The organism is Nocardia albiluteola (assembly GCF_018860155.1).
Lineage (GTDB): Bacteria > Actinomycetota > Actinomycetes > Mycobacteriales > Mycobacteriaceae > Nocardia > Nocardia albiluteola.
Window position 1 is genome coordinate 458,566 of record NZ_JAHKNI010000006.1, and the last position, 55,734, is coordinate 514,299.

The 55,734-nt window shown below is 69.2% G+C and carries 55 protein-coding genes (2 of these 55 cut by a window edge); 28 read left to right on the plus strand and 27 right to left on the minus strand.

What is annotated here, in order from left to right; all coding sequences use genetic code 11:
- Positions 1 to 331, minus strand: the 5' portion of a protein-coding gene (locus KO481_RS20475) for a CGNR zinc finger domain-containing protein (protein WP_215918771.1). The gene continues 242 nt to the left of window position 1, outside the view; the window shows 331 of its 573 coding nt (coding positions 1–331); its start codon is at positions 329 to 331; the stop codon falls past the left edge of the window.
- A 157-nt stretch (positions 332 to 488) separates the two neighbouring features.
- On the opposite strand from KO481_RS20475, the gene KO481_RS20480 reads away from it, so the two are divergent.
- Positions 489 to 1,655, plus strand: a complete 1,167-nt coding sequence (locus KO481_RS20480) for an epoxide hydrolase family protein (RefSeq protein WP_215918772.1) — start codon at positions 489 to 491, stop codon at positions 1,653 to 1,655.
- Between the two features lie 36 nt (positions 1,656 to 1,691).
- Here the strand turns inward: KO481_RS20480 and KO481_RS20485 are convergent, their stop codons facing one another.
- From KO481_RS20485 to KO481_RS20500, 4 genes are read right to left on the minus strand one after another with little or no spacing between them, the layout of a single operon-like run.
- A complete protein-coding gene (locus KO481_RS20485; protein ID WP_215918773.1) occupies positions 1,692 to 1,952 on the minus strand; it encodes a (4Fe-4S)-binding protein in 261 nt (86 codons plus the stop codon).
- Positions 1,949 to 2,647 (minus strand): CE1759 family FMN reductase, encoded by a 699-nt coding sequence (locus tag KO481_RS20490; protein WP_215918774.1) that lies wholly within the window; start codon positions 2,645 to 2,647, stop codon positions 1,949 to 1,951. The genes KO481_RS20485 and KO481_RS20490 overlap by 4 nt, the downstream gene beginning before the upstream one ends.
- Positions 2,644 to 3,132, minus strand: coding sequence for a MarR family winged helix-turn-helix transcriptional regulator (locus KO481_RS20495; protein WP_215918775.1), 489 nt, complete (start codon positions 3,130 to 3,132; stop codon positions 2,644 to 2,646). The genes KO481_RS20490 and KO481_RS20495 overlap by 4 nt, the downstream gene beginning before the upstream one ends.
- Complete coding sequence (locus tag KO481_RS20500) at positions 3,129 to 4,316, minus strand: CE1758 family FMN-dependent luciferase-like monooxygenase (RefSeq protein WP_215918776.1); 1,188 nt, start codon at positions 4,314 to 4,316, stop codon at positions 3,129 to 3,131. Before KO481_RS20500 ends, KO481_RS20495 begins: the two co-directional genes overlap by 4 nt.
- A gap of 103 nt (positions 4,317 to 4,419) precedes the next feature.
- Here KO481_RS20500 and KO481_RS20505 point away from each other — a divergent pair, with 103 nt between their 5' ends.
- Complete coding sequence (locus tag KO481_RS20505) at positions 4,420 to 4,635, plus strand: SDR family oxidoreductase (RefSeq protein WP_281066147.1); 216 nt, start codon at positions 4,420 to 4,422, stop codon at positions 4,633 to 4,635.
- Between the two features lie 19 nt (positions 4,636 to 4,654).
- Here the strand turns inward: KO481_RS20505 and KO481_RS20510 are convergent, their stop codons facing one another.
- On the minus strand, positions 4,655 to 6,121 hold the full coding sequence (locus KO481_RS20510) for an LCP family protein (RefSeq protein WP_215918777.1): 1,467 nt from the start codon (positions 6,119 to 6,121) through the stop codon (positions 4,655 to 4,657).
- 213 nt (positions 6,122 to 6,334) lie between these two features.
- Between KO481_RS20510 and KO481_RS20515 the strand changes: the two genes are divergently transcribed.
- Entirely contained in the window at positions 6,335 to 7,210 is an 876-nt protein-coding gene (locus KO481_RS20515) for a fructosamine kinase family protein (RefSeq protein WP_215918778.1), read from the plus strand.
- Between the two features lie 116 nt (positions 7,211 to 7,326).
- Entirely contained in the window at positions 7,327 to 8,988 is a 1,662-nt protein-coding gene (locus KO481_RS20520; RefSeq protein WP_215918779.1) for a bifunctional 3'-5' exonuclease/DNA polymerase, read from the plus strand.
- A gap of 65 nt (positions 8,989 to 9,053) precedes the next feature.
- Here the strand turns inward: KO481_RS20520 and KO481_RS20525 are convergent, their stop codons facing one another.
- Positions 9,054 to 9,383 (minus strand): hypothetical protein, encoded by a 330-nt coding sequence (locus tag KO481_RS20525; RefSeq protein ID WP_215918780.1) that lies wholly within the window; start codon positions 9,381 to 9,383, stop codon positions 9,054 to 9,056.
- A gap of 167 nt (positions 9,384 to 9,550) precedes the next feature.
- Between KO481_RS20525 and KO481_RS20530 the strand changes: the two genes are divergently transcribed.
- Positions 9,551 to 11,260: an NAD(P)/FAD-dependent oxidoreductase gene (locus KO481_RS20530; RefSeq protein ID WP_215918781.1), complete on the plus strand. Its 1,710-nt coding sequence runs from the start codon at positions 9,551 to 9,553 to the stop codon at positions 11,258 to 11,260.
- Positions 11,253 to 12,734, plus strand: coding sequence for a hypothetical protein (locus tag KO481_RS20535; protein WP_215918782.1), 1,482 nt, complete (start codon positions 11,253 to 11,255; stop codon positions 12,732 to 12,734). Before KO481_RS20530 ends, KO481_RS20535 begins: the two co-directional genes overlap by 8 nt.
- A gap of 55 nt (positions 12,735 to 12,789) precedes the next feature.
- Here the strand turns inward: KO481_RS20535 and KO481_RS20540 are convergent, their stop codons facing one another.
- Positions 12,790 to 13,494 (minus strand): flavodoxin family protein, encoded by a 705-nt coding sequence (locus tag KO481_RS20540; protein WP_215918783.1) that lies wholly within the window; start codon positions 13,492 to 13,494, stop codon positions 12,790 to 12,792.
- A gap of 127 nt (positions 13,495 to 13,621) precedes the next feature.
- On the opposite strand from KO481_RS20540, the gene KO481_RS20545 reads away from it, so the two are divergent.
- Positions 13,622 to 15,073, plus strand: a complete 1,452-nt coding sequence (locus KO481_RS20545) for an amidase (protein ID WP_215918784.1) — start codon at positions 13,622 to 13,624, stop codon at positions 15,071 to 15,073.
- A 14-nt stretch (positions 15,074 to 15,087) separates the two neighbouring features.
- Here KO481_RS20545 and KO481_RS20550 read toward each other — a convergent pair whose 3' ends face one another.
- Positions 15,088 to 16,566, minus strand: a complete 1,479-nt coding sequence (locus KO481_RS20550; RefSeq protein ID WP_215918785.1) for an FAD-dependent monooxygenase — start codon at positions 16,564 to 16,566, stop codon at positions 15,088 to 15,090.
- Positions 16,567 to 16,697: 131 nt separating this feature from the next.
- Here KO481_RS20550 and KO481_RS20555 point away from each other — a divergent pair, with 131 nt between their 5' ends.
- A complete protein-coding gene (locus tag KO481_RS20555) occupies positions 16,698 to 17,663 on the plus strand; it encodes an Lrp/AsnC family transcriptional regulator (protein WP_308166706.1) in 966 nt (321 codons plus the stop codon).
- 7 nt (positions 17,664 to 17,670) lie between these two features.
- On the opposite strand, the gene KO481_RS20560 is transcribed toward KO481_RS20555, so the two are convergent.
- Positions 17,671 to 18,606 (minus strand): SDR family NAD(P)-dependent oxidoreductase, encoded by a 936-nt coding sequence (locus tag KO481_RS20560; RefSeq protein ID WP_215918787.1) that lies wholly within the window; start codon positions 18,604 to 18,606, stop codon positions 17,671 to 17,673.
- Positions 18,607 to 18,745: 139 nt separating this feature from the next.
- On the opposite strand from KO481_RS20560, the gene KO481_RS20565 reads away from it, so the two are divergent.
- From KO481_RS20565 to KO481_RS20575, 3 genes are all read left to right on the plus strand, one after another.
- Complete coding sequence (locus KO481_RS20565; protein WP_215918788.1) at positions 18,746 to 19,594, plus strand: helix-turn-helix transcriptional regulator; 849 nt, start codon at positions 18,746 to 18,748, stop codon at positions 19,592 to 19,594.
- 259 nt (positions 19,595 to 19,853) lie between these two features.
- On the plus strand, positions 19,854 to 21,476 hold the full coding sequence (locus KO481_RS44375) for a prenyltransferase/squalene oxidase repeat-containing protein (protein ID WP_215918789.1): 1,623 nt from the start codon (positions 19,854 to 19,856) through the stop codon (positions 21,474 to 21,476).
- 232 nt (positions 21,477 to 21,708) lie between these two features.
- Positions 21,709 to 22,551, plus strand: coding sequence for an SAM-dependent methyltransferase (locus tag KO481_RS20575; protein WP_215918790.1), 843 nt, complete (start codon positions 21,709 to 21,711; stop codon positions 22,549 to 22,551).
- Between the two features lie 145 nt (positions 22,552 to 22,696).
- Here the strand turns inward: KO481_RS20575 and KO481_RS20580 are convergent, their stop codons facing one another.
- Complete coding sequence (locus KO481_RS20580; protein ID WP_215918792.1) at positions 22,697 to 23,734, minus strand: glycoside hydrolase family 113 protein; 1,038 nt, start codon at positions 23,732 to 23,734, stop codon at positions 22,697 to 22,699.
- A gap of 97 nt (positions 23,735 to 23,831) precedes the next feature.
- Here KO481_RS20580 and KO481_RS20585 point away from each other — a divergent pair, with 97 nt between their 5' ends.
- The 4 genes from KO481_RS20585 (at position 23,832) to KO481_RS20600 (ending at position 28,508) form a co-directional block, all read left to right on the plus strand.
- The gene (locus KO481_RS20585) at positions 23,832 to 24,482 is read left to right on the plus strand and encodes a TetR/AcrR family transcriptional regulator (RefSeq protein ID WP_215918794.1); all 651 of its coding nucleotides are present in this window, start codon (positions 23,832 to 23,834) and stop codon (positions 24,480 to 24,482) included.
- An 89-nt stretch (positions 24,483 to 24,571) separates the two neighbouring features.
- A complete protein-coding gene (locus KO481_RS44380; RefSeq protein ID WP_215918796.1) occupies positions 24,572 to 26,557 on the plus strand; it encodes an adenylate/guanylate cyclase domain-containing protein in 1,986 nt (661 codons plus the stop codon).
- Positions 26,554 to 27,225 carry a Crp/Fnr family transcriptional regulator gene (locus KO481_RS20595; protein WP_215918797.1) on the plus strand — a complete coding sequence of 224 codons (672 nt, stop codon included), beginning with the start codon at positions 26,554 to 26,556 and terminating at the stop codon, positions 27,223 to 27,225. The genes KO481_RS44380 and KO481_RS20595 overlap by 4 nt, the downstream gene beginning before the upstream one ends.
- A gap of 92 nt (positions 27,226 to 27,317) precedes the next feature.
- Positions 27,318 to 28,508, plus strand: coding sequence for an RNA-guided endonuclease InsQ/TnpB family protein (locus KO481_RS20600; RefSeq protein WP_215918798.1), 1,191 nt, complete (start codon positions 27,318 to 27,320; stop codon positions 28,506 to 28,508).
- Between the two features lie 42 nt (positions 28,509 to 28,550).
- Here KO481_RS20600 and KO481_RS20605 read toward each other — a convergent pair whose 3' ends face one another.
- Positions 28,551 to 29,108 carry a hypothetical protein gene (locus KO481_RS20605; RefSeq protein WP_215918799.1) on the minus strand — a complete coding sequence of 186 codons (558 nt, stop codon included), beginning with the start codon at positions 29,106 to 29,108 and terminating at the stop codon, positions 28,551 to 28,553.
- A gap of 177 nt (positions 29,109 to 29,285) precedes the next feature.
- Here KO481_RS20605 and KO481_RS20610 point away from each other — a divergent pair, with 177 nt between their 5' ends.
- The gene (locus KO481_RS20610; RefSeq protein ID WP_215918800.1) at positions 29,286 to 30,263 is read left to right on the plus strand and encodes an ATP-binding protein; all 978 of its coding nucleotides are present in this window, start codon (positions 29,286 to 29,288) and stop codon (positions 30,261 to 30,263) included.
- On the opposite strand, the gene efeB is transcribed toward KO481_RS20610, so the two are convergent.
- The 3 genes from efeB to KO481_RS20625 form a co-directional block, all read right to left on the minus strand.
- Complete coding sequence (gene efeB / locus KO481_RS20615) at positions 30,264 to 31,493, minus strand: iron uptake transporter deferrochelatase/peroxidase subunit (protein WP_215918801.1); 1,230 nt, start codon at positions 31,491 to 31,493, stop codon at positions 30,264 to 30,266.
- 57 nt (positions 31,494 to 31,550) lie between these two features.
- Positions 31,551 to 33,758: an iron uptake transporter permease EfeU gene (efeU, locus tag KO481_RS44385; protein WP_215918802.1), complete on the minus strand. Its 2,208-nt coding sequence runs from the start codon at positions 33,756 to 33,758 to the stop codon at positions 31,551 to 31,553.
- Between the two features lie 87 nt (positions 33,759 to 33,845).
- Positions 33,846 to 34,055 (minus strand): hypothetical protein, encoded by a 210-nt coding sequence (locus KO481_RS20625; RefSeq protein WP_215918803.1) that lies wholly within the window; start codon positions 34,053 to 34,055, stop codon positions 33,846 to 33,848.
- Between the two features lie 254 nt (positions 34,056 to 34,309).
- On the opposite strand from KO481_RS20625, the gene KO481_RS20630 reads away from it, so the two are divergent.
- Positions 34,310 to 35,332: an NAD(P)/FAD-dependent oxidoreductase gene (locus KO481_RS20630; RefSeq protein ID WP_215918804.1), complete on the plus strand. Its 1,023-nt coding sequence runs from the start codon at positions 34,310 to 34,312 to the stop codon at positions 35,330 to 35,332.
- A gap of 55 nt (positions 35,333 to 35,387) precedes the next feature.
- Here KO481_RS20630 and KO481_RS20635 read toward each other — a convergent pair whose 3' ends face one another.
- Positions 35,388 to 35,633, minus strand: coding sequence for a hypothetical protein (locus KO481_RS20635; RefSeq protein ID WP_215918806.1), 246 nt, complete (start codon positions 35,631 to 35,633; stop codon positions 35,388 to 35,390).
- Between the two features lie 62 nt (positions 35,634 to 35,695).
- Positions 35,696 to 36,058 carry a tetratricopeptide repeat protein gene (locus KO481_RS20640; RefSeq protein WP_215918807.1) on the minus strand — a complete coding sequence of 121 codons (363 nt, stop codon included), beginning with the start codon at positions 36,056 to 36,058 and terminating at the stop codon, positions 35,696 to 35,698.
- Between the two features lie 99 nt (positions 36,059 to 36,157).
- Here KO481_RS20640 and KO481_RS20645 point away from each other — a divergent pair, with 99 nt between their 5' ends.
- Positions 36,158 to 37,234 (plus strand): glycoside hydrolase family 18 protein, encoded by a 1,077-nt coding sequence (locus tag KO481_RS20645; protein WP_215918809.1) that lies wholly within the window; start codon positions 36,158 to 36,160, stop codon positions 37,232 to 37,234.
- Positions 37,235 to 37,256: 22 nt separating this feature from the next.
- Complete coding sequence (locus KO481_RS20650; protein ID WP_215918811.1) at positions 37,257 to 38,078, plus strand: LysR family substrate-binding domain-containing protein; 822 nt, start codon at positions 37,257 to 37,259, stop codon at positions 38,076 to 38,078.
- Between the two features lie 118 nt (positions 38,079 to 38,196).
- Here KO481_RS20650 and KO481_RS20655 read toward each other — a convergent pair whose 3' ends face one another.
- The gene (locus KO481_RS20655) at positions 38,197 to 38,481 is read right to left on the minus strand and encodes a DUF2631 domain-containing protein (protein WP_215918813.1); all 285 of its coding nucleotides are present in this window, start codon (positions 38,479 to 38,481) and stop codon (positions 38,197 to 38,199) included.
- Positions 38,482 to 38,597: 116 nt separating this feature from the next.
- Between KO481_RS20655 and dxr the strand changes: the two genes are divergently transcribed.
- A complete protein-coding gene (gene dxr, locus KO481_RS20660) occupies positions 38,598 to 39,743 on the plus strand; it encodes a 1-deoxy-D-xylulose-5-phosphate reductoisomerase (protein ID WP_215918815.1) in 1,146 nt (381 codons plus the stop codon).
- 17 nt (positions 39,744 to 39,760) lie between these two features.
- Complete coding sequence (locus KO481_RS20665; RefSeq protein ID WP_215918817.1) at positions 39,761 to 40,978, plus strand: M50 family metallopeptidase; 1,218 nt, start codon at positions 39,761 to 39,763, stop codon at positions 40,976 to 40,978.
- A gap of 49 nt (positions 40,979 to 41,027) precedes the next feature.
- Here KO481_RS20665 and KO481_RS20670 read toward each other — a convergent pair whose 3' ends face one another.
- Together KO481_RS20670 and KO481_RS20675 are read right to left on the minus strand one after the other, a co-directional pair.
- A complete protein-coding gene (locus KO481_RS20670) occupies positions 41,028 to 41,699 on the minus strand; it encodes an endonuclease V (RefSeq protein ID WP_215918819.1) in 672 nt (223 codons plus the stop codon).
- Between the two features lie 127 nt (positions 41,700 to 41,826).
- A complete protein-coding gene (locus KO481_RS20675) occupies positions 41,827 to 42,699 on the minus strand; it encodes a polysaccharide deacetylase family protein (RefSeq protein WP_215918821.1) in 873 nt (290 codons plus the stop codon).
- Positions 42,700 to 42,764: 65 nt separating this feature from the next.
- Between KO481_RS20675 and KO481_RS20680 the strand changes: the two genes are divergently transcribed.
- Together KO481_RS20680 and KO481_RS20685 are read left to right on the plus strand one after the other, a co-directional pair.
- A complete protein-coding gene (locus KO481_RS20680; protein WP_215918823.1) occupies positions 42,765 to 43,157 on the plus strand; it encodes a MerR family transcriptional regulator in 393 nt (130 codons plus the stop codon).
- 157 nt (positions 43,158 to 43,314) lie between these two features.
- Positions 43,315 to 43,701: a hypothetical protein gene (locus KO481_RS20685; RefSeq protein ID WP_215918825.1), complete on the plus strand. Its 387-nt coding sequence runs from the start codon at positions 43,315 to 43,317 to the stop codon at positions 43,699 to 43,701.
- Positions 43,702 to 43,770: 69 nt separating this feature from the next.
- On the opposite strand, the gene KO481_RS20690 is transcribed toward KO481_RS20685, so the two are convergent.
- Together KO481_RS20690 and KO481_RS20695 are read right to left on the minus strand one after the other, a co-directional pair.
- On the minus strand, positions 43,771 to 44,982 hold the full coding sequence (locus KO481_RS20690; protein ID WP_215918827.1) for an NAD(P)/FAD-dependent oxidoreductase: 1,212 nt from the start codon (positions 44,980 to 44,982) through the stop codon (positions 43,771 to 43,773).
- A 94-nt stretch (positions 44,983 to 45,076) separates the two neighbouring features.
- Complete coding sequence (locus KO481_RS20695) at positions 45,077 to 45,550, minus strand: RrF2 family transcriptional regulator (protein WP_215918829.1); 474 nt, start codon at positions 45,548 to 45,550, stop codon at positions 45,077 to 45,079.
- Between the two features lie 173 nt (positions 45,551 to 45,723).
- On the opposite strand from KO481_RS20695, the gene KO481_RS20700 reads away from it, so the two are divergent.
- From KO481_RS20700 to KO481_RS20710, 3 genes are read left to right on the plus strand one after another with little or no spacing between them, the layout of a single operon-like run.
- Positions 45,724 to 46,560, plus strand: coding sequence for an AraC family transcriptional regulator (locus KO481_RS20700; RefSeq protein WP_245401187.1), 837 nt, complete (start codon positions 45,724 to 45,726; stop codon positions 46,558 to 46,560).
- A 10-nt stretch (positions 46,561 to 46,570) separates the two neighbouring features.
- Positions 46,571 to 47,728 (plus strand): flavodoxin-dependent (E)-4-hydroxy-3-methylbut-2-enyl-diphosphate synthase, encoded by a 1,158-nt coding sequence (gene ispG, locus KO481_RS20705; protein WP_215918831.1) that lies wholly within the window; start codon positions 46,571 to 46,573, stop codon positions 47,726 to 47,728.
- Between the two features lie 51 nt (positions 47,729 to 47,779).
- The gene (locus tag KO481_RS20710) at positions 47,780 to 48,646 is read left to right on the plus strand and encodes a GNAT family N-acetyltransferase (protein ID WP_215918832.1); all 867 of its coding nucleotides are present in this window, start codon (positions 47,780 to 47,782) and stop codon (positions 48,644 to 48,646) included.
- A gap of 16 nt (positions 48,647 to 48,662) precedes the next feature.
- On the opposite strand, the gene KO481_RS20715 is transcribed toward KO481_RS20710, so the two are convergent.
- Together KO481_RS20715 and KO481_RS20720 are read right to left on the minus strand one after the other, a co-directional pair.
- The gene (locus tag KO481_RS20715; protein ID WP_215918833.1) at positions 48,663 to 49,925 is read right to left on the minus strand and encodes a D-amino acid dehydrogenase; all 1,263 of its coding nucleotides are present in this window, start codon (positions 49,923 to 49,925) and stop codon (positions 48,663 to 48,665) included.
- Entirely contained in the window at positions 49,922 to 51,307 is a 1,386-nt protein-coding gene (locus tag KO481_RS20720; RefSeq protein WP_215918834.1) for an MFS transporter, read from the minus strand. Before KO481_RS20720 ends, KO481_RS20715 begins: the two co-directional genes overlap by 4 nt.
- Positions 51,308 to 51,414: 107 nt before the next feature.
- Between KO481_RS20720 and KO481_RS20725 the strand changes: the two genes are divergently transcribed.
- Positions 51,415 to 52,545 carry a CdaR family transcriptional regulator gene (locus KO481_RS20725; RefSeq protein WP_215918835.1) on the plus strand — a complete coding sequence of 377 codons (1,131 nt, stop codon included), beginning with the start codon at positions 51,415 to 51,417 and terminating at the stop codon, positions 52,543 to 52,545.
- A 71-nt stretch (positions 52,546 to 52,616) separates the two neighbouring features.
- A complete protein-coding gene (locus KO481_RS20730) occupies positions 52,617 to 54,449 on the plus strand; it encodes a penicillin-binding transpeptidase domain-containing protein (RefSeq protein ID WP_372452087.1) in 1,833 nt (610 codons plus the stop codon).
- A gap of 32 nt (positions 54,450 to 54,481) precedes the next feature.
- Here KO481_RS20730 and KO481_RS20735 read toward each other — a convergent pair whose 3' ends face one another.
- The 3 genes from KO481_RS20735 to KO481_RS20745 form a co-directional block, all read right to left on the minus strand.
- Positions 54,482 to 54,643 carry a hypothetical protein gene (locus tag KO481_RS20735; protein WP_215918836.1) on the minus strand — a complete coding sequence of 54 codons (162 nt, stop codon included), beginning with the start codon at positions 54,641 to 54,643 and terminating at the stop codon, positions 54,482 to 54,484.
- 205 nt (positions 54,644 to 54,848) lie between these two features.
- Entirely contained in the window at positions 54,849 to 55,361 is a 513-nt protein-coding gene (locus KO481_RS20740) for a peroxynitrite isomerase (RefSeq protein ID WP_215918837.1), read from the minus strand.
- Positions 55,362 to 55,451: 90 nt separating this feature from the next.
- Positions 55,452 to 55,734 carry the end of an ABC transporter permease gene (locus KO481_RS20745; protein ID WP_245401188.1) on the minus strand. It continues 536 nt past the right edge of the window, so only the last 283 of its 819 coding nucleotides appear in the window; the start codon falls outside the window, past its right edge; the stop codon is at positions 55,452 to 55,454.

Genomic DNA, 55,734 nt, shown 5'->3' on the forward strand with positions numbered 1-55,734 from the left:
GCCATTGCCGGGTGCCCTCGGGGGTCAGGATGGCTGCGGCTCGGCCCTGGGCGCTGCGGTCGTTGATTATTTGGACCGCGGCCGCGGGGAGGGCGTCTTGGATCGCGGCGGCTGTTGCGGCGGCGTGAATCGATTCCCGCAGTTCCCGGGCGAGTTCGAGCTGGGCGGGGGTGCAGGACTCCACGGCCAGGCCGCTCACTGTCAGCCAGTCGACGAGTCGTTGCGGCGTGGGGATGCGCTCGATGGGGATGCCGCGACGCTCCGACAGCGTGCCCGTGAAGCTGGTCGCCAGCACGTTGCCGAGACGGAATTCAGGGAATTGGGCAGGCATGGAACCACCTTAGCCGGTTGCGAGCCGATATTGAGACATGCTAGAACCGTCTTAGCCAGTTCTAGGGTCACCAAGGAGGTCTCATGCAATGGTTCGTTGCCGACGCTGCACCCGGCACTATCGCCACCACGGCAGCTCGCTTCGGCGGCGACATCTCATGAGCCGTCCAACCAGCGACGTGCAAGATTTCGAAGCCCACGCATCCGACGCCGACCTCGACGATCTTCGCGCGCGACTCGCTGCGGCGCGGCTACCCGAAGCCGAGACGGTCCAGCGCGCCGCGCCCGGTCGCCGATGGGGACAGGGCGTGCCTCTCGCCGACCTCATCGATGTCGTGAACTACTGGCGCACCGGGTACAACTGGCGCTCGTTCGAAGCGCGCCTCAATCGAATCGGCCAGTTCCGCACCACCATCGACGGTCTGGGAATCCACTTCCTGCACCGTAGATCCCCGCGCGCAGATGCCACTCCGCTGATCATGACGCACGGCTGGCCGGGCAGCATTGCCGAGTTCGTCGACGTCGTCGGCGAGCTGGCAGATCCGAAAGACGCTGACGCACCGGCATTTCACGTCGTGGCCCCGTCGCTACCGGGCTTCGGTTACAGCGATAAGCCCGTCACCACCGGGTGGGGAATCGAAAAGATCGCGGCCGCATGGGTGGAGCTGATGGAACGGCTCGGCTACGACAGATTCGTAGCCCAGGGCGGCGACTGGGGAGGGGTGATCACCACGGTCCTCGGCGGCAGGTTTCCGGAGCAGGTTCTGGGCATCCACACCACGACCGCGCAGGCGCCGCCCGGACTGACCACGGACGGGCTGACGAGTACCGAGCGCGATTGGACCGAGGAAACCCGCGATTTCTGGCTCTACCGCGCGGCATACGCGAAGCAGCAGGCAACCCGTCCGCAGACGATCGGCTATTCGCTCGTCGACTCACCGGTCGGGCTGCTCGCCTGGATCCTCGACAAGTTCGCCGAGTGGACGGACACCGAAGACAGTCCGTTCGAAAGGATTTCGAGAGATCGCCTTCTCGACGACGTCACCCTCTATTGGCTGACGCGGTCCGGCGCATCGGCGGCCCGCATCTATTACGAAAGCCACCTCGCGCTCGACCCCGAGCTCCGGGTCGACATCCCGTCGGCTATCAGTGTGTATCCCCGCGACATCGAGAAGTGCCCGCGCCCCTGGGCGCAGGAGCGGTACCGGCAGATCGTCCGATGGACCCTGCCCGAAGCGGGAGGGCATTTCCCGTCGCTGGAGGTCCCCGAATATTTCGTCGGGGACGTGCGGGAAGGTCTCGCGGCGGTGCTGGCCGCCAGGTAATGGCTCGGCGCCGATATCGCTGTGCCGCTGTCGATCTCAGTCCGCTGCGGGTGTGACCCGGGTCCGGCCGTCGTCGGTGCGATAGCCCAGTGCGAAGCTCGGGCAGCGGTCGATGACCTCGGCCAGCGCGTCGGCGTTGCTGTTGTCGGGTCGGATCCAGGGGCGTTGTGCCGGATCGAACACCGCGGGGAGTCCGCGGACGCATTCGGTCGCGTGCCGGCAGCGCGCGGCCTCCCAGGTGACGGTGATCCCATCGGTTCGGTACTCCCGGATCGGGCCCGGTGACTGTTCGGTCATGACCGCTCCGGATGGTGCCGCAGGGATCCGCCGGCGGCCAACCGCATCAGGTCGCTGCCGAAATCGATATCGGCGGTGGACTTTTCGGCGCGGGTCGCATTGCCCGCGAACTGGTGCTGGTACCCGTCCCAGTTGCCCTCGGCGATGTCGCGCGGGGCGCCGCTGCGCAGCAGCGCGGCCAATTCGTTTGCCGCACGGCGGATTCGCTTGCCCAGGTCCGCCGAGCCCCAGTCCTCGGGCGCCGCGTACAACGACGTCGGTACCGGCACGCTACGCAGGAATGCGAACAGCGGGCGCAGCTGGTCGTCGACCACCATCGCGTGCCGGGCGGATCCGCCGGTCGCGGCGAGAATCACCGGCTTGGCGATCAGCAGGTCGTTGTCGATCAGGTCCGCGAAAGACTTGAACAGTCCGCTGATTCCGGCCTTGTACACCGGTGTGCTCGCGACGACTGCGTCCGCGGCGGCGAGCTTGTCGATCGCGTCCTGGACGGCGTCGGTCGGAAAACCTGACACCAGGGAGCGGGCGATCTCGACGGCGATCGGGCCGAGCTCGATCACCGTAACGGTGGCGGGCATCCCGGCGACGCCCAGGGCGTCCACCGCTGCCTGTGCGATCCGGTCGGCGAGCAGTCTGGTCGAGGACGGGGAGCTCACGCCCGCGCTCACGACCGCGACGGTTGTGGTGTCGGTCATCGGGATTTCCTCTCGGAGTTGCGGTTCCGTGGGGGAGCGGCGGCCAGCAGCGCCAGGCTGAGGTCCCGGAGGCTGCGGAGCTGGTCGTCGTCGAGGCCCCTGGTCATTGCCGTGGAGACGTGCAATGCGTGCGCTCGGCCGGCTCGTCGCTGTGCGGCGACTCCGTCCGGCGTCAGCCGGATTCGGTACGCGCGCGCATCGTCCGGGTCGTCGCCGCGCACGACCAGCCCGCGTGCTTCCAGACGGGTCACCAGCCGGGAGATCCCGGCCTGGGTGAGCAGTACGTCGTCGCACAGCTCGGTCAGCCGCAGCCCGTCCGGCGCCGCCGAAAGTGCGTACAGCACACCGTATTCGCGCGGCAGCAGCTCGCCCCAGTCACCCTCGTGTTCGAATTCGAGCGCGAGGGTGGCCTGGGCCCGGAACAGGGCTTCCCACGCCTCGAGTGCGAGCCGGATGCCCCGGGACTCCTGCGGTCCGGAACTCATGCGATCACCGGGAAGCGAGCCTGCATGTCTGGATCGCTGTCCTGGTAGGGCGAGGTGCCGGACAGGTTGTCGCCGCGGTTCGGGTTCGGTCGCGGCTGGCGCGGCGCGTCGCCACCGTACTTGGCGGTGACGAGCGACGCATGGGTCGGTGCGTCCGGAACACCGGGCGCCCGGCGCGAAGCCATCTCCTTGCGCAGCACCGGAACAACTTCGGTGCCGAGCAGCTCGACCTGCTCCAGCGCGAGCTCGACCGGAAGCGACAACCCGTCGAGGGCGAACAACTGGCGCTGATAATCGCCGAAGCCGTCCCGGAAGGTCAGCACCTTGTCGATGACCTGCTGGGGGCTGCCGACCGTGATCGGTGTGCGCGCCATCTGGTCCTCCAGCCGCGAGCCGCGGAATACCGGATAGTTCTCGAAGTACGGCTTGAACGTCCGCACCGCGTCCTGGGAGTTCTTGGCGATGAACGACATTCCGCCCAGCCCGACGATCGCCTGGTCGGCGGTGCCGTGCCCGTAATGCTCGAACCGCTGCCGGTAGAGGTCGACCAAGGGCTTGAAGTGGAAGTTCGGCGCCAGGATGTGGTTCGCGAAGAACCCGTTGCCGTAGTAGGCGGCCTGCTCCGCGATCTCCGGCGTGCGGATCGAGCCGTGCCAGACGAACGGCGGCACGTCGTCCAAAGGCCTTGGCGTGGAGGTGAACCCCTGCAACGGAGTACGGAAGTTTCCCTCCCAGTCGACGACGTCCTCGCGCCAGAGCCGGTGCAGCAGGTTGTAGTTCTCGAGCGCCAGGGCCACACCCTGCCGGATGTCCCTGCCGAACCACGGGTAGACCGGGACGGTGTTGCCGCGACCGATCATGAGGTCCAGCCGGCCGTCGGCGACGTGCTGGAGCATCGCGTAGTCCTCCGCGATCTTCACCGGGTCGTTGGTGGTCATCAGGGTGACGGCGGTGCTGAGTATCAGCTTGTCGGTCAGCGCGGCGATGTACCCGAGCAGCGTCGTCGGTGAGGAGGGCACGAACGGCGGGTTGTGGTGCTCGCCGAGCGCGAACACGTCCAGGCCTACCTCATCGGCGCGTCGCGCGACCCGGATGATGTTCCGGATCCGCTCCGCCTCGCTCTGCGTGTAGCCCGTCTCCGGCTCGGGGGCGATGTCACCGACGCTGAAGATTCCGAACTGCATGACGTCTCCTTTCGAGCGCATCCGCAATATGCTTGACTGCGCAAGCAGTTCAACAACATGACTGCGCAAGTATTCCGGGCGGCGGAATCAGCTGACGGCGGCGCTGTGTGCGCGGTGGCCGGCCACGCTCGGGCCGGCCGGGATCCGGGGCGGTGACCCGGCCGCCGTCGCCGATACCGTCGCCGCGCAATCCGTCACGGGCCGGTTCACCAGTCCGGGCGAGATCGCCGACCGGGTGTTGTTCCTGGCCAGCCCCGGATCGGCCAACATCACCGGCGCCGACCACATCATCGACGGCGGCATGATCACCACGACGTAGGGTGCTCGGCAGCGGGACGTTAGTTCACGCAGGGCACCCCGCCGTCCGAATTGGCCTGCACCGCAGGGCCGCTGGGGCCGGGGGCCGACGGCTGGGTTGGTGCGGTGGGGCCGGAGCCGTCGCCGGGGGAGTTGGTTCCGCCGGCGGCGGAGGTGTTCGTGCCGTAGAAGGTGGACTGGATGATCTCGCGGATCTTGGCGGGATCGATTTCGTTGGCGCTCTCGCCGTTCAGGGTGAAGAAGTCCTCGATCGGCAGGGTCTGGAACACCATGTTGCCGCCGGTGAGGGAGCGCAGTTGCAGCGCCATGGAGAAGGCGTTCCAACGGCTGTCGATGACGACGTCGCGCTTTGCCGCGTTCGTCATGTCCGACATCTTGAACGGGTCGAGGATCGTGCCGGCGCTGCGGATGTTGTGCGACGCCGACGCCAGGAATGCCTGCTGGCGGTGGGTGCGGTCGAGGTCGCCGTTGGGCAGGCCGTGCCGCTGCCGCACGAACGCCAGCGACTGGGCGCCGTTGAGGTTCTGCACGCCCGCGGGGAACACCGCACCAGAGTACGCGGAGTCGTTGACGGCGTTGTTCAGACAGACCTTGACCCCGCCCAGGGCGTTGGCCAGATCATAGAAGCCGGCCAGGCTGACCTCGGCGAAGTGGTCGATGGATACGCCGGTGAGATTGCGGACCGTCTCCAGCTCCAGCTTTCGTCCGGCCTCTCGGCCGATGGTCTCCAATTGGTGCTGGTCCGTCACACCCTGCTTGGCCGCGGTTTGTTCCGCGGCGGCCTTGGCGTTGCCATAGGCCTCCTTGATCTTGAGCATGCCGTAGCCGGGCACCTGCACCCCGTCGTCGCGGGGGATCGAGAACGCCTGCGCCTTGCCGCCGCCCGACGGAACGTGGATCAGGATCAGGGTGTTGGTGTTGTAGCCGCCCTCCTCGCCGTCACCGGCGTGGAGCTGGGACAGGATCGCCGGCGGCAGCGCCTGGCCGTTCTGGTCGTTGCGGGTATCCAGGCCCATCAGCAGGATGTTCGTGCCACTGGAGGAGGTGGGCGCGCCGTCCAGGGCGTGGGAGGAGGCCATGGTGCCGGACATGCTCGCGAACAGGTAGGTGTAGTACCCCACCAGAGCCAGCACCAGTACGACGAGCAGCACCAGCACCCGGCGGATGTTCCGCCACCAGCGTCGCGGCGACGGCCTGCGCGGCGCGGTCGGCGGGCGCTGCGGTCTGCGCGGCGGGGGGCCACCGGGGTTCATCGGCCGCCGGGCCCTCGGGTCCTGCGGGGGCCGCGAGCCGTACCCCGGCGGCGGCTCGGTCGGCCGGCGCGGCGGTTGATTGCCCGGATTCACGGGACGCCGCAACCGCATGTTCTCCGGTGGCGGGTAGCCCTGCCCGGCCGGCGGATGCTGCGGCCTGCGCGGCGGTTGGTTGCCGGGGTTCACCGGCCGTTGCGGGCCCTGCCCACCCCGTCCCGACCAGTCGCCGCTCATAAAAAATCCTCCAGTTACGCGGGGTCATGTGCTCGGCGTACGGTATCGAGGCGTTTCCGAGCGATGATGCGAGGGTGGGCCGAGTTGCCGACGGCGATGCGCATGATCGGTGAATTCGCATCGGGCCTCCACTCGCGAGAGACCTCGAACATACGCCCGAAAAGGGCCTCGATGGGGGCACCGCGATACAGGGCCGGAGTGTAGTTTCGGCGGATGGACCTCGACTGGCTGCGCGCCAACCCCGGCAACCTGGGTATTTCCCTGCACCACCAGCGAATTCGGGAAACTCCGGTGCCGGGCGGGGATGTCTGTACCGCGGCGCGGCTAACCCTGGACGGGGGCAGCGAGCTGTTCGTCAAACGGCGGGCCGAGGTGCCCGCGGACGACTTCTTCGCGGCCGAGGCCGCCGGGCTGCGTTGGCTCACCGTGCCCGGCGGACCGCCGGTGCCCGAGGTGATCGCAGTCGACACCGGGGCGATCGCGCTGCAGTGGATCGACCACGGCGAACCCACGCCGGCGGGCGCCGAGGACTTCGGCCGACGCCTCGCCACGCTGCACCACGCTTCGTGCGAGAGGTTCGGGGCTCCCTGGCGCGGCTATATCGCCACCGAACCCCTCGACAACACACCGCCCGGTGCGGATGTCACCTGGCTCGAGTGGTACCGATCGCGGCGAATAGCGCCTTATCTGCGTGCGTCCAGGGATGCGGGTGCGCTCACCGCCGCGGATGTCACGGCAGTCGAGACGGCCCTCGCCGCGATCGACCCGCCGGCCGAGCCGCCCGCCCGGATTCACGGAGATCTGCACCCCGGAAACCTGCTGTGGGGTGTGGAGCGGGCCTGGCTGGTCGATCCCGCCGCACACGGCGGGCACCGGGAGACCGACCTTGCGACTCTCCAGCTGTTCGGCGGCACTCGGTATCTGGATCGAATTATCGCCGCCTACCAGGAGATATACCCGCTCGCGTCCGGCTGGGAGGATCGTATCGGGCTGCACCAGCTGCATCTGGCGCTGGTACACACCACACTCTTCGGCCCCGGCTTCGCGGGTCTGGTGCGCGCTGCGGCCGGTGGGCCGGGGCGGGGGTAGGACGCCGGAGGCGTCAGGTCACCGGCCGACCCGCGAACTCGGCCAGGACGTGGGGCAACGGGATTCGGGCGGGCCGGTTCGGCCGACATGTCGGTGCCCGCTGCGAAACTCGGGGCATGAGATGGGCGGTGGCGCGGACGAGCGAGGGCGGCGCGCGGGTGTGCCCGCTCGATTCCGCCGGTCGTCCGGCGGGGCCGATGGAGTACGCGTCCTCGGTCGCCGAGGCGGTGCGTTCGCGGCCGGAGGCGGAGCGGTGGGTGTGGCGGTCGACCGCCGAGATCTATCGGCCGCTGCTGGCGGCCGGTGTACGGGTGGATCGCTGTTACGACGTGGAGGCGGCGGAGGCGCTGCTGATCGGGCACGAGCAGGGGCAGTCGGGGCAGGCGCGCTCGCTGGCGGCGGCCTGGGCGCGGATGCAGGGCCTGCCCGTGCCGCAGGATGCTCCCGCGCAGGCCGCGCAGACCGAGCCGACCCTGTTCGACTCGGGCCCGGTGCCGCTCCCGCCCGGCACGGACGAACTCACCGCGCTGCTGCGGGTATACGAGGGTCAGGTCGCCCGCACGGCCGCGGCCGAACATCCCGAGCGGATGCGGATGCTCCTGGCCTCCGAATCGGCGGGCATGCTGGTCGCCGCGGAAATGTCGCGGGCGGGGATTCCCTGGCGCGTCGACATTCATCGTGAATTGCTCGATTCGCTGCTGGGAGAGCGCATTTCGGGTGGGGAGCCGCGCCGGATGTCGGAGCTGGCCCAGGAGGTGTCGCGCGCCTTCGGGCCCGGCGTACGGGTACGGCCCGACCTGCCGGGCGACATCGTCAAGGCGTTCGGCCGCGCCGGAATCTCGTTGTCCTCCACCCGGAAATGGGAGCTGCAGGAGATAGATCATCCGGCGGTGGCCCCGCTGCTGGCCTACAAATCGCTGTACCGCCTGTACACCGCCCACGGCTGGTCGTGGATCGAGCAGTGGGTGCGCGGGGGTCGGTTCCGTCCCGAATACCTGCCGGGCGGTACGGTGTCCGGCCGATGGACCACCAATGGCGGTGGTGCACTGCAGATCCCGAAGGTGGTCCGGCAGGCGATCCGCGCGGACCCGGGCTGGCGGCTGGTGGTCGCGGACGCCGATCAGATGGAACCGCGGGTGCTGGCCGCGATCTCGCGGGATCCGGGGCTGATGGAGGTGGCCGGGCGCGGCGAGGATCTGTACGCGGACCTGGCGGCCCGCGCATTCGGCGGCGATCGCGCACAGGCGAAGATCGCGCTACTGGGTGCGATCTACGGTCAGACGTCCGGGGATGCCCTCACCCACCTCGCCGAGCTGCGCCGCAGATATCCGGCGGCGGTGGCGTACGTCGACGACGCGGCGCGGGCGGGGGAGGAGGGCCGCCTCGTGCGCACATGGTTCGGCCGCACCTGCCCGCCCGCCGCATCCTTCGAGCCGATCGACGACGGGGAGGGTTCCGGTGGATACGGCAGTACTCCCGCCGCGCGTGCGCGCGGCCGCTTCACCCGGAACTTCGTCGTCCAGGGCAGCGCCGCGGACTGGGCGCTACTGGTCCTGGCCGGGCTGCGGCACGCGATTCACGGCGCGGGCCTGCGCGCCGAGCTGGTCTTCTTCCAACACGACGAGGTGATCGTGCACTGCCCGCAGGAGGAGGCCGCCACGGTCGCTGACATGATCGCCACCGCCGCCGACGCCGCAGGCACACTCGCCTTCGGCCCGACGCCCGTTCGGTTCCCGTGCACAACAGCGGTGGTGGACTGCTACGGCGACGCGAAATGAACACTCGCCATCGCCGCGCTGGTTGTGCAGCTGCGTGAACAGCGCCATGTCACAGTCGATTTCGGCTATGAGAAAGACGAGTGGGACGGCGAGCCTGATCGCACGGAGGCTCGGGCGCCGGATGGGTGGGGTGGCGGCGCGGGATCGCTTCTGTGAGACGGTCGCCGGTGGATCCGTTCGCGCAGGCAGGCCTCGGGGGTGCTGCGCAGCCGTCTCAGCAGGGCATCGAGGGTGAGCGCGGCGTCGCCGAGCAAGCCGAGAGTCGCGCTCTCCCAGCGGTCCACCCTGGCGGGCGTGTCGTCGATCGAGACGATCGGCTTGTAGGCGGCGATTCCGGTGTGGTCGGAGAACGAGCAGCCGGGCTGTAACGCCCGCGTGCGAACCGCCCACTTCACTACGACACCGCTGCCTGCCCCCGGCGATGCCGCGGGAGATCTCGTGCCTGCGGCCCGAGCGGATTACCTGTGCAGCACACGCCCGTCCGATGAGAGGTCCCATGAAGCAACGGAATCCGGCCCGGCGGCCGCACATTCGGCCACCCGCAGAGCGACGGAGGTGAATCATGGTGTTCGACAGTCGTATTCCGATCGGTGCCGGAGCCGGGCTGATCGGCGGCGGAATCACGGGCGCGGCCGCGATCGCGCAGGGCGCGGCCGGTTCGGCGCAGTGGTGGGGGCTGTGGCTGCTGCAGCGTGACCGCAAACCGCTTCCGGCCGTGGCCTTCTCGCTCGGACTGCTGCTGGGGCTGCTGGACTGGGTCGCTTGGAATTCGACGGCTGTGCCGTTGCTGTCGGGTCACGTGCCCACGTGGTCCATCGGCGCGGCGGTCGCGGGCTACGACGAGTTGGTGCGCACCGGCTTGCTGGGTGCCCTGGTAGGCGTGCTGTACTGCGGGCTCGCCGCGGCGTTCGGGACCGATCCCGAACCGGCGGCATCCCGTAAGCCGCATGTCGTGATCGTTGGCGGCGGCTTCGGTGGTGTCGCCGCGGCGCGGAGGATGGACGCGCTGATCGCGCGTGGCCTCGACATCAACGTGACCGTGATCAGTGATTCGAACTCCCTGCTGTTCACACCCCTGCTGGTCGGCGTGGCCGCCGGCGCGCTCGCGGATCGGCATGTCAGCGCCCCCGTGCGGGCGGCGCTTGCGCACGCGTCGTTCCTGCACGGGCGGGTGAACTCGATCGACACCGCCTCCCGTAACGCCTATGTCACCGTCGTCGGCGGTGGGCCGCAACGGGTTCCGTACGACCACCTGGTGCTCGCCGTCGGCGCCGTGCCGCACTATTTCGACCTGCCGGGCGTGGGCGACAACGCCTTCGCGCTGAAGTCGATCGAGGACGCCGACCGCCTGCGCAACCACGTCCTGGGGGTGCTGGAACGGGCCGACGCCGAACCCGATCCGGCCGAACAGGATCGCCTGCTGACGTTCGTCGTGGTGGGGGGCGGATTCGCCGGCACAGAACTGATCGCCGAGCTGTTCGATCTGATACACGATGTGCGGCACTACTATCCGCGGCTGCACGGCCTGTCGCCGCGCTGCGTGCTGGTGCACTCCGGCGATCGTCTGCTGCCCGAACTGCCCGGTGAGCTGGGCGATTACGCGCTGTCGATCCTGCGCGAACGCGGCATCGACTTCCGGCTGGGCGCCCGGCTGGTCGGGGCGGACGCCCGGGGCGTCCGGCTGGGGACGGGCGAGGAACTGCCGACCGCGACGCTGGCGTGGACCGCCGGAAATCGGCCGAATCCGCTGGCCGGGGCACTCGGAGCCGCCACCGATCGCGGTGCACTGGTAGTCGACGCGACCATGCGTGTTCCGGCGTTGGACGGTGTGTGGGCGGTCGGCGACTGCGCCCGCATCCCGGATCCGGCGCAGACCGCCGGCTGGTATCCGCCCACGGCGCAGCACGCACTGCGGGAAGGGAAGACGGTGGCCGACAACATCGCCGCCGTGATCGGCGAGCGCGCGCCGCGGCCGTTCCGTTTCGGTGCGCTCGGTGTCCTGGTGTCGCTGGGCCATCAGCGTGCGGCCGGACTCGTACTGGGCCGCAGGGTTTCGGGATTCACCGGCTGGATCCTGTGGCGCGCTGTGTATTTGAGCAAACTGCCGGGTGGGGACAAGCGCCTGCGGGTGCTCGCCGACTGGCTACTGGATCTCGTCTTCCCGCGAGACATCGCGTTGATCCGGGATGCGGCGCCCGGTCCGGGCGCGCGCGTGCCCGCGGCAACGCCCGTCGCCGCCCCATCGTCCCGGAACAGGAACGGCCATGAGTGACATCGGTTTCGACCACCCCACCGCGACGCATGCGCCACCGGTCCCCGCGGGCCGTGGCGACGACCGGACCGGGGATCTCACGTTCTGGATCGCCGCGTCGGCCGGGGCGCTCGGGGGACTCGCGGGTGGGCTGGTCTTCGGCGGGGTGATGCTGTCGATCGGATTCCTGCCGACCGTCGCCGCCATCGTGCGCACCGACTCGGCGATCGTCGGGTTCGTGGTGCACATGCTGTTCGCCGCCGTCATCGGCGCCGGCTTCGGCATTCTGGTCGCCCGTCAGGAGCGGCGAATCGGCGAACTGCTGTCGTGGGGGCTGGTGTATGGGGCGCTGTGGTGGCTGCTGGGGCCGCTCACGCTGCTGCCGTTGTTCCTGGGCCGGGCGGTGCGCTGGGATGTGGCGACGGCGCAGGGCCTACTGCCCAGCCTCGTCGGACACCTGCTGTACGGGGCGGTCACCGCAATGTGTTTCGCGCTGCTGACGCGGCGGCGGCGCGCGGACACCGCGGACACCGTCGACCTGCGCACCGCCGCTATAGCGGTGCTGTCCGGAGCGGTCACCGGCACGCTGCTCGCCGCGGCGACCTCGATGGCGGCGGGCGGCTATTCGTCGTTGTTCGTCGGCGTGCTCGCGGGTGCGGGGTATCCGCTGTTGTTCGGCGTCCGCGGGGAGGGCACCGGGCCCGGCATGATCCGGGGCGTCGCGTACGGATTCGTCTGGTGGATCGTCGCCGGGCTGACCCTGCCGTCGCTGCTGTCGGGCTACGGGCTGGACTGGTCGGTGCGCGCCGCCCGGCACGCCGTGCCGACGCTGCCCGGATATCTGTTGCTCGGCGTCGGCATCGCGGTGGTCTTCGGGTGGCTCATGGGACTGGTGCGGGCGGTGTCGTCGGACGCCCTCGCGGAGACGGGCGAGCGGTTGCGCGGCAACCGTGTGACGGGGGTGTTGCACGGCATCCTGGCCGGGCTGGTGGGCGGCGTCGTCTTCACCGGCGTGATGGTGGCGATCGGTTTCCTGCCGCGGGTGGCGGCGCTGCTCGGTTCCGGCTCCGCGGGGGTGGGAATCGTTGTGCACCTGATCATCTCGGTGATCATCGGGATCGGCTACGCGGTCTGGTTCCGGGGCCGCAGCTTCGATCCCGCCTCCGGGCTCGGCTGGGGCGTGAGCTACGGATTCCTGTGGTGGGTGCTGGGGTATCTCACCCTGCTGCCGCTGCTGCTGGGCCACGCGCCGGTGTGGAGCCCGGACTCGCTGGCCGCGGGATTCCCGTCGCTGGTCGGACATCTCGGATACGGGGCGGCGCTGGGACTGGTCTATCAGCGGCTCGAACAACGGGTCAGCCCTTGGTATCTCACCCGCAGCGAGGTCGCCGCCGAACGGGCCCGGGCACGGTATCGGCAGATCTTGGGCTCGGCTCCGGCGCTGTGGAGTCTCGTAGTACTCATCGCTGTGCTGATGCCCGTGCTCGTCGGGTGAGTGAACGGTCGGCCCGGAGGCTTGCGGGGGACCTCCGGGCCGAATCGCTGGTCGGTCAGCGGTATTCGGGGTTCTGGTAGTCGAACCTGCACCCCGCGTCCCAGGCCGAGCGCTGGTTGCCCTGGGCGGGAATCCCGTTGCTGTCCTTCAGCATCCGGGCCAGGTGCAGCAGGTTCCAGGTCATGAACGTGGTGTTGCGGTTGGTGAAGTCGTTGTCTGGACCGCCCGAACCCGGATCCAGGTAGGAGGGACCGGGTCCGGCCTCGCCGATCCAGCCGGCGTCGGCCTGCGGCGGGATGGTGTAGCCCAGGTGCTGCAGGCTGTAGAGCACGTTCATGGCGCAGTGCTTGATCCCGTCCTCGTTGCCGGTGATCAGGCACCCGCCGACCCGGCCGTAGTAGGCGTACTGGCCCGCGTCGTTCAGGATGCCCGAGTTCCCGTACAGCCGCTCGATGACGCGCTTGGTAACGGAACTGTTGTCGCCCAACCAAATCGGGCCGGCGAGCACCAGGATGTCGGCGGCCATGACGCGCTCCTGCAGGACCGGCCATTCGTCGCTCGCCCACCCGTGTTCGGTCATATCGGGCCACACGCCCGGCGCGATGTCGTGGTCCACGGCCCGGATGTGGTCGACCGCCACGCCGTGTGTGCGGAGAATCCCGGAACTGGCATCGATCAGGCCCTGGGTATTGCTGGGCTCCGGGGATCGCTTGAGGGTGCAGTTGATGAACAGCGCACGCAGGTCGTCGTATTGCGTCATATCATTCGGTGGCGCCTGCGTGGGGTGGCGTTACAGCTCTCCGCCGACGGCCTACCTGCCCGGGTGAGGGACAGGCTGCCGACCAAATCGGTGGCCGGGCCCGCCCGCGGCCGATACTGTCGCTCCCATGGAGTGGAGCTTGCGGTCTGCCGAAGAGCTTGCGATCGCGCTGCATGCGGGTGAGGTGACCTCGACCGAACTCACCGACGAGGCGATCGCCCGGATCGAGCGCGACGACAAGGCGATCAACGCGATCTGTGTGCCGGACTTCGATCGGGCGCGGGCCGCGGCGCGCGAGGCCGATGCGGCGCGGGCCCGCGGCGAGGACCGGCCGCTGCTGGGTATTCCGGTGACGGTCAAGGAGTCCTACAACATCGCCGGGCTGCCGACGACGTGGGGGCTGCCGCAGTTCGCGGACTATGTGCCCGCCGAGGATGCGCTGCCGGTGGCGCGGCTGAAGGCCGCGGGCGCGGTGGTGCTCGGCAAGACCAATGTGCCGCCGATGCTGGGAGATCTGCAGAGCGCCAACGAGATCTACGGTGTCACCAACAATCCGTGGGACCCGACCCGGACGCCGGGCGGATCCTCCGGCGGTTCGGCGGCGGCCCTGGCGGCCGGATTCGGCGCGCTGTCCATCGGCTCCGATATCGGCGGTTCGCTGCGCAATCCGGCGCACTTCTGCGGTGTGTACGCCCACAAGCCGACGTTGGGACTCGTCGCGAATCGCGGTCATGTCCCGCCGCCCACGCCGGCGCTGCCGTTCGATCGCGACCTGGCGGTCGTCGGCCCGATGGCGCGCACTGCCCGCGATCTCGCGCTGCTGCTGGATGTGATGGCCGGAGCCGATCCGCTGACGCTGGGCGTCGCGTTCGATCTGGCCCTGCCACCCGCGCGGCACGAGCGACTCGGTGACTTCCGCGTCCTGGTCCTCGAGGATCATCCGCTCATGCCGACCGGCTCGGCCGTGCGGGACGCGATCCACCGGGTCTCCGACGCGCTCACCGATGCGGGAGCCCGCGTCGAGTGGCACAGTCCGCTGCTGCCCGATCCGGTCGACGCCGCGGTGCTCTACATGGAGCTGCTGTTGTCGACCCTGGCCGCCGGTTTTCCCGAGGCCGCCTACGAGCAGATGCGGGTCCACGCAGCCACATTCGCCCCGGACGACCGCAGCCTCGACGCGGCGCGGATGCGCGGCGCGGTGTTCAGCCAGCGCGACTGGATCGCGGCGACCAGCCGCCGGGAACTGCACCGCCAGGGCTGGCGGGAACTGTTCGCGCAGTTCGATGTCGTGGTGGCCCCTATCACGCCGACGCCCGCCTTCCCGCACGACCCCAATCCGGACATGGGGTCGCGCCGGATCGATATCGACGGTGTCGAGTACCCCTTCGGCGACCAGCTCGTCTGGGCCGGCACGGCGACCATGCCCGGCCTGCCCGCCACCGCCGTTCCCGCGGGCCGGTCCCCCGAGGGCCTGCCGGTCGGGGTGCAGCTCATCGGTCCGATGTTCGAGGACCGCACGCCCCTGCGGCTGGCCGAACTGCTCGAGGAGCGGATCGGCGGCTTCGTGGCGCCGGAATAGGGGATGAATCCGAACTACGCCGAAGCGGTCGATGCGGAGCGGGGTGCTGCCCACACGGCGACCGGCGTACCGAACCAGCGGCCCAGTGCCGGTTCCAGTTCCTCCGGCGGACCCGCCCAGCACACGTAGCCGTCGGGGCGGATGAGCATGGGCTGGACGTCCGACCCCCGACCCGTGCAATCGACCCGATCCGACCACGGATCGGCGATCGCACCGAACCGGTCGGCCGGGTCGAGTAGGACGCCGCGGCCGGACCGCAGCAGCTCGTGCACCCGGGCCGAGCCCAGCGGCGCGTCCGGTGCGGGCAGCCCGACGAGCGGATGGTTCTGCGCGCCGGGTATCGGGTAGCGAATTCCCATGCCGGACAACATGTCGTCGAGGTGGTACTGCACGTCTCGCAGCTGTGCCATCGAGGCGAACAGGTCCTTGGCGGCCGCCACGTCCGGGTCGCGGGTGCCCTCCCAGTCCATCAGCAGGCTCTGCGCCTGGACGTTCCGCAACACGGCGGCCGCCACCGGATGCCGTTCGGCGTGGTAGCTGTCCAGTAGATCCTTTGGTGCCCAGCCGGCGACGGCGGCGCCGAGCTTCCACCCGAGATTGAGCGCGTCCCCGATCCCGGTGTTCATGCCCTGCGCGCCGATCGGAAGGTGGACATGGGCGGCATCCCCGGCCAGGAACACCCGACCGTGCCGGTACTGCGCGGCCTGCCGCGCCGCATTGGTGATGCGGCGGGCGTAGCGTAGCTCCAGCAGGTGCACGCGGGACCCGAAGAGACGACTCAGGCCGTCCCGGATCTCCTGCTCGGTGACCGGAATCTCCCGGGGCAGTGAATGATTCGGCCCACCCAGCACCAGCCGCCGCAGCGGCCTGCCCTGCGCGTCGGTGCCCAGCGGGAACGTCGCGGACCAATGGCCGTCCTCGCCCCAGGTGTGCATCGCCGTCTCCGCGCCGCCCAGCCGCACGTCCGCGGCGACGACGGTCGCGGTGCCCGGCCGCCCCGGGAACTCGGCGCGCAGCAGCGACCGCACGGTGCTGTGGGCGCCGTCGGCGGCGGCGACGAAGCGGGCACGCACGCGCTCGCCGTTCGCGAACGTCGCGGTGGCGCCGTCCGCGTCCTGGGCGAGGTCGATCAGGTCGTAGTCGCGCAGGACCCGAATGCCCTGTGCGGCAAGGTGTTCCCCGAGGAATGCCTCGATCGCCACCTGCGGTATGGACCGCCACGGTCGGCGGTGCCGCTCCCGGGTCAGCGGCAGCGGGATGCCCGCGAAGTGGGCGGTGCCGGCCGGGTAGTCGCCGGTGGCCAGCAGCGGTTCCAGCAGGCCACGCTGATCGAAGCTCTCCTGCGTGCGGGACTGCACGCCCCCCGCTTTGGACAATTCGCTCGGCCGCGACAGCCTGTCGACCAGCACGGTCCGCACGCCCGCGACCAGCAGCTCGTTGGCCAACGTCAGGCCGGTCGGGCCCGCGCCGACGATGAGCACATCGGTGTCCATGATTTCTCCCCATATCGTGTCGTTTCCCGATCGCCTCGATCGGGACAGGAGCTACACTCCGCCGGGCGGACCGCATGGGCCAGAATCCGCGACGATGGTGTCGATATTCGACATTGGGTACCGTCGATTCGGTGGAATCCGACTTCGACGAGCTCGACCGCCGGCTGCTGCACGCCCTGCAGCTCGACGGGCGGGCCCCGTTCAGCACCATCGCGGAGGTGCTCGGTGTGTCGGACCGGACGATCGCCCGCCGGTACGCCCGCCTGCGGTCTATGGGTGCGGTGCGGGTGTTCTGGGCGGTCGACCCGATCGCATTGGGCGCGATGTGGTGGTTCCTGCGGGTGCGTTGCGCGCCCGCCGCGGCGTTTCCGGTAGCCGAGGCGCTCGCCCGGCGATCGGACACCTCCTGGGTGAGCCTGTCGTCCGGCGGCACCGAGATCACGTGCGTGGTCCGGGCCGACAACGCGGCGGACAGCGAGGCGCTGCTGCTGGCGAAGCTGCCCCGTACCTCGCGGGTGGAGGGTGTCACCGCGCACTCGGTGCTGCATGCCTTCTACGGCGGTGCGGACAGCCTGATCGCCAAGTTCGGCGTGCTGACCGAGGCGGAGATCGCGCGACTGCGCCCGCCGCCGATGCGTTTGCGACCGGGACCGGTGCACCTCGACGACGGCGACCGGAAACTGCTCGCCGCCCTGGGCGCCGACGGACGGACCGAGCTCGAGCAGCTGGCCGCGGTGACCGGCTGGTCGCCGACGACGGTCCGGCGGCGGATGACCGAGCTGCGCGAGCGCGGGGTGCTGTACCAGGACATCGATATCGACCTGCGTCTGTTCGGCACCGGCACCCGGACGCTGCTGTGGCTCTCGGTCGCCCCCGCGCACCTCGAGCGGGCCGGTGCGGCGCTGGCCCAGCATCCCGAGGTCGCGTTCGCCGCCGCCACGACCGGCCCGACCAACCTCTACGCCAGCGTCGTGTGCGCGAACCAGCGCGAGCTGTACCGATACCTGACCACCCGGGTGGCCGCGCTGCCCGCCATCACCCACATCGAGACCGCCCCGGTGATCAAGACCGTCAAGCAGGCTGCGAACCGGCTGTAGCGCCGGGTTATTCGGTCGCCTTCAGGAGTTCGGCGGTGGCGTCCCACAGCCTGCTCTCCCGCGCGCGGTCGACGGCGAACGGCCGCACGTCACGCTCCCTGTCGACGACCACGAACGCGCCGTCGCGCAGGTGCGACCAGCGGTCGTCCAGGGCGACGGAGGCCAGGGCCGGGCCGGAGGTCCGTGGCGCCGACACTCCGGGGATTCTCCCCACCCCTCGGGCGGCACGCTGCAGTGCAGGGCTCGCCGCGCGCCCCAGGCCGGTACCCGGCATGAAGCCCGGTTCGAAGACGATCACCGAGACACCCTGTGGCACATGCCGTTGGAGCTCGTGGGCATAGTAGAGGATCGCCAGCTTGGAATTCGAGTAGGCGAGGCCGCCGGTCCGCATCGAGGGGGACACCCCGGCCGCTGCGGGCCGTGCCAGCTCGATCGGGTCCCGCCACTCCGCGGCCGCAACACCCAGGATTCGGCGCGGGAGATTCTCGTAATAGGTGTTCGAGCCCAGCAGGACGATGCGCGCGGGGGCGGACAACGAGTCGACCAGATCGCCGATCAGCTGCGCGTGGGCCAGGTGGTTCACCGCGAAGGTCAGCTCGTAGCCGTCCGCCGAGGCGGTGCGGGTATCCAGCACCGAGACCCCGGCGTTGGCCACCAGCCCGCGCAGCGGGCGAACGGTGTTCGCGCCGAGCAGATCTCGGACCTGCCCGACCGCGGCCCGCACCTCGGCCAGCCGCCCGAGATCGCAGCCGACCGCGTGCGCGTCGGCACCCGCGGCCCGCGCCGCGTCGGCGACCTCGGCCAGGGCGGCGCCGGGCCGCCCGACGAGGATCAGGTCGGGGCGTTGCGCCGCGGGCCGATTGGCCATCGCCAGCGTCGCGGCACGCCCCAAACCGCCGGTCGGGCCGGTGATCAGAATGGTTCCCGGGTCGATGGTCGACATGATCCCTCTCCGTTTCGATGACGGGTGGTTGTGGTCATGCATCGAGCGTCCGGCGCGCCCCGGCGGTCAGCCAGTCGTGCGTCTTTCCTGGGAAAGGCAGGGCCAGGATGGCCCCGCCGCAGTGTCGCATACTGGACCGATGGACATGCTGGAGCTCGGCAGCGCGCTGCGCGGCTGGCGCGACCGCATCGCTCCGGCGGCGGCCGGGGTCCCGGTCGGCGGTCGTCGGCGCGCCGCGGGGCTGCGCCGCGAGGAACTCGCTCAACTCGCCGGGATTTCCATCGACTACCTGACCAGGCTCGAGCAGGGACGCGCGACCACGCCGTCGGAGCAGGTCGTGGAATCGCTCGCGCGTGCGCTGCGGCTCACCGGCCCCGAACGAGAGCACATGTTCCGCCTGGCCGGACGCGTTCCGCCGGGACCGGGCGTGGTGCCCACCCGGATCACGCCCAGCGTGCAGCGCCTCCTGGATCGGTTCGCGTACACGCCGGTCGTCGTGTACGACGCCGCATGGAACCTGATCGTCGCCAACGCGCCGTACGACGCCCTGATGGGCCAGACCACGCACTGGACCGGGATCGAACGGAATGCCGTCTGGCGCAATCTCTTCGGGGCCGGCAACCGGACGGTGCGCACCCCGGCCGAGCAGGCGGAGTTCGTATCCGCGCTGGTGGCGGATCTGCGGATGACCGTCGCGAGATATCCGGACGATTCCCGGCTGCGCCGCCTCGTCGTCGAGCTGACCGCGGCCGGCCCGAAATTCACCGAGCTGTGGGAATCCGGCGCGGTCCCGCCTCCGCAACAGGAGCATTCGCTGCACAAGACCATCGCGCATCCCGACGTCGGGCCGATCACCCTGGACTGCGACGTTCTCATCGTTGCGGGCAGCGATCTGCGCATCATGGTCTACACGGCCGAACCGGGGAGCGAGGACGCGGACCGGCTCGCGATCGCGGCGGTACTCGGCACCCAAACCCTCACCGAATAGCAGAGATTCCTCGGCGGCCGTGGCCGGTGGGAGGCCGGGACGCGACCGGCGAAATTCTGTTCTCGCATATGCAAGATCGCTATTTCGGCCCCGTGCGGGGCGCCGGGGGAGGACGATGCTGAGGTATGTCCGCCAGCGTATGTCGGTTCCCGGCATCGAGACTCGTCGGCCTACACGGACGAGCTCCTCGCCGAAATTCTGGGACCGGTACGCGATCGACGTGCTGCGGGCAGTCTGGTCCGCACCGAAAAGTATTGTGGTGGCGAACCTTTCACCGGATCACCAGAAGAAGAACAGCATCATGCGACCTGTTACGCCCAGTCCCGCCCAGGCGGGCTGGCCCCGTGAACTCTTCCCCTCCGCCCTCGAATCCGCAACCGCACGGCTCCGTTCCGCCGTGACGGCCCGGATCGGCGCCGACGGCGCGGTTCGCGACCCCTGCCACAGCCGGATCCTGGAATCCATACTGGCGCTGAACCTCTTGGAACGGACCGGGTTGGCGCCCGAGCGGCGCATCCGCCTCATCGACTACCTGTGCGCCCAGACGCCCGCGGATCCACTGGATCGGCTCCTGCTCGACCTGGCCCTCACCCGCGCCGAGGTCGAGGGCGCACCCAGGGGACTGGCCGAGGCGTTCCTCGTCCAGGCGCCCCAGTTCACCGGGGCGCGCAAACAGGCCATGTTCGACGCGATCTTCGCGCTGTACGGCCTGCCTCCCGGCGGCCCGCTCGACACCGCTGGTTTCAGCCTCGCGGGCCTGCACTGCTGGGCCGTCGCACAGGTCACCGCCGTGAAGATCGTGCTCGCGGATGCCACCGGGCAGTCCGATCGGATCGGCGACGAGGACGTCCGGATTCTGCTGGAAACCCAACACGGGAGCCATGTTTGGGAGAGCAACGTCCTGATCTTCCTGTGGGTGCTGCACGCCCTGCACCGCCTGCCCGGCACGAAAGACGTTGTGACCGACGGAGTCGCGAAGGTCATGGAACACCAGCGCGCGGACGGCGGCATGCCCTTCGTCAGCGACACCGACACCTGGTGCACCGCAACCGCCGGCGTGGCCTTGGCCGCCGCCCAGGCGCCCCGTCACGTCCTGGACGCGGTCGCCTCGAATCTGGTGTCCCGGCAGCAGCCCGGCGGTGGCTGGTCCTACACGGACCTATCCTGGCAGACCGACGTCGACGACACCTCGGTCGCGGTGCAATTCCTGCACGGCCTCGATGCCGGCCGATACCGTGAACAGATCGCCCGCGGCAGGCGGTCGCTGCTGGCGGTCCGCAACCCGGACGGCGGATTTCCCACATATATCGCCGGCGCGGAGTCCGAGGCCTGCATGACGGCCGCCGCCGTCGACGCGCTCACCCCGGACTGGCACCGTCACGCCGAGGCCATCACCACCGGGCTGGAATACCTGGCGCGCCAGCAGAGCCCGGACGGATCCTTCCCGCCGGACTGGTCCAGCAGCAGGCACCACACCGTGTTCCGCGCTCTGCTCGCCGCGACGCGCAATCCCGGTCATCGCCCCGCCTCGCTGCGGACGATGACCGATCGGATCATGACCCTCGTGCTCGACGGGCAGCACGCCGATGGTGGCTGGGGACAACAGGATGGCCGGGCCAGCGATCCGATCAGTACCGCATACGCGCTCGTTGCCGTGTGCCGGCAGGACGATCCGGCGCCCGCGGCACGCGCGGTGGCCTACCTTCTCGAACACCAGCGGGACGACGGCACCATCGGTTCGATCTCCGACTCGATCGGGCCGCGGCCACTGCGCTTCACCGTCCCGGTGCTGGCCGACATCTTCACGCTGCTGGCGCTGGGCCATCTGACCCGCCGCCTGGGCGCGCCCGGTGATCCCGCGTCGGGGGAGCGGGCGATTTGAGAGTCTCGGCCGGCGGCTAACGTATTGGTCGAACACACCGATTACCGGATCGAACTCGTTGTCGCGCAGCGATCTCGACCGCGGTGTCGATCGGACTGGATTCCCCGCGTAGAGAGGGGCGAACCGGGAATATCCTGGCGTCGTGCACTCCGCGATTCGTCACGCGAGGATTTCAGTTCGATGTGGTGAGATCGGCAGATCGTGCGCGACGACCCGTGGAAAGAGGAACATCATGTCCGATAGCAGCAGCCGGATCGGTTCGGGGCTGCCGACCACTATCGACACCACCAAGGCACACGAGGCGCGCTTCTACGATTACTGGCTCGGGGGTGTGGACAACTACCAGGCCGACCGAGTCCTGGGCGACGAGATCGCCACCCACGTCCCGGATATTCGCACGATGGTGCGCCACAATCGCGCCTTCCTCGGTCGCGCGGTGCGCTATGCGATCAGTGAACTGGGCATCACGCAATTCCTCGACATCGGTACCGGCCTGCCGACCGCCCGCAATACGCACGAGGTGGCCCAGGAGGTGAATCCGGCCGCGCGCGTCGTCTACGTGGACAAGGATCCGCTGGTGCTCGCGCACGCCCGTGCGCTGATGGGTAGCACCGACGAGGGCAGGACCGCATTCATCCACGCCGATCTGTACGACCCGGAGTCGATCCTGAACAATCCGGTGCTGCACGAGGTTCTGGACATGGATCGCCCGATCGCCCTGACGCTGACCATGATCATGATGTACTTCCGCGATGCGCAGGATCCGCAGGGCATCATCGCACGACTGCTGAAGGCGATGCCCTCGGGCAGCAGCCTGACGATCAGTCATCCCACTGCGGAGTTCAATCCCGCCGCGACCGAGCGGGCGGTACAGGCCTGCGAGCGAGCGGGAATTCCGATGAACCCCCGCACCCGCGCCGAGACCGAAAAGCTTTTCGCCGGAACGGAACTCGTCGAGCCGGGCATCGTCACCCTCGAGAGGTGGCACCCGGAGCTCGCCGAAAAGCCGCTGTACGAGGACGGTCCCGACACCGGGAACGCCTGGATCTGGGCGGGCATGGGCCGCAAGCCCTGATCGCCTCCCTCACGCGAAGCAGCACCCCGAGCCTTGCCGGGGCCTCGGGGTGCTGCGGTATAGGGCGCGCCGGAGACCCGCTGCGCGAGAACCGGTTCGGTGGCGCGGCCGAACCGGGTTCGTTGCTGCCCGGGCCAGGTCCGCGCTAGCGCCGGGCCCGTTCGCGGTAGTGCTCGGCAACGGCGGTGAAGGCCGCCTTGGGTTCCCAGGGCATATCGGGGTAGGTGTCGCCGTGGCGGCCCTCGAGGACCTTCACGATGCCCAGGCCCGCCAGGTCGAGGTCGTCGCGGGGGTCGCCGTCGGGCCGGTGGGGGTGGCTGTACAGGGCGAAGAGGAAGACGAAGGTGCTGTCGACGCCCTCGGAATCGAAGATCTCCAGTAGCTCGCTGAGATAGGCCGCCTGCCCCTCCTCGTCCCGGATGTAGGTGCCGTCCAGGCGAATCGGGGCGCCGGTGGCCTCGTCGTATTCGACGATCTCCATGCTGCGGGGCGCGGAGTCGGGCGCGCCGCGCCAGGTGGCCGCGCCGAAGCCGGTGATCGCCAGCGGTTTACCCTGCGCGACGAGGGTGCGCACGCCGTCCCGGAACTGGCCGGCTACCTCGGCGGACCGGATCAGCTCGATCGAAATGATATCGAAGCGGGACCAGTCGATCCGTTCGAAAGGTATGGCGGCGTAGGTGATTCGGCCGCCGAATCGGGCGCGGATCAGCGTGACCGCCTCGGCGAGGAATTCGTCGAGGCGGGCGCTGACCGCGGCCAGGAGCGCGGGACGGTCGCCCGGATCGGCGAACAGCCGGTCGACGCGGTCCATGGGGTCGTCGCCGGGCAGGAAGCCGGGATTCATCAGGGTCAGTTCGACTCCGGTGACGAAGACGACCTCGGCGCCCGAATCGCGAAGCCGCTCGGCGCGTTCCGCGCAGTCGGCGAACAGCGACAGCATCTCTTCCCTCGTCCGCTCGAGCGGGTACGGCGAGTACCAGATCTCCAGTCCGAGCTCGGCGGCGTAGCGGGCGGCCAGATCCAGCCGCTCCGGATCGCCGCCGGTGATCTGGACGGCCGTGCAGTGCAGGTCGTCGCGGATGATCTCCAGCTCCCGCCGGACGATCGCCGGATCGAACTCCTCCCGCGAGGTGCCGCCCCGGCCGATGAAGCCGGTGTCGTACGTCATTCCCTTGCCACGCATCCGCGTTGTCCTCTCTGTCGGTACGACGCCAGCGTAAACGGAAAAAGTGCGTGCACGCAAGATTTCGTGCACGCAAGATTTATGGCATGATGATCCGGTGACGAGACCCGGACTGCGCGAGCGAAAGAAGCAGGCCACCCGCGAGGCCCTGCGGGAGGCGGCCCTGCGGCTGGCGCTGGAACGCGGGCCGGACCAGGTGCGCGTGGACGACATCGCCGCGGCGGCCGGCGTCTCGCCGCGCACCTACAACAACTACTTCGCCAGCCGCGAGCAGGCGATCGTCGCGGCCGTCACCGCGGAAAGGGAGGCGCGGGTCGCCGCCGCGGTCACCGCCCGCGACGAGCTGCCGCTGGCCGCTGCCGTCGTCGAGGCGATCGTGGAGCAGTACACCGATCCGGGCGAGCGCGGTCGCGAGGCACTCGTGCTGATCACGACGAATCCCGCACTGCGCGAGGCGTTTCTCGGGACGACGGCCGCGATCGAACACCCACTGGCGGCGGCGATCGGGAGTCGGCTGCGCGGAATCGATGCGAATGTGGCCGCGGATCCGAATGGCGGAACGGACGCGTGCGAGCTCACCGCACGAGTGCTGGCAGCCGCCGTCGTGGCGGCGATCCGTGTCGCGCTCGAGCGGTGGGTGACCCAGACGTCGGCGCCCGGCGGCTTCGTCGTCGTCACCGGTTCGCTGCCGGAGTTGCTCCGTGCCGCGCTCGCCCCGCTCGAACCGGCGCTCGCCGCCGCCGAATAACGCAACACCCGCCGAAACGCCGCGCGATACCGGCCGGTGCTGTTCGTGTCTGCTGGTGGCGGCCGCGGGTGCACGGTAGCGTTCGGGGGGTGTCGAAGGTCAAGGTGCTGCTCTGGCTGGGACACCTCTCGCTACCGGCGATCGGTCTGTGGCTGCTGGTATCGCAGCCGCCGCTGGATATGGACTACGAGCACCACGTGACCCATTTCTGGCTGGTGCTGGCCACCGCGGTCGTCGCGCTGGCCCTGGGCGTCATGCTGTTCCGGGCCGCGCGGATGCGGCGCGATCTCCGATTGGTCCTGGTGTCGCTGGTGTTCCAGTTCAGCGCGGGCTTCCTCGCGCTGCACGCCCTGGCAACGCCCGGGGTGATCCTGCACGCGCCCAACGCCGGATTCGTGTACGCCGTACCGGTCGGGCTGGGGCTGGGCGGTGTTGCGGCCCTGGCCTCGTCGCTGGAGTACGGCCCGGTCGCCGCCGCGCGGCTGTACCGGTTCGAGTGGGCGCTGTCCGCGCTGCCGGTGCTGCTGCTGGGCGCGTGGGCGGTGGTGTCGATCGCCGAACTGCCGCCGCTGAACCACGTGCCGTCGGCGATGGAGGCGCAGGGACCGCTGATCGGGGTGGCCTTCGCCGGATCGGCCTGCTACTTCCTGGCGGCGTATCGCTATGTCCGCCAGTTCATCCGGCGTCGCGGCCTGGTGCTGCTGTCGGTGCTCACCGCGTTCGTGCTGCTGTCCGAGGCGCTGTTCGCGGTGGGATTCGGCCGCAGCTGGCACGCCTCGTGGTGGGAGTGGCACGTGCTGATGCTCGCCGCGTTCGTGCTCATCTCCATCAGTGCCCATCTGCAATTCCGCAGGGAAGGTTCGACTCTCGGACTGTTCGACAGCGTCACGCTGCGCCAGACCATGGCCGTGCTCGAGCGCGACTACGCGCGGGCGCTGAACGAGATGGTCGACGCGCTGCGTGAGCGCGCCGAGGGCGGCGTCGCCTCGGGCGAGCCGCTCGGCGAGGTGGGCGTCCACCTGGCCAGGCGGTTCGGTCTCACCGAGCGTCAGGTTGCGGTGTTGCAGCAGAGCGCCTTTGCACTGGGCAACGAGCGCGAGCAGGTGCGCCGGTTGGGTGCGCTGGCCGCGATCGGGGAGCGGTCCAACGTGATTCGCCACGAGCAGGAGCTGCTCGGTGAGGTGTTGTCGCTGGTGTCGACGGCGTTCGAGCGGGATCGGTTCCGGCTGGGCCTGATTCACGGCGCGGAGATGGTCTTCCCGGACGGTGGGCCCGCGGATCCGGGCGCGGCCGCGTTCCCGCTGGTCGTGAAAGGCAGCTACGCGGGGGTGCTCGAGGTGCGCCGGGAGGCCGGCGGTTTCGGCGATGCCGATCTGGCGCTGCTGCGTTCGTTCGCCGACCGGACCTCGGTCATGCTCGAGAACGCCCGGCTGTATCAGCAGCTCGACGGCCTCTTCCGGTCCTACATGTCGCCCTCGGTGGCCACGGCGCTGATCGCCGATCCGACCCAGGCCGGGCTGGGTGGCAGCCGGGCCGAGGTCACCGTGCTCATGGCCGACCTCTCGGGATTCACGCCGTTCTCGGAGTCCTCGACCCCGGAAGCGGTGGTGGACATGCTCAATACGTACTACGGCGTCATCGTTCCGGAGATCCTGAACTGCGGCGGGACTGTGGTGCAGTTCGTCGGCGACGCGGTGATGGCCGTGTTCAACGCTCCGGCCCGCCAACCCGATCATGCGCTGCGGGCGGCCAGCGCCGGACTCGCGCTGCAGCGGGTGGTCGCCGAAACCGCTGCGCGGCATCCCGATTGGCCGAGGTTCCGGGTCGGGGTCAACACCGGCCCGGCCCTGGTCGGCAATGTCGGTGCGCCACAGATGCGGAACTACACGGCGATCGGTGACACCACGAATCTCGCGGCGCGGCTGGAGAGTCTGGCCGAGCCCGGGACGGTGCTCATCGGCTCGCTGACCTACGACCAGCTCGGCCCGCGCGCGGTGGTGCGCAGCCGGGGCACCGTGACCGTGAAAGGCCGGAGTGAACCCGTGACCTGCTATGTGCTGGATGGACTGCGGTGACAACCGATTTCGAGATCCTGCGGGGTCTGAGCGAGCAGGAGCGGCGCGACGTGCTCGCCTCCTGCACGCCGCGGCGGTTCAAGCGCCGGGAGATCGTCTGTCACGAGGGCGATCTCGGTGACACCCTGCATCTGATCAAGTCCGGCCGGATGATCGTGCGCGTGGCCACCCCGTTCGGCAACACCGCGACGCTGACCATGCTGGGTCCGGGGTACTCGTTCGGCGAACTGGCTCTCGCGGACCGCAATTCGCGGCGCACCGCGACCGTCGAGGCGATCGAGGACGCCGAGACGCTGAGCCTGAGCCGCGCGCAGCTGGCGGCGCTGCGCGAGCGGTACCCGCAGATCGACCGGGTCATCATCGGCACGCTGTCCGCCCAGGTGCGCCGGCTGTCGGCGCAGGTGCTCGAGGCGCTGTATCTGCCGGTGGAGACCCGGGTGGTGCGGCGGCTGGTCGACCTCGCCCGGATCTACGGCGGACCGAATCCGACCGCCGAGATCCGGCTCAACCAGGACGATCTGGCCTCCATGGCCGGTACCACGCGGGCCACGGCGAACAAGGTGCTGCGCGAGCTGCAGCAGCGCGAGATCCTCACCCTGACCCGGGGCCGGATCACCGTTGTCGACCGGGGGGCGCTGCAACGCGCCGCCGGACAACTCGCCATCTGATCTCCGCCAGTGCGCCGTCCTTCAGGGGAGGTGAAGGCGGACGCGGGAGTCTGTGCAGCGGGCGAGTGTGTAGGTGAACGTAGTATCGGGATATGCAGCTCCGATACAACTTCCGCCTGTATCCCACTGTGGGACAAGGGCGGTCGTTGGCGAAGGCGTTCGGATGCGCGCGCGTGGTGTACAACGATGCGCTGCGGGCCCGGCGGGCTGCGTTCGAAGCGGGGCAGAAGATCAACGACGCCGAGCTGTCCAAGCGGCTGACCAAGGCCAAACAGACCCCGGAGCGGGCGTGGCTCGGGGAAGTGTCGGCTGTGGTGCTTCAGCAGGCGTTGGCCGATCTGAATACCGCGTACCGCAACTTCTTCCAGTCGCTCAGCGGCCAACGCAAGGGCGCGAAGGTCGCACCACCTCACTTCCGGTCTCGCAAGGACAATCGGCAGGCTATCCGGTTCACGAAGAATTCGCGGTTCACGATCACGCCCGGCCGGATGTTGCGGTTACCGAAGATCGGGGACATTCCGGTGCGCTGGTCGCGAGACTTGCCATCAGATCCATCGAGTGTGACAGTCGTGAAGGACGCGGCCGGGCGGTATTTCGCGTCGTTCGTCGTGAAGGCCGAGGATAGGTCACTTCCACAAGTCGATGCCGAGGTGGGTATCGACCTGGGCTTGTCGGCGTTCGCCGTTCTGTCCAATGGGAAGAGGATCGAGAATCCGAGGTTTCTGCGCCGTGCCGAACGCAAGCTCCGCAAGACGCAGCAAGCGTTATCGCGCAAGCAGAAAGGCTCCGCCAACCGAGCAAAGGCGCGTCTGCGAGTCGCGAAAGCTCATGCCCGGGTGGTCGATACGCGCAGGGATTGGGCGCACAAGCAGTCCATGGCGATAGTTCGCGACAACCAAGCGATCTATGTCGAGGATTTGTGTGTCAAGGGCTTGGCCCGTACAAGGTTGGCGAAGTCGGTCCATGATGCTGGGTGGGGCATGTTCACCCGCATGCTCGAGGAGAAAGCGGTCCGGTATGGGCGGCACTTCTCGAAGGTGGACCGCTGGTTCCCGTCAAGTCAGCTGTGTTCAGTGTGCGGAGCGCTGTCGGGGAAGAAACCGTTGCATGTGCGGGAATGGACCTGCGTGTGCGGCACCATCCACGACCGGGATCTCAACGCCGCGATCAATATTCTGGCCGCAGGACGTGCGGACAGCTCAACGCCTGTGGAGCTGGTGTCAGTCGTGTCTTCGGACACGCAACCGGCGGTGAAGCAGGAACCCACCGGAAGCGCGGCGTAGCCGACGCAGACCGGAATCTCCCGCCTTAGGATGGAGAGGACGTCAATTCGCCACCGCCTTGCCGCCCGTGGGGTTGACCGCGAACCAGGTGCCGCCCACGCCCTGCCCGAGCAGATCTCCCGGCTTCGCGTCCTTGGAGAAGTAGTAGACCGGCCAGCCGCCGATGGTGATCTGGCAGGAGCCGTCCGGCCGTTCGATGAACCCGGTCAGCTGCGGGTTGATGCCGTCCACGTACAGGTTCTGACCCTTGCTGACCAGCAGCGGCGGCCAGGTGGTCGCGCAGGCGCCGGTGCAGTTCGACTGCGACGGCTTCGGGGTGTCCTTGTCGAACCGGTAGAGCGAGCGGCCGGCCGCGTCGGTGACGCGCATGCCGACGGTCGGGTCGATGACCACGCGCAGCTCGATGTTGTTGGTGCCCTGGGGCGCGGATCCGTTGTAGATGTTCAGCCACCCTTGGGTCTTCGCGAGGACCGGCGCCGATGCCGTGGGTGCGGGCGGCGTCGGGTCCGCGGTCGCGGCCGGCGCCACGGACAGGGCCAGCACCGCGGCCGTGGCGACCGCGGCGGCGGCCGTGCTGATCAGCGTGGTGACTTTCGACATGGGGTCCTCCGAATGATGTGCGTTGGCGTTGCACATGATTCTTCGTTTCCGGGGACGAATGTTCTGTTCGCGCAGAGACATCCGCTGTGTGTCCGCGCCGACACAGCGAGGGCGTGCGGTACTGTATCGCGTCGAATGAACATGGGAATCATTTCCGGAAAGTGAGAGGGGTTATTCGTGAAGATCGCGTTCGTCGGCAAGGGCGGCAGCGGTAAGACCACGCTGTCCTCGTTGTTCGTGCGCTACCTCGTCCATCAGGGGCTACCGACGCTCGCGATCGATGCCGATATCAATCAGCATCTGGCCGCCGCGCTGGGCGCCGACGAGGACACCGCGGCGGCGCTGCCCACGCTAGGCGCGCACCTGCCGCTGATCAAGGAGTATCTGCGCGGTGACAATCCGCGCATCTCGTCGGCCGATGCGATGATCAAGACCACGCCCCCGGGCGCAGGCTCGCGGCTGGTGGGTGTCGTCGAACCCAATCCGATCTACGACGCGTGCGTGCGCGAGATCGCCGGAGCGCGGGTGGCGGTGACGGGCCCGTTCGCCGAGTCGGACGAGGATCTGGGGGTGTCCTGCTACCACTCGAAGGTCGGCGCGGCCGAACTGCTGCTCAACCACATGGTGGACGGCGCCGACGAGTATGTCGTCATGGACATGACCGCGGGCGCGGATTCGTTCGCCTCGGGCCTGTTCACCCGGTTCGATCTGACCGCACTGGTGTGTGAGCCCACCCTGCGCAGCGTCGGGGTGTACCGCCAATATGCCGGCTACGCCAAGGATTTCGGCATCCGCATCGCGGTGGTCGGCAACAAGGTCTGTGACGCGGAGGATTTGGAATTCCTGCGCGGGCAGGTCGGGGAGAACCTGCTGTGCTGGATCGACCGATCCGGGCACGTGCGCGCCGCCGAGCGCGGGCACATCCGCCCGATCGGCGACCTCGAGCCGGCGAATCTGAATGCGCTGGCGACCATTCGCGCGCACCTGGACGGCACGGTTCGCGACTGGTCCGCCTACCAGCGGCACGCCGTGGAGTTCCATCTCCGCAACGCGAACGCCTGGGCCGGCGCGGAATCCGTCGACCAGGTGGATCCGGACTTCGTCCTCGGACCGCACCTGCGGCCGACGGCCGAGGTCATCGGTTCCCCGGCGTAATCAGTTCAGCAGCGCGCGGGCGTACCAGTCCTTCGCGTCGCGCACCCCGGGCAGGGCGAAGAAATAGCCGCCGCCGAAAGGCTGCACGTAGTCGACCAGCGGCTCGTTGACCAACCGCGTCTGAATGGCCTCGAACTGGCGCACGACATCCTGCTGGAAGCAGGTGAAGATGTGCCCGGCGGCCATGTTGCCGTTGGGATCCAGGCCCAGGTCGTAATTGTAGGAGCGGCGGACCAGCTGTTGCCGCGCGGTGTCCGGGGTGCGCGGATTAGCAAGGCGGATATGGGAATCCAGCGGGATCACGCTGCCCTTGGGATCCGCGTGGTAGTTCGGGGTGTCGAATTCCTGATTACCGTCCAGCGGCGCGCCCGAATCCCGGCGGCGGCCGAACATGTTCTCCTGCTCGGTGATTCCGACCCGGTCCCAGAATTCCACCAGCATCCGGATCAGGCGCACCACGTGATAGGTCCCCCCGCGCGTCCAGGCCGGTTCGTCCGGGCTGTCGGTCCAGATCAGTGCTTCGGCGTCGGAGCCGGTCGGGTTGCCCGTACCGTCCTTGAAGCCCAACAGGTTCCGGCCCGTGCCGGACGGCCGCGGCGGCGAGTTGTAGCCGTCGATCTTCCAGCGCAGCTGCATCGCGCCCCGGGTGTGACGGGTGATGTCGCGGAGCGTGTGATGGATGGTGTCGGGGTGGTTAGCGCACAGCTGCAGCAGCAGATCGCCGTGCATCCACGCCGGGTCGGGAGAGTCGTTGGGGAAGATCCGCATCGGGCCCAGCCTGGCCGGCTTGGCCTTCGCCAGACCGAACCGGTCGTCGAACAGGCTCGCGCCGAGGCTGGTGGTGACGGTGAGCCCGTCGGCGGGGATGTCGGCGCCCAGCACCGCACTGTCCGAGGGCGGTTGTCCCACACCGAGATCCGGGGCGGCGCCGCCCGCGGTGAGGAAGCGGGCGCGACCGGTCAGGGTCTTGAACAGCTCGGTCAGTTCCCCGCGATTCGCGGCGGTGACGTCGAAGGCGGCGTAGCAGGCCGCGTTCTGCTTCTGCGCCGGGCCCGGGGTCAGGATGCCCGCCTGATGGACGCCGTGGAACGGATACGACGCGGCCGCGGCGGACTGCCCGGTGGTGGCCGCGTCCACCCGGGCGCCCTCGGCGAGCACGCCGGCGGTCAGCGCGGTCCCGGCCGCACCCGCGACGGCGCCGGAAAAGAATCTGCGGCGACTGACATCCATCGTGTGGTCCTTCTTACCTCTCGTGGGTGGGCGGGTTTACGTGCTGGGGAGGGGATTTCAGTGCTGGACGGGGACCTCGAGCAGTCGCGGCACCAGGGCCAGCTGCTCGAGCGCGCCGCTGAGCGCGGCCAGCACGGCCTGCCGCTGGGCCTGCGGGGTCTGTACCGGCGGACGCCAGCGGCCGTTGTCCTGGGTGGCCAGCAGGGCGGCGTGCAGGGTGTCCAGCCGCGCGGTGAGCGTGGCGTGCAGTCCGGGCGAGCGCTCCTCGATCAGCGGGCCGAGCTGGTCCAGCACCGTGCGGGTGATGTCGATGTCGGCGTCGGTCAGCGGGTAGGCCGCGCCGGAGCCCTGGTCGTCGATGCCCGAAACATGGTCGCGCAATGCGTCTTCGAGGATCTCGTGAGCGCGGATCGGTAGATTGGTCGGATCGCCGGCCAGGTCGTCGTTGCCCAGGTTCTTCTGGACGTTCGCTACATCGGCGTCGAGCTTGTCCAGCACCGGCAGCAGCTGGTCGGGGGTTTGACCATGCCAGAGTCCGTATTCGAGGCGGTGCAGTCCGGTGAAGCCGGCGTCGGTGACGCCGCCCGGCAGGCCGTCGGGCAGCCCGGACACGGCGGTTCCGGCGTCGCCGAAGCTGTTGTAGGAGGCGCCGACGCGCTCCCACTCCTGCTGCGCAGCCAGCCAATCCGCCTGTGCAGCCGGGATATTGCCGGATTGCAGATCGTTGCGGACCGCGCCCAGGGCGCCGGTCAGGCGGGTGAGCGCCTGCGCCGCGGCGGCCTGGTAGGCGTTGTTCGCCGGGGTGAGATCGTCGGCGGTGACCGGTTTGACAGCCGTGGGCGCGGTGCCCGACGCGCCGCTGACCTGCACGGCGGCCGAGGTGGTCCGCGGCTGACCCGACATCAGGCAGGCGATGGTGTACCGGCCGTTGCTCAGCGTCGCGGTCATGTCGGCGGTGGTGGCCGGGCCGATGGTCTCGATCTCGCCGACGACCGCGCCGCCCGCGTCGAGCAGGGTGATCTCGCCCGCCTTGCCGGTCTTGTTCTGCACCGCGAAGGTCTGGGTGCCGGGCTGTCCGGACTTCCATTCCGGCGCGCAGGACTTGTCGGCGATCGACACGGCCTGAACCGAACCCGACTCGCTGGAGGGGAGCAGCGCGATCGCGGCGCCGGCGGCCACCACGGGGACCACCACCAGCGCGGTGGCGACCAGCGGCAGGCGGGGACCGGCGATGCGCTCCCACCAGTCGGGGGTTGTTTCCGTGTCCGTCGTCGCGGTGTCGGTGCTCGCCGCTGCGCTCGAGGCGTTTTCGGTCTGCGCGGATACGGCGGTCACGGCTTCGGGCGCGCCGGGTGTTTCCGAGGTTGTCGCGGCACTGCTCGATTCGGCTGTGGCGGCGGCGGTTCCGGTGTTCGCAGCTGTGGCGACCCGCGCGGTGACGGCCGGGCGGCCCGCGCGGACGAACAGGGGGATGACGACGGCAAGATAGACCACCCACGAGACGACCTGCAGCACAGTCATCTTGGGCGTGAGCTCGGTGATGCCGGAGATGATCGAGACCCACCACGAGTTCGGATCCGCATGCGCGGTCAGGTCGAAGGCGATCCACGCCGAACCCGGCAGCAGGCCCGCGTCCTGCAGATCGCCCAGCCCGTAGGCGAGCACACCGGCGGCGATGACGATCAGCAGCACCGCGGTCCGGTTGAAGAACACCCCGAGGTTGAACCGCACGCTCTGGCGGTAGAGCAGCCAGCACAGCGCGATGGCGACGGCCAGGCCCAGCGCCGCGCCGATCAGCGGCGCGATGGTGGCGCCCGAGGCCTTGACGGCGGTCCAGACGAACAGCGTGGTCTCGAGGCCCTCGCGCCCGACGGCCAGGAACGCGGTCAGCGCCAGCGCGCCGGCGCCCAGTGCGGCGGCGCGCACCACCTCGCCGCGCAGCTGTTTGGAGAGGGTGGCGGCGGTGCGGCGCATCCAGAAGATCATCGCGGTGACCATGATCACCGCCAGCACGCTCAGGATGCCGCCGACGGCCTGTTGTGCGCTGCTCGACAGCACACTGGTCGAATACGTCAGCACGGCCGCGAAGCTGCCGGCCACCGAGATCGCGCCGAGCAGGCCGAGCCAGATCGGCGCCGTGGAGACGGGTCGTGCGGCGGTGGACGCCTTGCGCACGGCCGCCAGCAGGATGGTTACCACGAGGCCCGCCTCGAGACCTTCCCGCAGGCAGATCAGAAGGTTCGGTACCGCCTCAGCCCAGTTCACATAGACAAGGTAAGGCATACCTATGTCGATCGTCCAATTGTCCGTGGACTCGGATCGCGGATTGTCCGCTCGGTGAAACCGCCGGATTCAGGCCGGGGTGCGGGCGGCGGTGCCGGCCAGGTCGACCACGAGCTCGGCGATCAGATCGCGGGTGTTGTGGGCGCGGGCCAGCGCCGCGCCGCGGGGATCGGAATCGAGCAGCTCGATCAGATCGTTCATCGAGCCGAAGATGGCGACGAGTCGCCGGACCGCGGCCCGGCGGTCGGTCGGCGCTAGGGGAAGTGCAATGGTGCTCACGTTTGCTGATATCGCGGTGGGGCGCAGAGTGTTTCACTCCTGCGCTTCCCGGCGAGATGCCGCCGCCCGTCAGGCGGATGTGACGCCCGCTGGCGTGCAACGCATCTCGCAGCGCGGTGACTCTCCTCGCCGCTCGGTTCGGTGGTGTCGTGGCACCAGTCGGCCCCGGAGCATGACCCTTCTTGCCTTTTCCGCAATATCGCTTGCTGAAATCGACTGATATCCGGATCGTGGAGGACGAGAAGGAGGTGGTCATGGTGACCGAGCAAGTGCGGGACGCATACGACGTGATCGTGGTGGGCGGTGGCGCCGCCGGGCTGAACGGAGCCCTCATGCTGAGCCGCTCGCGGCGGTCGGTGGCGGTGATCGACTCGGGCGCACCGCGCAACGCGCCCGCCGACGGGGTGCACGGATTACTGGCCCGCGACGGAACGCCGCCGGGGGAGCTGCTCGAGCGCGGCCGCGCGGAAGTCGCGGGATACGGCGGCACGATCGTGCGCGGTGAGGTCGTGGACGCCGCCCGCGACGGCGCCGGATTCGCGGTCACCCTCGCGGACGGCCGGTCGATGCGGGCGCGGCGGCTGCTGGTGACGACCGGTGTGGTGGACGAGCTGCCCGATATCCCCGGACTACGCGAACAGTGGGGCCGCGGTGTCGTGCACTGTCCGTACTGCCACGGCTGGGAGGTCCGCGACCAGGCGATCGGGGTGCTGGGCACCGGGCCGATGTCCATGCATCAGGCACAGCTGTTCCGCCAGCTCAGCGACGATGTCGTGTACTTCACCCACGTGGCGGGTAGGCCGGGCGCACAACAGGCCGCGCAGCTGTCCGCACGCGGGATCCGGGTGGTCGAGGGCGCCGTGGTCGCGCTGGAGATCTCCGGCGATCGCATCACCGGCGTGCGCCTCGCGGACGGCACCGTCGTCCCGCGCGCGGCCGTGGCGGTTCACAGCAGGATCGTCGCGCGCACCGGTTTCCTGCGCGGCCTGGGTCTGACCCCGGTCGAACACCCCAGCGGCGCAGGCGATTACCTCCCCGCCGACCCCATGGGCCGCAGCGAGATTCCCGGAGTCTGGCTCGCGGGCAACGTCAGCAACCCCATGGCCCAGGTCGGCAACGCCGCGGCCGAGGGCGCCATGGCCGGCGCCCAGATCAACATGTCCCTGATCGAGGAGGAGATCGACACCGCGCTCGCCGTACACGGCCAGGCCTTCTCCGCAGCAGACGAGGCCGAGGTCGGCGAGCTGGTCGGCGGCGACCGCCGACACGGGGTGTGAGCGAACCCGGCAAGCGGTTCGGTCCGGGGGTTCGGCGTCGCGATGCAGCTGGATTCTATGGCGAAACAACAGGATCGGGCCGATCATTGGTGGCATGGGCATGCGTCGGAAGGATGACGATCGTGCCGTCGGGAGCGAGCGAGAGCATCTCCGGCCAGCCGTGCAGCCGTGCCATGCCGCGCTGACGGCCGGTCGATGGGGTGGGCGGGGTGATCAGGCGGATGCCGACCGGCGGATACGCATCCAAGGCCTGTCGGCACAGGCCATCGGCCCCCGGCAGATCCCCGCCGACCTGTGCCATGCGTGCGAGCCGTAGGAGGGTGTATGCCTCGCCGGGACGACAGTCGATGCCGCGGAAGGCGATCAGCGCGCGGTCGAGAAGGCTTGTGGCGATGCGGTATAGCAGGTGACCGCCTCGCCGAGGCGGATATCGCTGCGGCGGGAGATCGTTCGTGCGCTCTCGTACATCTCCATGGCGGTCGAATTGTCGCCGGTCTCCTCGTGCAGCCGGCCGAGCTCGTACAGCGTGAATGTCTCGCCGAGATGATGACCGATCTCCTGGTACATTTGCAGCGCACCGCGATGCAAAGATTCGGCAGCGGCGTGGTTGCCCGCGAAGCGGTGTGACCTGCCGAGATCATTGAGGGTGTTGGCTTGGCCCAGACGGTTGCCGATGGTGCCACGCGATTCCGATCGGGGTCCTGATCCGCTGGAAGTGATCGGCATATCCGTATCCTCGAGCGCGGTCGACGCCCAGCGCGGATGCGGTCGTGGACAGGTCCGGCACACGCAAGGGTTCGGTCGCACCGTCGGTAGCATCGCGGGATGCGGAACGACGGCCGGATGAAGCGGGTCGCCCGGGCTGTGCGGGGGCGATGGCGCGGATGGACGCGATGGCGGCGCGCGGTGACGGTGCTGGGGCTGGTTTCCGGTCTGCTGGTGGTTGTTTGCGGGATCGGGACGGGGGCGCTGTGGGCCGAGGGGGTCGGGGAGCCCGCGGCGGGTGTGCGCGGCAGCGGGCACGATGCGTATTGGCTGGGGCATGCGTGGGTGGATGGCCGCAAGTCCGATGCCGATGTGGGTGCGCTCGCGAAACAGCTGTCCGGCAGCGGGATTCGGGATCTGTATGTGCATACCGGCCCGCTCTCCGACGACGGCCGCCTGCCGAGTGCGCTCTCGCCCCGCGCGGCCTGGTTCGTTGCCGCGGTGCATCGAATGCTGCCCGGGGTCCGGGTGCAGTCCTGGCTCGGCGACCTGGTGGCGCCCGCGCACGACGCGCTGCATCTGGAGGATCCGGCCACTCGCGACCGGATCGTGGCATCCGCGGCACAGGTGCTGGACCTCGGATTCGACGGCGTCCATTACGATCTGGAGCCGGTCCGCTCGGGATCCCCGGACTATCTGACGCTGCTGGAGCGCACCCGCGCGGTTACCACGGCGCGTCATGCGGTGCTGTCGGTGTCGGCGCCGCAGCTCGATCCGCTGCCCGGCCTGCATCACCTCGGCGTGGCCCTGACCGGTGACGGAAAGTACTGGGCCCAGGGGTATTTCGCCGCGGTAGCGCAACGGGTCGATCAGGTGGCGGTGATGTCGTACGACACCTGGATGCCCACGGCGTCGCTGTACAGCGGCTACCTCACCGAGCAGACCATCCTCGCCCTGGAGGTCACCCCGCCCGCGGTGGACCTGCTGATGGGTGTGCCGGTGTTCTGGGCGGACGATTACGGGCACCACGGTAACGCCGAGACGGTGGCCGCGGCCGTGCACGGAATCCGGCTGGGACTGGGGCGCACCGCGCCGGGCCGGCGCGCGTTCGGGGTCGCGCTGTATGTCGATTTCACGGCAACACAACAGAACTGGGCCGATTATCGGCGCGAATGGTGCGGGCCGGGGACCCGATGACCGCATCCAATACGCTGGTCGCATGAACCGGATTGCTCCCGATGCGCTGCGGGTCGGATACGTGCCGGGTGTGACCGTGTCCAAATGGGCACGGATCTGGGCCGAACGCTACCCCGAGGACGTGCTCGAACTGATCGGGGTGCCGCAGGCCGAGCAGGAGGGTGCGCTGCGGGACGGGCGGGTCGACATGTGTTTCGTGCGGTTGCCGATCGACCGTGAGGGCCTGCATGCGATCCCGCTGTATCGGGAGCTGCCGGTGGTCGTGGTGCCGAAGGATCATCCGATCGCGCTGTTCGAGCAGGTCGGCACCGCCGAGCTGGCCGACGAGCGGATGCAGGACGCCACCGATATCGACGCGCTGGCCGATACCGTCGAGCTCGTCGCCGCGGTCGGCGGGGCGGCGGTCATGCCGCATTCGCTGGCTCGGCTGCATCATCGCAAGGATCTGGTCTTTCGCACGGTCATCGGCGTGCCGGAGACGCAGATCGCGCTGGCCTGGCCGACGGATCTGGAGCGCGACGCCGTCGAGCACTTCATCGGCGTCGTGCGCGGGCGCACCGCGCAGAGCACGCGAGGCAAGCGGTCCGACGGGGGTGATTCCGCAGCCCGTGGAGGCGGCAGGTCCGGTGGTGGCCGGGCGCAGGCCGGGAAGAAATCGGGCGCCGGAACCGGGACCGCCAAGTCCGCAAGCGCAAGGGGGGCGGGCAATTCCGTCGCCGGACGTGCGGCAAGTGGTAAGTCGGGACGGTCCGGAGCAGGAAAGCCGGCATCCGGGAAGTCCGGGCGCTCCTCCGCGGGTGGGAAGTCGACCGGCGGCAAGGGGCAGCGACGCGGGCGGCGGTAGCCCGACCGGTGGCCCCAGCGCGCTCGTGACGCCGCGCAGCTCGCGCGATTCGCGAGCCTCCCCGCACAGCAAACCGCCCGGGCGACTCACGTCGCCCGGGCGGCCGGTGTTGCCGAGACTAGCGGGGCTTGTTCTTCATGATCGAATCCCGGATCAGGATCGCGGCCAGGCTGATCGCGGACAGGACGCAGAAGATGTACCCGATGTTGCCCGAACCCGACGAGCTGCCCTGCTGGTTCTCGAACAGGTAGCACAGCAGGATGGCCACGACGACCCAACCGGCGACCTTGAAGGTGCGCCGGGACTCACCGCTCCAACCCCAGGCGGCGGACGGAACCTCGGCAGGGTCGACCTTGGTGACGACCGCAGTGCTCTTGGCGGGTTCCATTTCCGTGGTGGCCACGTTCGCTCCCATCGGTTACGGGCTAGGACTGTTGGTCACCATGGTGGCATACGACCGTCCGTCGTAGCCAGCGGGGTGAGGGGGTGTTGCCGGATCGGCCGTTGGATACTGGAACTGTGTCCGACATCGTGAGAGTCCTGGTCCTCGGCAGCACCGGTTCCATTGGCACCCAAGCCCTGGAGGTGATCGCGGAGAATCCCGATCGGTTCCAGGTCGCCGGACTGGCCGCGCGCGGCGGCAACACCGACCTACTGGCGCAGCAGATCCGGGCGACGGGCGCCACCGAGGTGGCCGTCGCGGATCCGGCCGCCGCCGCAAAACTCGGTGTGTCTCTTGCCGGTCCGGGCGCGGTGACCGAACTCGTGCGCCGCGCCGATGCGGACGTGGTGCTCAACGCCCTGGTCGGCTCGCTCGGGCTCGAGCCCACCCTGGCCACCCTTGAATCGGGCGCCCGCCTGGCCCTGGCCAACAAGGAATCGCTCGTCGCCGGCGGCTCCCTGGTGACGCGGGCGGCCAAGCCCGGTCAGATCGTGCCGGTCGATTCCGAGCATTCCGCGATGGCCCAGTGCCTGCGCGGCGGGCGCGCATCCGAGGTGGACCGCTTCGTGCTCACCGCCTCGGGCGGCCCGTTCCGCGGCTGGACGGCCGAGATGCTCGAATCGGTGAATCCGGACGAGGCCAAGGCCCACCCGACGTGGTCGATGGGCCTGATGAACACGCTGAACTCGGCCACCCTCATCAACAAGGGCCTCGAGCTGATCGAGGCGCACATGCTGTTCGGCATTCCCTACGACCGCATCGACGTGACCGTGCACCCGCAGTCCATCGTGCACTCGATGGTCACCTTCGCCGACGGCTCCACCATCGCCCAGGCCAGCCCGCCCGATATGAAGCTGCCGATCGCGCTGGCGCTGGGCTGGCCCGATCGGGTGCCCGGCGTCCTGGCGCCGCTGGACTTCACGCAATCCTTCAGCTGGGAGTTCGAGCCGGTGGACAGCGCGGTGTTCCCGGCCGTGGAACTGGCCCGCCGGGCGGGGCAGGCCGGGGGAAGTGTGACGGCGGTCTACAACGCTGCGAACGAGATCGCGGTGCAGGCATTCCTCGACGGGCAGATCAGCTTCCCCGGTATCGTGCGCACGGTGGCGGCCGCGGTTGACGCGGCCGATCAGTGGCGCGCCGAACCCAGTACCTTGGACGATGTGCTCGCCGCGGATGCGTGGGCGCGGGAGCGTGCGCGCACGCTCGTAGGCAACCAACTGTAGGAAGGGCTCGGCACCGTATGGGGTTCGCGATCGGATTCGTGCTGTTCGCCCTCGGTATCACCGCGTCGGTGGCATTACACGAGTGCGGGCATATGTGGACCGCGCAGGCCACCGGCATGAAGGTGCGGCGGTACTTCATCGGATTCGGGCCGAAGGTGTTCTCGTTCCGTCGCGGCGAGACCGAATACGGCCTCAAGGCGCTGCCACTGGGCGGCTTCTGCGATATCGCGGGAATGACCGCGCTGGACGAGATCGATCCGGAGGACCTGGATCGCGCGATGTACCGGCAGGCCACCTGGAAGCGCCTGGTGGTGATGTTCGGCGGCATCGCGATGAACTTCGTGCTGGGCTTCCTGCTGATCGTGATCCTGGCCGTCGGGTGGGGGCTGCCCCGGCTGGATTCGCCGCCGGACAACCAGATCGCGGTCTCGAATGTGTGCTCGGACAACGCCGACGGCAGCCATCCGAGCTGCCCGGGCGAGGGTCCGGCGCAGCAGGCGGGCATGCGTCGCGGCGACAAGATCGTGGCCGTCAACGGCGTGCCGGTGCAGAACATCAGCGAGATCGCCGAGCACACCAAGAGCCAGAGCGGCCCGATCGACTACACGGTCGAGCGGGGCGGGCAGACCCTGCACATCACGGTCACCCCGCAGCAGGTGAAGACCTATCCGATCGACCCGAAGACGAACAAGGCCGCGATCGAGCCGGTGATCGCGAACAAGGTCGGCGTCAGCCAGGACTACTACGACACGACGCACTACAACGTGCTCACGGCCATCCCCGGTTCGATCGTGTTCACCGGGCAGATGTTCGAGCGGACCTTCGAATCGCTGGCCCAGATGCCCACCAAGGTGGTGAACCTGTGGCATGCGGTCACCGGCGGCGTGCGCGACCCGAACACCCCGGTCAGCGTGTACGGGGCGAGCAAGATCGGTGGCGAGACCGCCGAGCACGGGCTCTGGAACGTCTTCATCCTGGTGCTGGCGAGCCTGAACTTCTTCCTGGGCGCCTTCAACCTGCTGCCGCTGCTGCCGCTGGACGGCGGGCACATCGCGGTGGTCCTCTACGAGAAGATCCGCAACGTGCTGCGCGGGCGACGCGGGCTGGACGAGAGCGGCCCGGTCGACTACATGAAGCTGCTGCCCGCGACGTATGTGGTTGTCGTGATCGGCGGTGCGTACATGGTGCTGGTGCTCGCTGCGGACATCATCAACCCGATCAAGCTGTTCAACTAGCGGGGACGGTGAGTCGGCGGAGCTTGCGTAGCCGGCGGGGTGGGTGAACTCAGCCGGACCGCAGCAGGGTCCGGCACAGGTGGTCGGCCCGGCGGGTGGTTTCGGGCTGGCGGAACCTCGGGCTCAGGGCCAGGGTCGTGGCGCAGGCGGTGTCCAGATCGATGTGGTGGCCGACCGAGACGAAGACCGGTTTGACGCCCCGCTGGGTGCGCACGGCCCGCCCCACGATCTCGCCGTCGAGCAGGATGTCGCTCGTGTCCCCGCGCTCGTTGCCCGGCTCGGAGTGGTTGCCCCACACCGTTTTCGCCACGCCCATCGTCGGCAGGCCGGTCAGCAGCCCGAGATGGCAGGCGAGTCCGAACCGGCGCGGGTGCGCCAGGCCCTGTCCGTCGCAGATCAGCAGATCCGGTGTGGTGCCGAGATTTTCGAGCGCGGCGATGGTCGTGGGGAGCTCGCGGAAGGCGAGTAGTCCGGGAATGTAGGGGAACACGGCGGTGCCGCGCGCGGTCGCGGTGTCGATCGGCTCCAGGGTGTGGGCGTCCAGAACCACCACTGCGGCAACGACATTGCCCTCGTCGTCGTACGCGGAGTCGAGCCCGGCCACGGTCCGGAATTCCGGCGGCCTCGGGTTCGTCGGATCCACCCGGCCGCGCAGCCGATCCTGCAGGGCGAGCGCCGCTTCCGGATCGGTGGGGAGCTCGGCCGTCATTGCCAGACGCATGCCCCCAATCTATCGGGCGGGGTCCTCGTGGGGCATGACGGTGTCGTGGCGGCGCCGCGAGACGGTTGCCTGGATAGCTGCGTGATCGCTCGTGATCGATTGCGGCACAACCTAAGCGCCCATCCGCTCAGGCGGGCAACACCGTGCGCCGGTAGTGTTCGGCGATCTCGTCGCTGGTGGTCACCCAGACTCCGGGGTGATTGGTGACATAGTCCAGCGCCTCGTCGAGGTAGCGGCGCCGGAACGCCTGCCCGATGACGAAGGGGTGCAGCGCCAGCGGCAGCACGCGCCCGCTCTCGGCCGACTCCTCGTACAGCTGGTCCACCTGATCCTTCATCATCCGCACGAAGTCCGGACCGGTCAGGCCCTTGCTGCCGAAGATGCCCAGATCGTTGAGCTCCACCGAATACGGGACGCTGAGCATCCCCGGCACGGTCAGCGGGTAGGGCTGGTCGTCGTTGGTCCAGTCCAGCACGTAGTCCACGCCGAGCTCGCTCAGCAACCGCGGCGTCTCGAAGGTCTCGGTCAGGCCCGGACCCATCCAGCCGCGCGGACGCTGGCCGGTGGTCTTCTCTATTGTGGTGACGATGTCGCGCAACGCGATTCGCTCCTGCTCGACCGAGAGTCCGGTGTGCAGATGGCTGTTGCTGCTCCCGTGCGCCAGCCATGCCCAGTTCCGGGCCCGGCCCGCCTCGATGATCTGCGGATACCGCTCGCCCACATCGGAGTTCAGCAGTGCGCTGGCGCGCACACCGTACTTGTCCAGGGTGTCGATGACCCGCCAGATGCCCACTCGCGGCCCGTAGTCGCGCCACCCGTAGTTGAGCGCGTCCGGCGTGAGGGCGGTGGTGCCCTCGTAGATGGCGGTGCCCGGCAGATCGACGTAGAAGTGTTCGATATTGAGTCCTACGTAGAAGGCCACGCGCTTGCCGCCGGGCCAGTGGATCGGCGCGCGGTCGGTGATGGGGCTGTAGTCGAAAAGGGTGGTGTCTGTGCTCATGTCGCTATGCTCGGACCTTCACACAAATGTGAGGGTCAACCGGAAGTCGTTGTGAGGATCGGCATATGCGAATCGGGGAATTGGCGGAACGCGCGGATACTTCGCCGCGGTTGCTGCGGTACTACGAGGAGCAGGGCCTCATTCGCGTCGGCCGCTCGGCGAACGGCTACCGGAACTACGACGAGCGCCTCGTCGATCAGGTGGTGCACATCCGTGGCCTGCTGGAGGCGGGCCTGCCGACCCGCATCATCAAGCAGATCCTGCCCTGCCTCGAGGACCCGGCCGATATTCACTTCGCCGATGCCACACCGGAAATCATCGCCGTGCTGGAGCATCAGCGCGACCGCCTCAGCGACCGCGTCGCCCTGCTGGCCCGGAATCGCGACGCCATGACCACCTATATCGACTCGTTGCGCGGCTGTATGCGGGGTGCGGGGCCGGGCGGCGGCCGGACATAGCGGACGCGTGGGGTGGGGGCGGAATCGGGCCCCGGTTGGTGTGTGTGGTGTGGATGTGAGGGACGATGGGGAAGTGGCGCGATGAGCGCCACGGCGTGTTCTGAGTGTGGTCAGCGATCCGATCCGCGACGCAGGAGGAATGACGAGAATGGTCACCATGGGGAAATTTCGGCACATCATTCGTCTGACGACGGCCGCCGGGGCGGTGGGAGCGGCCCTGCTGCTGGCCGCCGGACCCGCACTCGCCGCGAACGCCATCACCATCACCGGCGTCGGCCCGAGCAATGTCAAGGTGAACTACAGCTGCGACAAGGGACGCGGCGTGGCCGCGGTGGAGGTGATGGTCGGCGCGCCGCAGGCGGACCACCCGCAGGCCACCGGCCGGAACAACTCGGTTGTCTGCGACAGCGCCCAGCACGAGGCCATCGTCGTCCTGACCGGACAGCCGGTGAACCGGGGGCAGCAGGTACAGGTGCGGGCCGCGCTGGTGGATCCGGGCGAAACGGTCGTGCAGGGCACGGCCAACGTGTTCACACTCGGATGATCCGAGCCTGAGCCGACGGCGTCCCACGGCGGATCCGCACACGTCGATGCGCGGATCCGCCACGGACGGCTATGCGGGCTGCGGTTCGGTGAGCTGCCGCACCGAGAACCGGTAGTCGGCCTGCCGCAGCAGCTCGTCCGCATCGTCGGTGGGCGGGTAGATCCACACCTCGTTGACCGTCCGCTTGCGGGCCTTGGCGACCGCGCCCGTCGAGACCACGGTGCGATCCCAGCCCCGGGTGGAGACCGCGTCGTCGGCCCCGAGGTCGAGGCAGGTGACGTAGGGGGTGGCGGTGAACGGCACTGGCTCGAGGCCGAGCAGTCCGGCCGCCGCGTTGTGCCCGGCGAATCTGCCCAGCTGCAGGGCGTGCTGGCAGCACTGCAGCACGGTCCGTCCCGGTTCGGCGGCCGCGGCGGCGGTGTCGCCCGCGGCATACACGCCCGGCACGCCGGACACCTGCAGATTCTCGTCCACCGCCAGCCGTCCGAGCCGGTCGCGGGCGGCGGGGATATCCGCGGTCAGCGGGCTGGCCTGCACGCCCGCGGTCCACACGACGGTCGCGGCGGGGATCTGCGTGCCATCGGTCAGGACGACCAGATCCGGCCGCACTTCGGCCACGCTCACGCCGACACGTTGCGCCACACCGAGATTCGACAGCACCTCGATGATCTGCGGGCGCGGGCCGGGGCCGAGTTCGTGGCCGATCTCCCCGGACCGTTCCACCAGCACGACCCGGACCGGCTCATCGCCCGCGACGGCGCCGAGCCGGCCCACCAGCTCGGTAGCGATCTCGAGACCGGTGAAACCGGCCCCGACGACGACGGCGGTGTACCGGCCCTCGCGCTGTGGCGTGTCCGGAAGACTGCGCAGGTGCGCCTCGAGCGCCGCCGCGGCGGGCAGCGTGTCGACGTCGTGCAGCAGCTCCGAGCCCGGCATCGAGGGCCTGTTCAGTTGGCTTCCGGTCGCGAGAATCAGTCGGTCCCAGCCGATTTCGACGCTGCGGCCGTCGCGGCCCACGGCGCCGATCGTGCGCGCTTCGGTGCCGATCGCGGTGGCCGTGGCCGCCACCCGCCGCACCCCGATCGGCCCCAGCACCCGGTCGAGCGCGACCCGCATCCGATCGGGTTCGGCCTGGTACAGGCGCGGCCGGATCACCAGATCGTCACCGGGGGCGACGAGGGTCACCGGCACGTCGCGTCCCACCTGCCGGGCGAGCCGGACCGCGCTCGCCGCGCTCCACACCCCGGCGAAACCTCCGCCCAGCACCACGATTCCGGTCATGATCTCCTCCTGGTTTCTAAAAGGGATATTTCTTATCCCCTTTATGGTTATGAATCAACGCTGGTATCGGCCGCATTTCGCGGCCGGTTGTGGCTCAGTCGGTGCTGAATCCCTTGCGGGTGCGCGCGGCCGAGGCGGCCGGAGCGCCCGCCGCCAGATCGGCGATCGTCTGCGCGGCCAGCTCCCGCCGCCACGCCAGCTCGGCCCGGCGCATGGCCACCGAAATGCCACACGCCCGGCTGAATTCCGGGCCGGCCAGCTCACCGCTGCGCCCGCGCTGCCGAATCTCCGTGCAGCGGAACGGATTCACCTCGCCCTCGACGGCCGTGACCACGTCGAGCATGGTGATTCGCTCCGGGGGCCGTGCCAGCTCGAACCCGCCGCGAATGCCCGGCGTGGAGACGAGAATTCCGGCTCGGACCAGCGGCTGCAGCCGCTTCTTCAGATATTCCGGCGGAAGATCGAACCAGGTGGCCATCCGTCCGATCGGCACCGGCCCGGACTCCTCGAGCCAGGCCAGCGTCACACAGCAGTGCAGGCTCCACTCGACACCCTCGCCCATCTTCATAATGGGGATGTTAGATGTCCCGGTTTGGTGGCGCAAGGTCGTGGCGCGAGCCGAAGTTCCGGGGCCCGCCTGCGTAGCATGGGGAGATGAGGGCTGGCGTGACCGCGCGTGACGACGAGATGCTGTGGGACATAGCATGTCCCGCGCGACCGAGTCGCGTGCCAGGGGTCAGCATGGCAGGATTCGGCGACCGCGGCATTACCCCGCCCGCCCTCCGCCTGATCCCGCACCCGTCCGTCACCCTGATCCTGGTACTCGGCGGCGCGGTCGCCGCGCAGGACGCCGCCGGGCGGCAACACCGGGGCAGCTTCGTCACCGGCCTCGGATTCGGCGGACCGCTGCAGGCCCTGCGGGTCGAGACCTACGAATGCCTGCAGGTGCGGCTGTCGCCGATGGTCGCCCGCGCGGTGCTGGGCGGGACCGTGGCCGACCTGGACGACGCCGTGGTGACCCTCGACGAGCTCCTGGGCCCGCAGGCGTCCCGCCTCGCCGAACGGCTTCACGAACTCCCCTGCTGGGAGGACCGTTTCGCGCTGACGAACGGCTGGCTGGCGCGCCGCTACGCCGAGGCGGCGCAGCCGGCTCCGGAGGTGGCGTGGGCGTGGCGCGGCATAGTCGCCGACCACGGCCGGGTACGTATCGAACACCTTGCGGCCGAACTGGGTTGGAGCCGCAAGCGGCTGTGGACCCGATTCCGATCCCAGCTCGGCCTCCCGCCCAAGAGCGCCGCGAAACTGGTCCGCTTCGACCACGCCGTCCACGCCCTGGTTGCGGGCCGCGACCCGGCCACGGTCGCCGCCGACCTCGGCTACGCCGACCAATCCCACCTGCACCGGGATGTGGTGGCATACACCGGAGTGACCCCGGCGGCGGTGGTAGCCGAGCCGTTTCTCGCCGTGGACGACGTGGCGTGGGGTTGGCCTACGAGACCATGTCGGCCTACTCACACGCCACCCGATAGTCCACCGGCATTAGACTCGGCAGCGGATCCCGAGCAGATACGAAAGTAGGCAGCTGAACGTGACCAGTGGCATCGCATTGGGGATGCCCGCCGCACCCGCGGCGGTCCTAGCACCGCGACGTAAGACTCGTCAGCTCATGGTCGGCACCGTGGGGGTGGGGAGCGATCACCCCATCTCTGTGCAGTCCATGACCACCACCAAAACCCACGACATCAACGCGACCCTGCAGCAGATCGCGCAGCTCACGGCCTCGGGCTGCGATATCGTCCGCGTGGCCTGCCCCCGCCAGGAGGATGCCGACGCGCTCGCGACGATCGCCAAGAAGTCGCAGATCCCGGTCATCGCCGATATTCACTTCCAGCCGCGCTACATCTTCGCCGCCATCGACGCGGGGTGTGCGGCCGTGCGGGTGAATCCGGGCAACATCAAGGAATTCGACGGCCGCGTCAAGGAGGTCGCCAAGGCCGCCTCGGCCGCGGGCATCCCGATCCGCATCGGCGTCAACGCCGGATCGCTGGACAAGCGGATGATGCAGAAGTACGGCAAGGCCACCCCGGAGGCGCTGGTCGAATCGGCGCTGTGGGAGGCGGGCCTGTTCGAGGAGCACGGCTTCGGCGACATCAAGATCTCGGTCAAGCACAACGACCCGGTCGTCATGGTCGAGGCGTACCGCCAGCTCGCCGCGCAGTCCGACTACCCGCTGCACCTGGGTGTCACCGAGGCCGGGCCCGCGTTCCAGGGCACCATCAAGTCGGCGGTGGCGTTCGGTGCGCTGCTGAGCGAGGGCATCGGCGACACCATCCGGGTGTCGCTGTCCGCGCCGCCGGCCGAGGAGGTCAAGGTCGGCGACCAGATCCTGCAGTCGATGAACCTGCGCCCGCGCAAGCTGGAGATCGTCTCGTGCCCGTCGTGCGGGCGCGCGCAGGTCGACGTCTACACCCTCGCCAACGAGGTGAGCGCCGGGCTCGAGGGCATGGAGGTGCCGCTGCGCGTGGCCGTCATGGGCTGCGTGGTGAACGGTCCCGGCGAGGCCCGCGAGGCCGATCTGGGCGTGGCCTCGGGCAACGGCAAGGGCCAGATCTTCGTCAAGGGCGAGGTCATCAAGACCGTGCCCGAGCACCAGATCGTGGAGACCCTCATCGAGGAGGCGATGCGCATCGCCGAGGAGATGGGTGAGGGCGCCGACGCGGGCGGGCCGGTTGTCACCGTCCGGTAGCGGCGCGGGGAAAGACCCGCACGACATGGCGGTTCATGGCAGGCTGTGATCGTGCGGAGTGTGCTCGAACCGACTCGACGGGGCCGGCTGTCCGGCGCCCGCCAGCTCGCGAATCGCGATCTGGCACTCGCGCTGCAGATTCTGGACACCGATCCGGTGGCCGCGTGCATGGTTGCCGCGCGGCTGCAGGAGCACGGCATCGAGACCCGCAACGGCGGCCTCGGCGAGTTGTGGAGCCGCGGTGGGCCCGGAGAGTCGCTGTGCTTCTCGGGCGCCAATCTCATCCCGCTGCGCGGTAGCCCCGACGACCTGCGGGCCTTCGCCGAGCGTGCGACGCGCTCGGCGCGGGTGTGCTCCTCGGTGGTCGGCCGGCAGGAGCTGACGCTGCCGCTGTGGGAGCTGCTGACGCAGCGCTGGGGCGCGCCCCGCGAGTTGCGGCCCGAGCAGCCGCTGCTGGCCCTGGACGGGCCCGCGCTGGTGCCCGCGGATCCGCGGGTGCGCCGGGTGCGTGCCGACGAACTCGACCGCTACCTGGTGGCCGCGGTGGCTATGTTCACCGAGGAGATCGGCGTCGACCCCCGCGCGGGCGATGGCGGGCGCGGTTACCGCCGCCGGGTGGCGAGCCTGATCCAGTCCGGCCGCGCCTGGGCGCGCTTCGAGGATGGCCGCGTGGTCTACAAGGCCGAGGTGGGCGCCGTGTCCCGGCGCACCGGCCAGATCCAGGGCGTCTGGGTCCACCCCGAGCGTCGCGGTGTGGGCCTGGGCACCTCGGGCACCGCCGCGGTCGCCAATGCCGTCGTCGCCTCCGGTCGCACCGCGAGCCTGTACGTGAACTGCTACAACGAGGTCGCGCGGCGCGCGTACGCGAAGATCGGTTTCCGTCAGGTGGCCACCTTCGCCACGGTGCTCGTCGACTGAGCGCACTGCGCCCCGATCAGCGGTGCCGGTTGCGGCCTATCGGTGAATAGGGCGACGGATCGATATCGGGGCCGCGTTCGTCGACGAGGTCGGCGAGTATGCGCGCCGATCCGCAGGCCATCGTCCATCCGACGTGGCCGTGGCCGGTGTTGTAGTAGAGGTTGTCGTGCCTGCCGAGCCCGATCAGCGGCGGTCCGTCGGGTGTCATCGGTCGCAGCCCCGTCCGGTAGCGCGCGGTGTCCCAGTCGATTGCGCCGGGGAACAGCTCGTTTCCGGCGGCGACGATCCCGGCATAGTCCGCGGGGGCGCTGCCGCGGTCGTAACCGACGAACTCCGCGGTGGCCGACATTCGGATGTCGCCGCCGAACCGGGACCACGCGACGAGCGTCCGTTCGTCGATGCCACCGGTCGCAGGCGCGCGATCGGGGTCCTTGACGGTGGCGGTGACGCTGTAGCCCTTGGCCGGGTACACCGGAATCCGGTGGCCTATCGTGCGGGTGAGCAAGGGGCTGGCGGGTCCGGCGGCGAGCACGAACGCGTCGGCGTGGATCGGGCCGTCCGTACCGATGATCCGGCTGATCGACGAGCCGTCGGTCTCCAGTCCGGTGATCGAGACGCCGAGGTGAAAGCTCACGCCGAGCGTCCTGCAGGCCTCGGCGAGCCCGACCGCGAATCGGTGTGGATCGCCCGTCCCGTCCGAGGTGTCGTGGATGGCGCCCGCGAATCGGAACCGGCTGTGCCCCAGGGCGGGTTCGAGTGCGACGACCTCTTGCGGGTCCAGGACCCGCTGATCCCGGCCGTGTTCCCGCAGCAGGCGTGAATTGCGTTCGGCGGCCCGCAGATCGCCGGCGTCCCGGTAGAGGTACAGCACGCCGGTGTGAGTCTGCCAGTACCGCAGGCCTATCCGGGCGGTGAGCTCGTCCATGAGGTGCTGGCTGTACTGGGCCAGCCGGAGTTTCGCCAGCGTGTTGGTCCGCGACCGCGAGGGTGTGCACTCGCGCAGGAATCGCAGGCCCCACCGGATCAGGTCGGCATCCGCGCGCGGCCGAACCCGGATCGAGGTCGATTCGCCGAGCAGGGATTTCACCAGCATCGCCGGTGCGCTCGGCGAGGCCCATGCGTAGGAATGACCCGGTGCGATCAAACCGGCCGTGCTGGCGCTCGTGTCGATGGCGACCTCGGTGCGACGGTCGTAGACGTGCACGTTGTGGCCTCGTTCGGCAAGGGCGTGGGCGGTCGCGACGCCGACCACGCCCGCCCCGATGACGGCGATCCTCATAGCGCCGCCCCCAATTGGTTGCCGTCCGCGACCGCCGGTTTCGCGGTTCGCGCGCCGGATCCCGGTGTGACAGCGCTGGATTCGGTCAGTGCTTTGCCCGCGGTCTCCGGGGCCATGAGCAGGGTGAACAGCCATCCCAGACCGGCGACGCCGGCGCCGACCAGCATCGCGAGCTGCAGCGAATAGCCGAGCAGGTGGGGTGCGCCGTAGACGCCGATCGCCGCGCCGATTCTGCTTGCGCCGGTGGCGAATCCGTTGGCGGTGGCGCGCACGCCGGTTGGGAAGAGCTCGGAGGGATAGATCGCCTCGAGGCACTGCCCGGAGTACATCGCGATGCCGAAGACGCCGAACAGGACGAGCACGAGCCAGATCGGCGGATGCGCCCACAGCGCGAGACCCAGCAGCGGCAGCGCCGAGATCGCGAAGCTGTACAGCAGGAGCTTGCGCCGGCCGCGGTTGATGAACAGCGCGCCGGACAGCGATCCGGCGACATAGAAGATTTGGATCAGCACCGCACCGAGGTAGGCGGTACTGCCCTTGGCCATGCCGAACGATTCGAGAATGGTGGGTTCGTACGTTGCGATCGCATAGATGGGCAGTAGCTGGCACGCCCAGAACAGGGCGATGAACAGGGTGCGGCGGCGGTATTCGCCGCGGAAGATGGTCAGATAGCCACGCGGGGAGTCCTCGGGCTCGGCGATGTCGGCGATGGTCGCGTCCGGGCCGAGCATCTGTCGCAGCACCGACTCGGCCTCGGCTGTCCGGCCCCTGTTGAGCAGCCAGCGCGGCGACTCGGGCGTGCCGAAGCGCATGGCGAGGATGACCAGGGCGGGTACCGCACTGCTGGCGAGCATCCAGCGCCACGCGTCGGGCCCGAGGTGCAGCATTGCCCAGCCCACCGCGTAGGCCACCGCGGCGCCGACGGAGAACATCGTGACCAGGACGACGAGCAACGGTCCGCGCGACTTCTGCGGCGCGAATTCCGAGGCGATCGTCCCCGCGATCGCGAGATCCGCGCCTATCGCCACACCCATCAGACTGCGCAGGACGATGAGCTGCCACGGTTCCGTGGCGAAGAACTGCAGCGCCGACAGGACGATGAACAACGCCAGATCGGCGAGATAGACCTTCTGCCGCCCGAACCGGTCCGTCACCGCGCCGAAAATCGTTCCGCCGAAGAACATTCCGATCAGCGATGCCGCGCCGAGCAGTCCCGCGTCGGCGGAGGTCAGGGAGAACGAGGTGGTCAGCAGCGGTAGCGCAACGCCGATGATGCTCAGGATGTAACCGTCGCAGAATTCGCCGCCGCCCGCGTAGAGAGTGATCAACCACTGGGTTCGCGACGCGGGAGCGTGCTCCAGGGAGGTGGGTATTGCTGTCATGCGCCACAACGATAATTTCGAGTATGACGTAGGTCACTGTCTTCTATGCTGTATTCGCACAGGCTATTCCAGCAAGAATTTGTACGGTTCGTCCAGAGCGGTCAGGTATGGCTTCATCCGTTCTCACCACAGATCTCGCCCGCGAAATCGCGGCGGAGACCACGCGGATCCTCGGCCGCAATGTCCTGATCACCGATGATGATGCGATGGTGATCGGCAGCGGCGACCCCGGTCGCCTCGGGTCGGTCCACGAGGCGTCGGTCGGGGTTCTTGCGACCGGGACGGCCGCGAGCCACGACAGCGCGCAGGCCAGTGCGCTGATCGGGGTGCTTCCGGGCATTACGATGCCGATCGTGCTCGACGGGGCCGTGGTCGGAACGGTCGGGATCACCGGGCCGCCGGGGCAGGTCACCCAGCTCGGGCAGCTGGTTCAGCGTCAGACCGAGATTCTGCTCCGGGAATCGCTGTACCAGCGCACGCGCCTGCTGCGCGAGAATCGGCTCGCCCAGCTCGTGCGCGACATCGCCCTGTTCGACCCGCGCGTGGTCGACGAGCAGATCGTGCTGGCGGGGGCGGCCGAACTCGGCTACGACCTCGCGCACGAGCGGGTGTCCCTCGTCTTCGAGGTGCAGCCGGGCGCGGCGCGTCAGCCGTCGGCGTCCCGGACGATCGCCGAAATCTTCGATGCCCGTGCGGATATCGTCGCCGAAATGGCCGTCGGGCGGTACGCCGTACTGCACCGTCCGCGAAAGGGTGGGACGGACTCCCCGGCCGGGCGCGGGCGGCGCGCCGCCGAACTGCTCCGGCGGCGATACGAGATCGTCGTGCACGTCGGTATCGGGGGGACCGGTTCGGGTGTTGTCGGCATCGCGGATTCGCTGGCGGACGCGTCCGCCGCGCTCCGGCTGGGTTCGCCGAGATCCGGCGCCGACATCGCGATAGCCGACATCGCGGATCTTCGCGTCCTGCAGTTGCTGGACGCCGCGGGTCACGGCGCGCGCGCCCGTTTCACCGACGCGCAGCTCGCGCGTCTGGTGATCGAGCCCGACTATGCGGCCCTGCGGGATTCGCTGATTGCCTGGTGTGAAAGCGGATTCAATCTCGTCGGGACGGCCGCGCGCCTGTCGATCCACCGCAATACCGTCGTCTACCGGCTCGACAAGATCGCCGCATTGACCGGCCGCAATCCCCGCGACCCCAAGATCGCGGTCGCGATGTACCTGGCCTGCCTGGTGTGAGGTGACGGCGAGCGCGTTCTCCCGTGTGTCGACCGGTTAGCGGGCACATTGCCTGGATACCATTCGATGCGATGGCGACGCTGCGAAATCCCGGCTGGTACCGCACGAATGGGCGAGTGCGGCACCGGATGCTGATCGTGCTGGCCGCCGCCGTGGTCGGGGCGGCGACCGGTGCGTGCGGTGGCGGGCCGCAGGGGCCGGTCGTGGCCGCCGACGATTTCGTCACCGCATTCGCCCGCCACGACGTGGGGTCCGCGGCAGGTATGACCAATCAGCCCGACAGGGCACGGGCCGCGCTCGCGGCGGCCTGGGACAACCTGGGTGCACAGCAGATGTCGGCGCACACCGGCTCGGCCCACATCAGCGGTGATACCGCCACGGTGGACTACACCTACGAATGGCATCTGGCCCGGGGACGCGTCTGGACCTACTCCGGGGAACTGCCGATGGGCCGCACCGACGGTCGCTGGCAGGTGCGCTGGATGGCCTCGGACATTCATCCCCGACTCGGGGACACCCAGACGATGGCGCTGCGCGAGACCCCCGCTCCGCGCGCCAGGGTCAACGAGCGCTCGGGCACCGATGTGTTGATACCCGGTGTGGTGCACCGGATCACGCTCACCCTGGCCGATGCCATCGATCAGCAATACACCGTGAACACGCTGAGCTCGGCGCTGACGCGGTTCGACGACACCCTCACCCCGGCCGCCATCCTGGCTGCCGCCCGCCAGGCCGGTGGCACGGATACCGTTGCGCAGCTGACCGATTGGGAGTTCGACCAGATCGGCGACGCGCTGCTCGGACTGCCCGGGGTCACCATGGCCAAGGAGTGGGATATGGTGCCCACGGACCGGAACTTCGCGCCGGACCTGATCACCCAGGTGCGCAAGACCGTCATCGACGAGGTCGATGGCAAATCCGGCTGGGACGTCGTCACCGTCAATGCCAACGGCGTGGACACCGACATCCTGAAAGAGGTTGCGCCGCAACCGGCCCCGTCCTTCGCGCTGAGCCTGGACCGCGACGTGCAGAACGCGGCGCAGCGCGCGGTGGACGGCCGCACCGAGAAGGCGATGATGGTGGTTGTCCAGCCCTCGACCGGCGCGGTGCTGGCCGTGGCGCAGAACAAACAGGCCGACAGCGACGGCCTGGTGGCGACCTCGGGCCTGTATCCGCCGGGTTCGACCTTCAAGACCGTGACCGCGGCCGCGGCGATGTCGGCGGGTATCGCCGAGCCCGACAGCACGGTGCCGTGCCCGAGCCGGATCGTGATCGGACAGCGCACGATCCCCAACTACGACGAATTCAGCCTCGGCGACACCTCGATGGCGGTGGCCTACGCCCGGTCCTGCAACACCGCCTTCGCCGAGATCGCCAGTCGGCTGCCGGGGGATGCGCTGACCACCGCGGCCGCGAAATTCGGTGTGGGCCCGGACTATACGATCGCCGGGCTGCCGACCGCCTCGGGGTCGGTCCCGCCGACCGGCGATCAGACCCTGCGCACCGAGAACGGGATCGGGCAGGGCCGGGTGCTGGCGAGCCCGTTCGCGATGGCGCTGGTCGCGGCCACCGTGGCGCACGGCTCCACGCCGGTGCCCTACCTGCTGTCGGGGCACCCGACGACGGTGTCCGGTGCCGGATCCGCACCCGCGCCGAAGATCATCGTCGGGCTGCGGCAGATGATGCGCAAGGTGGTGCTCGACGGGACTGCCGGCCGGATCGCCGATCAGGGCGAGGTCTACGGCAAGACCGGTGAGGCGGAGGTGGAGGGCGGATCGCACTCGTGGTTCATCGGATACCGCGGCGATATGGCGTGGGCGACCTTGCTGGTCGAGGGCGGTAGCTCCGACAATGCGGTGGCGGTGACCCGCGATATGCTGCTCGCGGTGCCGTCGGGAGCGTGAGAATTTTTGCGGCAGTGGGGTTTTGCTTCAGTTCAGCGTTCGTGCAGAGGTTTCAGGTCGCCGTGGGCGGCGGCGGGGGCATTCGTGTGCGCCGGCGTGTTGCCGCCGTCCGAATTGTCGCCGAGTATCTCCACGGCACCGGCGCCGGCCAGGATCATTCCCGCGGTGAAAACTACTAGAGCCGACCGCTTCATAGTCTTCCCCCTATGGGTGGGCGTTCTCCCGTGTGGGTGAGCGAAAGGCGAAGGATTCAAACCATGGTCGCCAGGTGTTAGCTGACCCAAAAACGGTAAGGCGGCACGCCATGCAGGGACAACCCCCATCCGCGGCTGGATACCGGCAAAACCGCACAATCGTGCAGGTCAGCGGATGGGTCACAATGTTGTCTCGGTTGGGTTACTACTCCGCGCGTCGCAGGGTGGCGGCGAGGTGGTGCTGCTCGAGCTGCCCCACCGCGGCCATCCGCAGCGAGTAGTCGATCGTGTCGCCGACCAGCCGGAAGCTGCGGCCCAGCGCGGTGACCAGCTTCGCAGTGCTGCTGCGGCCGATGTGGGTGGAGCCCATCTCCAGGCGCAGCCCGTCCTCGGCCAGCTCGATGGTGCCCTCGCAGATCTCGGTGATGCCGGTCGGGTGCGCGAGGATCAGCTCGATCCGGTCCGGGCCGGCGCAGCGCAGGTAGCCGGTCTCGGCGTGCAGCGAGCGGCCGTCGCCGGCGTGGCGGGTGCGCTGCCGGTAGGTCAGGAACGGGCGGCCGACATGACCGAAGTGAATCTCCTCGTCGTAGTCGAAGGATTCGATGGTCGGATACTCGCCGTGGCCGGAGCCGCGCCAGGTGCCCAGCAGCGGGGCCAGATGGGCGATGTCGGGGTGGGGCGTGACGGGAGATTGCGGTTCGAGCACGGCGGTCAGCATAGTGCGCCCGAGAGTGCCGGGTGCCTAGTCGATGCGCCGATTTGCGACAAGATGCGGAGGGGGCCTTGACAACGGCGGATCGTCCCGGGCTCACCGGCGGCTGGCCCGGCGGTAGCCGAAGGCCGCCGGGACCGCGAAGACCAGGATCAGGCCCAGCGACCACGCAACGGTGAGAGCGAGCGGGCGGGCGAGGGGACCGCCCAGCGACAACGCCTTCATCGTGTCCACCGCCACGGACAGCGGCTGCTCGCGCACCACCGGCTGAATCCACCGCGGATAGGCGGCCAGGGGGACGAATCCGGTGGAGAAGAACATCAGCAGCGAGCTCAGCACCGCGATGCCCTCCACCAGGGTCGCCTTGGCGGTGAACACG

Bases quoted from the DNA above. Each gene is read 5' to 3' on its own strand.
- KO481_RS20725 (WP_215918835.1), top strand. From the start codon at position 51,415: ATGGCTTCATCCGTTCTCACCACAGATCTCGCCCGCGAAATCGCGGCG.
- efeB (WP_215918801.1), bottom strand. From the start codon at position 31,493: ATGGATGTCAGTCGCCGCAGATTCTTTTCCGGCGCCGTCGCGGGTGCG.
- KO481_RS20600 (WP_215918798.1), top strand. From the start codon at position 27,318: ATGCAGCTCCGATACAACTTCCGCCTGTATCCCACTGTGGGACAAGGG.
- KO481_RS20550 (WP_215918785.1), bottom strand. From the start codon at position 16,566: ATGGACACCGATGTGCTCATCGTCGGCGCGGGCCCGACCGGCCTGACG.
- KO481_RS20515 (WP_215918778.1), top strand. From the start codon at position 6,335: ATGGACCTCGACTGGCTGCGCGCCAACCCCGGCAACCTGGGTATTTCC.
- KO481_RS20690 (WP_215918827.1), bottom strand. From the start codon at position 44,982: ATGACCGGAATCGTGGTGCTGGGCGGAGGTTTCGCCGGGGTGTGGAGC.
- KO481_RS20730 (WP_372452087.1), top strand. From the start codon at position 52,617: ATGGCGACGCTGCGAAATCCCGGCTGGTACCGCACGAATGGGCGAGTG.
- KO481_RS20670 (WP_215918819.1), bottom strand. From the start codon at position 41,699: ATGCGTCTGGCAATGACGGCCGAGCTCCCCACCGATCCGGAAGCGGCG.
- KO481_RS20735 (WP_215918836.1), bottom strand. From the start codon at position 54,643: ATGAAGCGGTCGGCTCTAGTAGTTTTCACCGCGGGAATGATCCTGGCC.
- KO481_RS20540 (WP_215918783.1), bottom strand. From the start codon at position 13,494: ATGACGCAATACGACGACCTGCGTGCGCTGTTCATCAACTGCACCCTC.
- KO481_RS20605 (WP_215918799.1), bottom strand. From the start codon at position 29,108: ATGTCGAAAGTCACCACGCTGATCAGCACGGCCGCCGCCGCGGTCGCC.
- KO481_RS20535 (WP_215918782.1), top strand. From the start codon at position 11,253: ATGAGTGACATCGGTTTCGACCACCCCACCGCGACGCATGCGCCACCG.
- KO481_RS20575 (WP_215918790.1), top strand. From the start codon at position 21,709: ATGTCCGATAGCAGCAGCCGGATCGGTTCGGGGCTGCCGACCACTATC.
- KO481_RS20650 (WP_215918811.1), top strand. From the start codon at position 37,257: ATGAACCGGATTGCTCCCGATGCGCTGCGGGTCGGATACGTGCCGGGT.
- KO481_RS20545 (WP_215918784.1), top strand. From the start codon at position 13,622: ATGGAGTGGAGCTTGCGGTCTGCCGAAGAGCTTGCGATCGCGCTGCAT.
- KO481_RS20695 (WP_215918829.1), bottom strand. From the start codon at position 45,550: ATGAAGATGGGCGAGGGTGTCGAGTGGAGCCTGCACTGCTGTGTGACG.
- KO481_RS20510 (WP_215918777.1), bottom strand. From the start codon at position 6,121: ATGAGCGGCGACTGGTCGGGACGGGGTGGGCAGGGCCCGCAACGGCCG.
- KO481_RS20530 (WP_215918781.1), top strand. From the start codon at position 9,551: ATGGTGTTCGACAGTCGTATTCCGATCGGTGCCGGAGCCGGGCTGATC.
- KO481_RS20640 (WP_215918807.1), bottom strand. From the start codon at position 36,058: ATGCCGATCACTTCCAGCGGATCAGGACCCCGATCGGAATCGCGTGGC.
- KO481_RS20520 (WP_215918779.1), top strand. From the start codon at position 7,327: ATGAGATGGGCGGTGGCGCGGACGAGCGAGGGCGGCGCGCGGGTGTGC.
- KO481_RS20480 (WP_215918772.1), top strand. From the start codon at position 489: ATGAGCCGTCCAACCAGCGACGTGCAAGATTTCGAAGCCCACGCATCC.
- KO481_RS20685 (WP_215918825.1), top strand. From the start codon at position 43,315: ATGGGGAAATTTCGGCACATCATTCGTCTGACGACGGCCGCCGGGGCG.
- KO481_RS20700 (WP_245401187.1), top strand. From the start codon at position 45,724: ATGGCAGGATTCGGCGACCGCGGCATTACCCCGCCCGCCCTCCGCCTG.
- KO481_RS20720 (WP_215918834.1), bottom strand. From the start codon at position 51,307: ATGACAGCAATACCCACCTCCCTGGAGCACGCTCCCGCGTCGCGAACC.
- KO481_RS20740 (WP_215918837.1), bottom strand. From the start codon at position 55,361: ATGCTGACCGCCGTGCTCGAACCGCAATCTCCCGTCACGCCCCACCCC.
- KO481_RS20485 (WP_215918773.1), bottom strand. From the start codon at position 1,952: ATGACCGAACAGTCACCGGGCCCGATCCGGGAGTACCGAACCGATGGG.
- KO481_RS20560 (WP_215918787.1), bottom strand. From the start codon at position 18,606: ATGTCGACCATCGACCCGGGAACCATTCTGATCACCGGCCCGACCGGC.
- KO481_RS20580 (WP_215918792.1), bottom strand. From the start codon at position 23,734: ATGCGTGGCAAGGGAATGACGTACGACACCGGCTTCATCGGCCGGGGC.
- KO481_RS20645 (WP_215918809.1), top strand. From the start codon at position 36,158: ATGCGGAACGACGGCCGGATGAAGCGGGTCGCCCGGGCTGTGCGGGGG.
- KO481_RS20490 (WP_215918774.1), bottom strand. From the start codon at position 2,647: ATGACCGACACCACAACCGTCGCGGTCGTGAGCGCGGGCGTGAGCTCC.
- KO481_RS20635 (WP_215918806.1), bottom strand. From the start codon at position 35,633: ATGGCACAGGTCGGCGGGGATCTGCCGGGGGCCGATGGCCTGTGCCGA.
- KO481_RS20630 (WP_215918804.1), top strand. From the start codon at position 34,310: ATGGTGACCGAGCAAGTGCGGGACGCATACGACGTGATCGTGGTGGGC.
- KO481_RS20565 (WP_215918788.1), top strand. From the start codon at position 18,746: ATGGACATGCTGGAGCTCGGCAGCGCGCTGCGCGGCTGGCGCGACCGC.
- KO481_RS20680 (WP_215918823.1), top strand. From the start codon at position 42,765: ATGCGAATCGGGGAATTGGCGGAACGCGCGGATACTTCGCCGCGGTTG.
- KO481_RS20665 (WP_215918817.1), top strand. From the start codon at position 39,761: ATGGGGTTCGCGATCGGATTCGTGCTGTTCGCCCTCGGTATCACCGCG.
- KO481_RS20715 (WP_215918833.1), bottom strand. From the start codon at position 49,925: ATGAGGATCGCCGTCATCGGGGCGGGCGTGGTCGGCGTCGCGACCGCC.
- KO481_RS20675 (WP_215918821.1), bottom strand. From the start codon at position 42,699: ATGAGCACAGACACCACCCTTTTCGACTACAGCCCCATCACCGACCGC.
- KO481_RS20500 (WP_215918776.1), bottom strand. From the start codon at position 4,316: ATGCAGTTCGGAATCTTCAGCGTCGGTGACATCGCCCCCGAGCCGGAG.
- KO481_RS20495 (WP_215918775.1), bottom strand. From the start codon at position 3,132: ATGAGTTCCGGACCGCAGGAGTCCCGGGGCATCCGGCTCGCACTCGAG.